Annotated in this window: 47 protein-coding genes, 23 tRNA genes, 3 rRNA genes, 1 pseudogene and 1 riboswitch (2 of these 75 only partly in view); of the genes and pseudogenes, 56 read left to right on the top strand and 18 right to left on the bottom strand. The window is 37.2% G+C overall.

Annotated features, from left to right (window positions below; translation table 11 throughout):
* Positions 1-1,224 carry the 3' portion of an MFS transporter gene (locus O1A01_RS20580; protein ID WP_270064854.1) on the top strand. The gene continues 81 nt to the left of window position 1, outside the view, so 1,224 of the gene's 1,305 nt are visible here — the last part of the coding sequence; its start codon lies beyond the left edge, outside the window; its stop codon occupies positions 1,222-1,224.
* An 84-nt stretch (positions 1,225-1,308) separates the two neighbouring features.
* Positions 1,309-3,084 carry an extracellular catalytic domain type 1 short-chain-length polyhydroxyalkanoate depolymerase gene (locus O1A01_RS20575; protein WP_270064853.1) on the top strand — a complete coding sequence of 592 codons (1,776 nt, stop codon included), beginning with the start codon at positions 1,309-1,311 and terminating at the stop codon, positions 3,082-3,084.
* A 68-nt stretch (positions 3,085-3,152) separates the two neighbouring features.
* Here O1A01_RS20575 and O1A01_RS20570 read toward each other — a convergent pair.
* Both O1A01_RS20570 and O1A01_RS20565 read right to left on the bottom strand, forming a co-directional pair.
* A tRNA-Ala gene (locus O1A01_RS20570) sits at positions 3,153-3,225 on the bottom strand.
* Between the two features lie 85 nt (positions 3,226-3,310).
* Complete coding sequence (locus tag O1A01_RS20565) at positions 3,311-4,012, bottom strand: MgtC/SapB family protein (RefSeq protein WP_066412489.1); 702 nt, start codon at positions 4,010-4,012, stop codon at positions 3,311-3,313.
* 120 nt (positions 4,013-4,132) lie between these two features.
* Here O1A01_RS20565 and O1A01_RS20560 point away from each other — a divergent pair, with 120 nt between their 5' ends.
* Together O1A01_RS20560 and O1A01_RS20555 are read left to right on the top strand one after the other, a co-directional pair.
* Entirely contained in the window at positions 4,133-5,035 is a 903-nt protein-coding gene (locus O1A01_RS20560) for a DMT family transporter (protein ID WP_066412491.1), read from the top strand.
* Positions 5,036-5,202: 167 nt separating this feature from the next.
* The gene (locus O1A01_RS20555) at positions 5,203-5,733 is read left to right on the top strand and encodes a hypothetical protein (protein ID WP_066412493.1); all 531 of its coding nucleotides are present in this window, start codon (positions 5,203-5,205) and stop codon (positions 5,731-5,733) included.
* A gap of 43 nt (positions 5,734-5,776) precedes the next feature.
* On the opposite strand, the gene O1A01_RS20550 is transcribed toward O1A01_RS20555, so the two are convergent.
* Positions 5,777-5,959: a hypothetical protein gene (locus O1A01_RS20550; protein ID WP_066412496.1), complete on the bottom strand. Its 183-nt coding sequence runs from the start codon at positions 5,957-5,959 to the stop codon at positions 5,777-5,779.
* Between the two features lie 471 nt (positions 5,960-6,430).
* On the opposite strand from O1A01_RS20550, the gene O1A01_RS20545 reads away from it, so the two are divergent.
* The 31 genes from O1A01_RS20545 (at position 6,431) to O1A01_RS20395 (ending at position 23,622) form a co-directional block, all read left to right on the top strand.
* Positions 6,431-7,982, top strand: a 16S ribosomal RNA gene (locus O1A01_RS20545).
* A gap of 369 nt (positions 7,983-8,351) precedes the next feature.
* Positions 8,352-11,287, top strand: a 23S ribosomal RNA gene (locus O1A01_RS20540).
* Positions 11,288-11,403: 116 nt separating this feature from the next.
* Positions 11,404-11,520 (top strand): 5S ribosomal RNA (gene rrf, locus O1A01_RS20535).
* Together the 16S, 23S and 5S rRNA genes with 22 tRNA genes alongside form the textbook arrangement of a ribosomal RNA operon.
* A 9-nt stretch (positions 11,521-11,529) precedes the next feature.
* Positions 11,530-11,605, top strand: a tRNA-Val gene (locus O1A01_RS20530).
* A gap of 174 nt (positions 11,606-11,779) precedes the next feature.
* Positions 11,780-11,855 (top strand) — tRNA-Thr (locus O1A01_RS20525).
* A gap of 185 nt (positions 11,856-12,040) precedes the next feature.
* A tRNA-Lys gene (locus O1A01_RS20520) sits at positions 12,041-12,116 on the top strand.
* A 5-nt stretch (positions 12,117-12,121) separates the two neighbouring features.
* A tRNA-Leu gene (locus tag O1A01_RS20515) sits at positions 12,122-12,202 on the top strand.
* Positions 12,203-12,215: 13 nt separating this feature from the next.
* Positions 12,216-12,290: transfer RNA gene (locus O1A01_RS20510), tRNA-Gly, on the top strand.
* Positions 12,291-12,298: 8 nt separating this feature from the next.
* Positions 12,299-12,387, top strand: a tRNA-Leu gene (locus tag O1A01_RS20505).
* A gap of 18 nt (positions 12,388-12,405) precedes the next feature.
* Positions 12,406-12,482 (top strand) — tRNA-Arg (locus tag O1A01_RS20500).
* A gap of 4 nt (positions 12,483-12,486) precedes the next feature.
* A tRNA-Pro gene (locus O1A01_RS20495) sits at positions 12,487-12,563 on the top strand.
* A gap of 27 nt (positions 12,564-12,590) precedes the next feature.
* Positions 12,591-12,663: transfer RNA gene (locus tag O1A01_RS20490), tRNA-Ala, on the top strand.
* Positions 12,664-12,685: 22 nt separating this feature from the next.
* A tRNA-Met gene (locus O1A01_RS20485) sits at positions 12,686-12,762 on the top strand.
* A gap of 2 nt (positions 12,763-12,764) precedes the next feature.
* Positions 12,765-12,841: transfer RNA gene (locus tag O1A01_RS20480), tRNA-Ile, on the top strand.
* A gap of 17 nt (positions 12,842-12,858) precedes the next feature.
* Positions 12,859-12,951, top strand: a tRNA-Ser gene (locus tag O1A01_RS20475).
* Between the two features lie 87 nt (positions 12,952-13,038).
* Positions 13,039-13,115, top strand: a tRNA-Met gene (locus O1A01_RS20470).
* Positions 13,116-13,191, top strand: a tRNA-Asp gene (locus O1A01_RS20465).
* A gap of 165 nt (positions 13,192-13,356) precedes the next feature.
* Positions 13,357-13,432 (top strand) — tRNA-Phe (locus tag O1A01_RS20460).
* Between the two features lie 27 nt (positions 13,433-13,459).
* Positions 13,460-13,535 (top strand) — tRNA-Thr (locus tag O1A01_RS20455).
* A gap of 25 nt (positions 13,536-13,560) precedes the next feature.
* Positions 13,561-13,633, top strand: a tRNA-His gene (locus O1A01_RS20450).
* A 6-nt stretch (positions 13,634-13,639) separates the two neighbouring features.
* A tRNA-Gly gene (locus O1A01_RS20445) sits at positions 13,640-13,713 on the top strand.
* Positions 13,714-13,718: 5 nt separating this feature from the next.
* A tRNA-Ile gene (locus O1A01_RS20440) sits at positions 13,719-13,795 on the top strand.
* 8 nt (positions 13,796-13,803) lie between these two features.
* Positions 13,804-13,878 (top strand) — tRNA-Asn (locus tag O1A01_RS20435).
* A 3-nt stretch (positions 13,879-13,881) separates the two neighbouring features.
* Positions 13,882-13,972 (top strand) — tRNA-Ser (locus tag O1A01_RS20430).
* Positions 13,973-13,986: 14 nt separating this feature from the next.
* A tRNA-Glu gene (locus O1A01_RS20425) sits at positions 13,987-14,058 on the top strand.
* 306 nt (positions 14,059-14,364) lie between these two features.
* Positions 14,365-15,159, top strand: a complete 795-nt coding sequence (locus tag O1A01_RS20420) for a GNAT family protein (RefSeq protein ID WP_066415624.1) — start codon at positions 14,365-14,367, stop codon at positions 15,157-15,159.
* Between the two features lie 511 nt (positions 15,160-15,670).
* On the top strand, positions 15,671-17,566 hold the full coding sequence (glgB, locus tag O1A01_RS20415; protein ID WP_270064852.1) for a 1,4-alpha-glucan branching protein GlgB: 1,896 nt from the start codon (positions 15,671-15,673) through the stop codon (positions 17,564-17,566).
* Positions 17,563-18,729, top strand: a complete 1,167-nt coding sequence (locus O1A01_RS20410) for a glucose-1-phosphate adenylyltransferase (RefSeq protein ID WP_270064851.1) — start codon at positions 17,563-17,565, stop codon at positions 18,727-18,729. The genes glgB and O1A01_RS20410 overlap by 4 nt, the downstream gene beginning before the upstream one ends.
* 24 nt (positions 18,730-18,753) lie before the next feature.
* Positions 18,754-19,776 (top strand): GlgC family sugar phosphate nucleotidyltransferase, encoded by a 1,023-nt coding sequence (locus O1A01_RS20405; RefSeq protein ID WP_270064850.1) that lies wholly within the window; start codon positions 18,754-18,756, stop codon positions 19,774-19,776.
* Positions 19,773-21,227: a glycogen synthase GlgA gene (gene glgA, locus O1A01_RS20400; protein WP_270064849.1), complete on the top strand. Its 1,455-nt coding sequence runs from the start codon at positions 19,773-19,775 to the stop codon at positions 21,225-21,227. The genes O1A01_RS20405 and glgA overlap by 4 nt, the downstream gene beginning before the upstream one ends.
* The gene (locus tag O1A01_RS20395) at positions 21,214-23,622 is read left to right on the top strand and encodes a glycogen/starch/alpha-glucan phosphorylase (protein WP_270064848.1); all 2,409 of its coding nucleotides are present in this window, start codon (positions 21,214-21,216) and stop codon (positions 23,620-23,622) included. The genes glgA and O1A01_RS20395 overlap by 14 nt, the downstream gene beginning before the upstream one ends.
* A gap of 160 nt (positions 23,623-23,782) precedes the next feature.
* On the opposite strand, the gene O1A01_RS20390 is transcribed toward O1A01_RS20395, so the two are convergent.
* The 3 genes from O1A01_RS20390 to O1A01_RS20380 form a co-directional block, all read right to left on the bottom strand.
* Positions 23,783-24,541, bottom strand: coding sequence for a lipase family protein (locus tag O1A01_RS20390; protein ID WP_270064847.1), 759 nt, complete (start codon positions 24,539-24,541; stop codon positions 23,783-23,785).
* Between the two features lie 142 nt (positions 24,542-24,683).
* A complete protein-coding gene (locus O1A01_RS20385) occupies positions 24,684-25,451 on the bottom strand; it encodes a TraR/DksA C4-type zinc finger protein (RefSeq protein WP_270064846.1) in 768 nt (255 codons plus the stop codon).
* A 135-nt stretch (positions 25,452-25,586) separates the two neighbouring features.
* A complete protein-coding gene (locus tag O1A01_RS20380; RefSeq protein WP_270064845.1) occupies positions 25,587-26,525 on the bottom strand; it encodes a 1,4-dihydroxy-2-naphthoate polyprenyltransferase in 939 nt (312 codons plus the stop codon).
* 267 nt (positions 26,526-26,792) lie between these two features.
* On the opposite strand from O1A01_RS20380, the gene O1A01_RS20375 reads away from it, so the two are divergent.
* The 9 genes from O1A01_RS20375 (at position 26,793) to O1A01_RS20335 (ending at position 37,494) form a co-directional block, all read left to right on the top strand.
* Positions 26,793-28,193 carry an isochorismate synthase gene (locus O1A01_RS20375; RefSeq protein WP_270064844.1) on the top strand — a complete coding sequence of 467 codons (1,401 nt, stop codon included), beginning with the start codon at positions 26,793-26,795 and terminating at the stop codon, positions 28,191-28,193.
* Positions 28,177-29,934, top strand: coding sequence for a 2-succinyl-5-enolpyruvyl-6-hydroxy-3-cyclohexene-1-carboxylic-acid synthase (gene menD / locus O1A01_RS20370; RefSeq protein WP_270064843.1), 1,758 nt, complete (start codon positions 28,177-28,179; stop codon positions 29,932-29,934). Before O1A01_RS20375 ends, menD begins: the two co-directional genes overlap by 17 nt.
* Entirely contained in the window at positions 29,934-30,746 is an 813-nt protein-coding gene (menH, locus tag O1A01_RS20365; RefSeq protein WP_270064842.1) for a 2-succinyl-6-hydroxy-2,4-cyclohexadiene-1-carboxylate synthase, read from the top strand. The genes menD and menH overlap by 1 nt, the downstream gene beginning before the upstream one ends.
* 18 nt (positions 30,747-30,764) lie before the next feature.
* Positions 30,765-31,583, top strand: coding sequence for a 1,4-dihydroxy-2-naphthoyl-CoA synthase (menB, locus tag O1A01_RS20360; RefSeq protein ID WP_066415593.1), 819 nt, complete (start codon positions 30,765-30,767; stop codon positions 31,581-31,583).
* A 154-nt stretch (positions 31,584-31,737) separates the two neighbouring features.
* A complete protein-coding gene (locus O1A01_RS20355; RefSeq protein WP_066415592.1) occupies positions 31,738-33,207 on the top strand; it encodes an o-succinylbenzoate--CoA ligase in 1,470 nt (489 codons plus the stop codon).
* Positions 33,208-33,494: 287 nt separating this feature from the next.
* The gene (locus O1A01_RS20350) at positions 33,495-34,427 is read left to right on the top strand and encodes a metal ABC transporter solute-binding protein, Zn/Mn family (RefSeq protein ID WP_094366161.1); all 933 of its coding nucleotides are present in this window, start codon (positions 33,495-33,497) and stop codon (positions 34,425-34,427) included.
* A 91-nt stretch (positions 34,428-34,518) separates the two neighbouring features.
* Complete coding sequence (locus O1A01_RS20345; RefSeq protein WP_270064841.1) at positions 34,519-35,265, top strand: metal ABC transporter ATP-binding protein; 747 nt, start codon at positions 34,519-34,521, stop codon at positions 35,263-35,265.
* 10 nt (positions 35,266-35,275) lie between these two features.
* Positions 35,276-36,610 (top strand): metal ABC transporter permease, encoded by a 1,335-nt coding sequence (locus tag O1A01_RS20340; protein WP_066415587.1) that lies wholly within the window; start codon positions 35,276-35,278, stop codon positions 36,608-36,610.
* Positions 36,607-37,494, top strand: a complete 888-nt coding sequence (locus O1A01_RS20335; protein WP_066415585.1) for a metal ABC transporter permease — start codon at positions 36,607-36,609, stop codon at positions 37,492-37,494. Before O1A01_RS20340 ends, O1A01_RS20335 begins: the two co-directional genes overlap by 4 nt.
* A gap of 37 nt (positions 37,495-37,531) precedes the next feature.
* On the opposite strand, the gene O1A01_RS20330 is transcribed toward O1A01_RS20335, so the two are convergent.
* Positions 37,532-37,699, bottom strand: a complete 168-nt coding sequence (locus tag O1A01_RS20330) for a DUF1540 domain-containing protein (RefSeq protein WP_084380401.1) — start codon at positions 37,697-37,699, stop codon at positions 37,532-37,534.
* 264 nt (positions 37,700-37,963) lie between these two features.
* Here O1A01_RS20330 and O1A01_RS20325 point away from each other — a divergent pair, with 264 nt between their 5' ends.
* Positions 37,964-38,878 carry a CobW family GTP-binding protein gene (locus tag O1A01_RS20325; protein WP_270064840.1) on the top strand — a complete coding sequence of 305 codons (915 nt, stop codon included), beginning with the start codon at positions 37,964-37,966 and terminating at the stop codon, positions 38,876-38,878.
* A 206-nt stretch (positions 38,879-39,084) separates the two neighbouring features.
* Positions 39,085-40,566, top strand: coding sequence for a S8 family serine peptidase (locus O1A01_RS20320; RefSeq protein ID WP_270064839.1), 1,482 nt, complete (start codon positions 39,085-39,087; stop codon positions 40,564-40,566).
* Positions 40,567-40,673: 107 nt separating this feature from the next.
* On the opposite strand, the gene O1A01_RS20315 is transcribed toward O1A01_RS20320, so the two are convergent.
* Entirely contained in the window at positions 40,674-41,804 is a 1,131-nt protein-coding gene (locus O1A01_RS20315) for a metal ABC transporter solute-binding protein, Zn/Mn family (RefSeq protein ID WP_270064838.1), read from the bottom strand.
* Between the two features lie 76 nt (positions 41,805-41,880).
* Positions 41,881-43,066, bottom strand: a pseudogene (locus tag O1A01_RS20310) (GTP-binding protein).
* A 206-nt stretch (positions 43,067-43,272) separates the two neighbouring features.
* Between O1A01_RS20310 and O1A01_RS20305 the strand changes: the two are divergent.
* Positions 43,273-43,839, top strand: coding sequence for a beta-class carbonic anhydrase (locus tag O1A01_RS20305; RefSeq protein WP_270064837.1), 567 nt, complete (start codon positions 43,273-43,275; stop codon positions 43,837-43,839).
* Here the strand turns inward: O1A01_RS20305 and yidD are convergent.
* The gene (gene yidD, locus O1A01_RS20300) at positions 43,836-44,063 is read right to left on the bottom strand and encodes a membrane protein insertion efficiency factor YidD (protein ID WP_066415574.1); all 228 of its coding nucleotides are present in this window, start codon (positions 44,061-44,063) and stop codon (positions 43,836-43,838) included. The genes O1A01_RS20305 and yidD overlap by 4 nt on opposite strands.
* A 136-nt stretch (positions 44,064-44,199) precedes the next feature.
* Between yidD and O1A01_RS20295 the strand changes: the two genes are divergently transcribed.
* The 3 genes from O1A01_RS20295 to O1A01_RS20285 all read left to right on the top strand — a co-directional run bounded on the left by O1A01_RS20295 (position 44,200) and on the right by O1A01_RS20285 (position 46,805).
* Entirely contained in the window at positions 44,200-44,673 is a 474-nt protein-coding gene (locus O1A01_RS20295; RefSeq protein WP_066415571.1) for an S-ribosylhomocysteine lyase, read from the top strand.
* Positions 44,674-44,850: 177 nt separating this feature from the next.
* Positions 44,851-45,852 (top strand): permease, encoded by a 1,002-nt coding sequence (locus O1A01_RS20290; RefSeq protein ID WP_066415569.1) that lies wholly within the window; start codon positions 44,851-44,853, stop codon positions 45,850-45,852.
* A 14-nt stretch (positions 45,853-45,866) separates the two neighbouring features.
* Entirely contained in the window at positions 45,867-46,805 is a 939-nt protein-coding gene (locus O1A01_RS20285) for a TIGR03943 family putative permease subunit (protein ID WP_270064836.1), read from the top strand.
* A 101-nt stretch (positions 46,806-46,906) separates the two neighbouring features.
* Here the strand turns inward: O1A01_RS20285 and ytzI are convergent, their stop codons facing one another.
* A complete protein-coding gene (gene ytzI / locus O1A01_RS20280; RefSeq protein ID WP_084380395.1) occupies positions 46,907-47,062 on the bottom strand; it encodes a YtzI protein in 156 nt (51 codons plus the stop codon).
* Positions 47,063-47,176: 114 nt separating this feature from the next.
* Here ytzI and O1A01_RS20275 point away from each other — a divergent pair, with 114 nt between their 5' ends.
* On the top strand, positions 47,177-47,614 hold the full coding sequence (locus O1A01_RS20275; RefSeq protein ID WP_066415566.1) for a Dps family protein: 438 nt from the start codon (positions 47,177-47,179) through the stop codon (positions 47,612-47,614).
* A gap of 104 nt (positions 47,615-47,718) precedes the next feature.
* On the opposite strand, the gene O1A01_RS20270 is transcribed toward O1A01_RS20275, so the two are convergent.
* Positions 47,719-47,973 (bottom strand): DUF6154 family protein, encoded by a 255-nt coding sequence (locus O1A01_RS20270; protein ID WP_157076642.1) that lies wholly within the window; start codon positions 47,971-47,973, stop codon positions 47,719-47,721.
* Positions 47,974-48,122: 149 nt separating this feature from the next.
* Between O1A01_RS20270 and O1A01_RS20265 the strand changes: the two genes are divergently transcribed.
* Together O1A01_RS20265 and ytkD are read left to right on the top strand one after the other, a co-directional pair.
* Complete coding sequence (locus O1A01_RS20265) at positions 48,123-48,452, top strand: hydrolase (protein ID WP_270064835.1); 330 nt, start codon at positions 48,123-48,125, stop codon at positions 48,450-48,452.
* Between the two features lie 105 nt (positions 48,453-48,557).
* Positions 48,558-49,034: an RNA deprotection pyrophosphohydrolase gene (gene ytkD / locus O1A01_RS20260; protein WP_066415560.1), complete on the top strand. Its 477-nt coding sequence runs from the start codon at positions 48,558-48,560 to the stop codon at positions 49,032-49,034.
* Between the two features lie 28 nt (positions 49,035-49,062).
* On the opposite strand, the gene O1A01_RS20255 is transcribed toward ytkD, so the two are convergent.
* The 3 genes from O1A01_RS20255 to O1A01_RS20245 are packed head-to-tail and all read right to left on the bottom strand — an operon-like array spanning position 49,063 to position 51,638.
* Positions 49,063-49,872: an ABC transporter permease gene (locus O1A01_RS20255; RefSeq protein WP_066415554.1), complete on the bottom strand. Its 810-nt coding sequence runs from the start codon at positions 49,870-49,872 to the stop codon at positions 49,063-49,065.
* Positions 49,853-50,629 carry an ABC transporter ATP-binding protein gene (locus tag O1A01_RS20250; RefSeq protein ID WP_066415552.1) on the bottom strand — a complete coding sequence of 259 codons (777 nt, stop codon included), beginning with the start codon at positions 50,627-50,629 and terminating at the stop codon, positions 49,853-49,855. Before O1A01_RS20250 ends, O1A01_RS20255 begins: the two co-directional genes overlap by 20 nt.
* A gap of 10 nt (positions 50,630-50,639) precedes the next feature.
* Positions 50,640-51,638 carry an ABC transporter substrate-binding protein gene (locus O1A01_RS20245; protein WP_270064834.1) on the bottom strand — a complete coding sequence of 333 codons (999 nt, stop codon included), beginning with the start codon at positions 51,636-51,638 and terminating at the stop codon, positions 50,640-50,642.
* A 183-nt stretch (positions 51,639-51,821) separates the two neighbouring features.
* Between O1A01_RS20245 and O1A01_RS20240 the strand changes: the two genes are divergently transcribed.
* A complete protein-coding gene (locus tag O1A01_RS20240; RefSeq protein ID WP_270066442.1) occupies positions 51,822-52,616 on the top strand; it encodes an alpha/beta hydrolase family protein in 795 nt (264 codons plus the stop codon).
* A gap of 67 nt (positions 52,617-52,683) precedes the next feature.
* On the opposite strand, the gene pckA is transcribed toward O1A01_RS20240, so the two are convergent.
* The gene (gene pckA, locus O1A01_RS20235; RefSeq protein ID WP_066415547.1) at positions 52,684-54,270 is read right to left on the bottom strand and encodes a phosphoenolpyruvate carboxykinase (ATP); all 1,587 of its coding nucleotides are present in this window, start codon (positions 54,268-54,270) and stop codon (positions 52,684-52,686) included.
* Positions 54,271-54,604: 334 nt separating this feature from the next.
* Positions 54,605-54,748, top strand: a riboswitch (SAM riboswitch).
* A 183-nt stretch (positions 54,749-54,931) separates the two neighbouring features.
* Between pckA and metK the strand changes: the two genes are divergently transcribed.
* The gene (gene metK, locus O1A01_RS20230) at positions 54,932-56,131 is read left to right on the top strand and encodes a methionine adenosyltransferase (protein WP_270064833.1); all 1,200 of its coding nucleotides are present in this window, start codon (positions 54,932-54,934) and stop codon (positions 56,129-56,131) included.
* A gap of 289 nt (positions 56,132-56,420) precedes the next feature.
* A complete protein-coding gene (locus tag O1A01_RS20225) occupies positions 56,421-57,137 on the top strand; it encodes a YebC/PmpR family DNA-binding transcriptional regulator (RefSeq protein WP_066415543.1) in 717 nt (238 codons plus the stop codon).
* Positions 57,138-57,213: 76 nt separating this feature from the next.
* On the opposite strand, the gene O1A01_RS20220 is transcribed toward O1A01_RS20225, so the two are convergent.
* Together O1A01_RS20220 and O1A01_RS20215 are read right to left on the bottom strand one after the other, a co-directional pair.
* Positions 57,214-57,384, bottom strand: coding sequence for a hypothetical protein (locus O1A01_RS20220; protein ID WP_270064832.1), 171 nt, complete (start codon positions 57,382-57,384; stop codon positions 57,214-57,216).
* 25 nt (positions 57,385-57,409) lie between these two features.
* Positions 57,410-57,671 carry the final stretch of a glycosyltransferase family 4 protein gene (locus O1A01_RS20215; protein WP_270064831.1) on the bottom strand. 881 nt of this gene lie beyond the right edge of the window, so 262 of the gene's 1,143 nt are visible here — the last part of the coding sequence; the start codon falls outside the window, past its right edge; its stop codon occupies positions 57,410-57,412.

The raw sequence follows: 57,671 nt of genomic DNA, 5'->3' as shown, positions 1-57,671 counted from the left end.
ATTTCAACTTTAGCACTTCATTTAGCATTTTGTATTTGGCAAATGTGGTCTGTAATGACTATAAATTTAGCGAGTGTAGGTTTTACTTATACTACAGATCAAATGTTTACACTAACTGCAATACCAGCGTTAGTTGGAGCTGTACTTCGCCTTTTTTATTCTATAGCGATTACGTATTTAGGTGGACGTAATTGGACGGTTATTAGCACGATTGTTTTAATAATTCCAGCAATAGGAATAGGACTAGCGATACAGAACCCAAATACTCCGTTCTTTACGATGGCGATTCTTTCTGCTCTTTGTGGGGTAGGAGGGGCTAATTTTGCATCTTCTATGGCGAATATTGGTCCATTTTTCCCGAAAGACAAGCAAGGAACAGCTTTAGGAATTAACGGTGGGATAGGAAATCTTGGAGTAAGTGTTGTGCAATTTGTAGCTCCCGCTGTAGTAGGGATTCCGTTATTTGGAATGTTGTTAGGTGGGCCTCAAAAGATGATGTCTGAAAATGGTACCGAATCAATTTGGTTACAAAATGGTGCATTTATTTGGGTTATACCTTTAGTAGTTATTTCTATCATTGCTTTTTTTGGTATGAACAACCTACCAGCGCCTAAAGTCTCACTATTAGAACAAGCTCAAGTCTTTAAAGGAAAACATATGTATTTAATTACAATTCTATATATTATGTCATTTGGTTCGTTTATTGGTTACTCAGCAGCTTTTCCTCTATTAATAACAAAACAATTTCCTGAAGTAAATGCGCTTCAATTTGCTTTTTTAGGACCTTTATTAGGCGCAAGCTTTCGCACGGTAGGAGGGTATTTTGCTGACAAATTTGGAGGGGCAATTGTTACTTTCATTGCAGTTATTATCATGGTGTTTGGAACGGGTGGTGTTGTTTACTTTGTAGGGGAAAATACAAGTAGTTTTTTAGGATTTTTCCTTATGTTCATGATTCTCTTTTTAGCTGGTGGAATTGCAAATGGATCTATTTTTCGTATGATACCTATTATATTTGGACCGAAAGAAACACCCGCAGCAATTGGTTTTAGTGCCGCAATTGGCGCGTTTGGTGGATTTTTTATACCAAAATTATTTGGCTGGTCATTTGAATGGTTTGGTGGTTCTCAATTTGCTCTTTACGTTTTCATTTCTTACTATCTTTTATGTGCCATCATATTGTGGATTTACTACGCGAGGCCGGGAGCGGAATTAAAATGTTAGATCAAAAGCTCGTACTGTAACCCATTTGTAACCCCTTTTCATTATAATAAATTTTCATGATATGAAAGGGGTTGGTTGTATTTTATGACAGTAAAAAAAGGGTTGTTTGTACTTGTTTCGATGATGTTGTTGTGTGCATTCATGGTGTATCCGATTCCCGCTAGTGCTACAGGCCAGTTTCTATCTGGCTCTTTTGGAGGGAAACCGTATAAATTATATGTACCTGATCAATATGATTCAAGTAAGTCTTATCCTTTATATGTCATGCTTCATGGTTGTACACAAGATGCCAATCAATTTGCTACTGGGACACAAATGAACCTTCTCGCGGATGAGGAAGAATTTCTAGTACTATACCCAGAACAAACATCATCTGCAAACTCCAATAAGTGTTGGAATTGGTTCGAAATAGCTCACCAATCGCGTGGTAGTGGTGAACCAAGTGTTATTGCAGGTATGGTCAATCAAGTAAAAAATAACTACTCTATTAATGGTGAAAAAGTGTATGTTTCTGGATTATCAGCTGGAGGTGCTATGAGCGTTATTATGGGGGTTACGTATCCGGATATATTTTCTGGTATAGGAGTTGGAGCTGGTCTTGAGTACAAAGCTGCTACTTCAATGATTAATGCATTTACTGCGATGTCAAATGGTGGACCAAACCCTCAAAATCAAGGAAGAATTGCGTACGATGCGATGGGACAATATGCAAACCCCATCCCGGTTATCGTTATTCATGGTACTTCTGATTACACTGTTGCCCCGATAAACGCAGACCAGGTTATTAGTCAATGGGCTGTAACGAATGATCTGGCACAAAACGGACTAGAAGACGGTTGGATTGATGATCAACCTGAAGCTATTACGAATTTATCGGTACCTGGAGGAAGAAATTATACAGTTAGTGACTATGAGACTCGAGACGGAAAAGTATTCATGAAAAAGGTTGTTGTTCAAAACATGGGCCATGCCTGGTCAGGAGGCAGCTCCCAAGGAAGTTATACAGACCCTCAAGGACCAAATGCAAGTAGAATGATGTGGGATTTCTTTGAAACATTTAGCAATGATGAAGACGAAGATGCTCTAATTACTAATGCAACCCCACCTGGAGGAATATACTCAGCTCCGATTACAGTAGAACTTCATACAAATAAACCTGCCACAACTTTTTATAGTACGGATGGAACGACACCAACAACTAATTCTGGTGTATACACTTCTCCAATAACGGTTACACAAAATACTACGATAAAATACTTTTCTGTCGATAGTGATGGAAATACGGAAGAAATAAAAGAAGAAATATATGTGATAGATGAGGATAGGGTAGACCCTCCGCCTAATGAGGCTATTCATATACCGTCTATTTGGAGTGAAGATGGCTTTGTAGGCCAGTTTTCTGCTGATGGAAGAGGAAGTGGGGATATTAAAGTCGGAGATAAGGGAATGTATAATACGGACACATATAGAGGCATTCTCTCATTTGACACAAGTATGCTATCTTCCGAAACAATTTCCTCAGTAAAATTAAGATTATATATTAAAAGTCAGCAAGGATCAGTTTCCTCTATAAATATAGATATGAAAAATGGTTATTTTGGCAGTACGTCTTCAATAGAACAAGGAGACTATAGTGCTGTAGCAACAATAGCAAATGTAACTAGTTTTCAACCAACTCAAACTGAATATGTTGAAATAATGCTGCCAACAAGTTCTTTAACTTCTATTAATAAAAATGGTAAAACACAATTTCGGTTAAAGGCTGTTACAGTTCCAGGATTTCCTTCTAATGTTATCGAGTTTTATGGAGGGGAGCATGTACAGTTTGCACCGAAGCTTATTGTAAATGATATAGATTAGGAAAATCATATAGTAAAACACCACCTCTAACATTATGAGAGGTGGTGTTCTTTTTTAAAATATATAGATGGAGCATAGCGGGATCGAACCGCTGACCTTTTGGCTGCCAGCCAAACGCTCTCCCAGCTGAGCTAATGCCCCGAAATTAAGTATAAACTTATTTTAGTTATTACTTAAAAATCTGTCAATTACTAAAAACAAAAAATCTACAGTACAATACTGCAGATTATCCCATATTCTCGACTTCGACTTGGTATACATCTTGAAGAGACTTCATTGCATAAAAAACATCGGTTGTGTACATTTTTCTATTTGTCATAACGATACAGCTTATCACAATGTCGTTTGATTCTTCCTTTACTTTTACCCTCTTAACGCCAAAACCTTTTCTTTTAATTTCTTTTATTAGGTCTGTTAAATTGGCATCGCGCTCTGTATATAGCTTTACTTTTATTTCTATTTCCTTCAATCTTTTAGGTCCGATCCAACTAATAATGTCGGGTAAAATTTTTACTCCTAAAATAATAAAAAGTACCCCTAATGTTGCCTCTGCATAAAATCCAACTCCGATCGTAATACCAATTCCAGCAGATGCAAGTACAATAGAAGCAGTTGTTAATCCGGAAATGACATCATTATTCCTTCTTAAAATAACTCCAGCCCCTAAAAAACCGATTCCACTAATTATGTAAGAAGGGATACGTCCTGGATCCATTGGACGAGAATATTCTTTTGAAAATAAAAACGCTGACTCATAGGATACAATCGTTAATAGACAGGCTATTACTGATACAATTAAACAAGTTTTTAACCCTAGAGGTTTTCCTTTCAACTCTCTTTCTAAACCGATTATGAAACCAGCAAGAGCAGCTAATGATAATTTTAATAGTACGTTATTTTGGATGGCTTGTTGAAAAAGTTCGAGCATCTTCTCACCCTCTCTCTACTCTTCTTTAATGTTGAAAAAAATAATGTTAGAAAATTATAACAAATTAATGTAGAATGATAAAGGTATTTATTCTACATTACCTATAAGGAGATAGACATCATGAGTAAATGGTTTAATCCATATGTAGCCTTAGCGATTGGAGTTGTTTCCGTATCACTTTCTGCTATTTTCGTAAAATTTGCTGAAGCTCCAGCGGGTATAATTGCCTTTTATCGTTTATTATTCTCTGTTCTAATTTTATTACCAGTATTCTTATATAAATATGTAGGAGAATTAAAAGGTATTACGAAAAAAGATTGGTTCTTCTCTACCGTTGCAGGGGTTTTCCTTGCGTTTCATTTTATTCTATGGTTTGAGTCATTAAATTACACGAGTGTTGCTAGTTCAACCGTATTAGTTACTCTTCAACCCTTGTTTGCATTTGTCGGGACATATGTTTTCTTTAAAGAAAAAATTACAATTAAAGCGGTATTCTGTGGTGCAATAGCCATATTCGGTAGTTTTATTATTAGTTGGGGAGATTTCCGAATAAGTGGTATGGCACTGTATGGAGATATTTTGGCTCTTATTGCTTGTGCTTTAGTAACAGCCTACCTATTGTTTGGACAGGAAGTTCGCAAAAGATTATCCCTAATCACCTATACTTTTATTGTATACGGAATAAGCACTATTACCCTTTTCATATATGTTGTTGCAATGAACTATCCATTAACAGGATATGCAAATAGTGATTGGTTATGGTTTTTCCTATTAGCAGTTGTATCGACTCTATTAGGTCATTCCCTATTTAATTGGTCAATAAAATGGATAAGTACGAACGTTATCTCAATGAGTATATTGTTTGAACCCGTTGGGGCAAGTGTACTCGCTTTCTACCTTTTAAATGAATCTATTACGTTAACTCAGTTTATTGGAGGAAGTATTGTAATTTTAAGTATTGCAGTATACTTAAGAGATAATCGGAAAATAAAACAACGGACCAAACATTTAAAAGTAGGATAAAACAGAAGGACTCTTATGAAAGAGTTCTTTTTTATTGTAAAAATTTAATAGGATAATTTCTATATACTACGTCTTACTAATGTTGCATTAAAACTAAAGTGGATAAATATAAAACGATGGGCAAATAATAATTTTTGTGTAAACCTATTAGAAAGGATATGAGGGTAATGAAGTTAAAAGCTTTTCTCTTTCTGACGGTATTATGTTTATTAGTAGCCTGTGGTAACGATGAAGAAAAGAAGAAGAAGGAAAAAGAAGAAGCTACACCTAAAACAGAAGAAACACAACGTCAAACTGGTAATTATACTACGTTAGAGGAACTAGAAAACATGGACATCAGTTCAGAGAATTTTAATTGGGATGATATTTACATATCAAGAGAAACTTTTAATGAAATATTAAAAGGTTTAACTGAACCAGATGCTGAAGAAGAGGTACTAATTGATCGGGCTGAATATATTGAACCAAATACAATTGAAATTGTAATTAATAATAAAGAGGGAGAATCATTAGAGAATACATTTCAAGCAGTTTTTTTAGATACGTTTATCCGACAGTTTTACAAGCATTCAGAACTATATAAGGAAGAAGAACCTCGAATTCGAATAGTGGATCTTGATGAGGTTGTAGTAGCTGAAAATACAGAACCTATTAACTTCGATGAAGAAGAAAATGCAAACACTGAAGAGGGTAACTAACAAAAAAAGGCTGTCCTTATGTACGGACAGCCTCAATATATATTTACACTAGCTTATTTGCGAAAATAGCAAAAATCATTGCTAAAGTAAAACTAAAAATAACTCCTTCTCCTCTTACTTTCCCCTTTTTTTCAAATAATTTTATTCCCTCAAAATATGCGTATAAGAATAATCCAACAGAAGACATTAAGGCTACAATCATTGCTACATTTTTTACTAGATCCATTTTGGAACCTCCTATTAAATTTGTTATGCATAGTAGAGCATATGATAGAGGAATAAAAATAATTCTAGTAATTATTAAAAAAATATAGATTAAAGTTAAACGTTCTATTAACATAGGGATATTAAAACTAGTCCTTTGTAGTTCTACTAAATATAAAATACTAATCCGTACTAATGACAATATACTAATTTAATCGTTTCAGTGTACTTTGAAAAAAATATTAAAAAAGGTATTGCAAAATAATTTTCAACATGATATATTATTACTTGTCGCCGCGAGATGGCGCGAAAATAAAAGAAAAAAATAACTACTTGACGAATTGAAGACAAGTTGTTATTATAAGAAAGTCGCTTCTAAAGCGAAAATGTTCTTTGAAAACTAAACAAAACAATAGCGTGCAAGTCGGTTTTTTAAAATCGACAAAACAATAAATTGACGATAAGTCAGCAAACATTTTGAGCAATCAAATACTCTACGGAGAGTTTGATCCTGGCTCAGGACGAACGCTGGCGGCGTGCCTAATACATGCAAGTCGAGCGAACTTCTTTAGAGCTTGCTTTAAAGAAGTTAGCGGCGGACGGGTGAGTAACACGTGGGCAACCTGCCTGTAAGACTGGGATAACTTCGGGAAACCGGAGCTAATACCGGATAATATATAGTACCTCCTGGTACTATATTGAAAGATGGTTTCGGCTATCACTTACAGATGGGCCCGCGGCGCATTAGCTAGTTGGTGAGGTAACGGCTCACCAAGGCAACGATGCGTAGCCGACCTGAGAGGGTGATCGGCCACACTGGGACTGAGACACGGCCCAGACTCCTACGGGAGGCAGCAGTAGGGAATCTTCCACAATGGACGAAAGTCTGATGGAGCAACGCCGCGTGAGCGATGAAGGCCTTCGGGTCGTAAAGCTCTGTTGTTAGGGAAGAACAAGTGCGAGAGTAACTGCTCGCACCTTGACGGTACCTAACCAGAAAGCCACGGCTAACTACGTGCCAGCAGCCGCGGTAATACGTAGGTGGCAAGCGTTGTCCGGAATTATTGGGCGTAAAGCGCGCGCAGGCGGTTTCTTAAGTCTGATGTGAAAGCCCACGGCTCAACCGTGGAGGGTCATTGGAAACTGGGAGACTTGAGTGCAGAAGAGGAGAGTGGAATTCCACGTGTAGCGGTGAAATGCGTAGAGATGTGGAGGAACACCAGTGGCGAAGGCGACTCTCTGGTCTGTAACTGACGCTGAGGCGCGAAAGCGTGGGGAGCAAACAGGATTAGATACCCTGGTAGTCCACGCCGTAAACGATGAGTGCTAAGTGTTAGAGGGTTTCCGCCCTTTAGTGCTGCAGCTAACGCATTAAGCACTCCGCCTGGGGAGTACGGTCGCAAGACTGAAACTCAAAGGAATTGACGGGGGCCCGCACAAGCGGTGGAGCATGTGGTTTAATTCGAAGCAACGCGAAGAACCTTACCAGGTCTTGACATCCTCTGCCACCTCTAGAGATAGAGTGTTCCCCTTCGGGGGACAGAGTGACAGGTGGTGCATGGTTGTCGTCAGCTCGTGTCGTGAGATGTTGGGTTAAGTCCCGCAACGAGCGCAACCCTTGTTCTTAGTTGCCAGCATTTAGTTGGGCACTCTAAGGAGACTGCCGGTGACAAACCGGAGGAAGGTGGGGATGACGTCAAATCATCATGCCCCTTATGACCTGGGCTACACACGTGCTACAATGGACGGTACAAAGGGCAGCAAAACCGCGAGGTCGAGCCAATCCCATAAAACCGTTCTCAGTTCGGATTGTAGGCTGCAACTCGCCTACATGAAGCCGGAATCGCTAGTAATCGCGGATCAGCATGCCGCGGTGAATACGTTCCCGGGCCTTGTACACACCGCCCGTCACACCACGAGAGTTTGTAACACCCGAAGTCGGTGGGGTAACCTTTTGGAGCCAGCCGCCTAAGGTGGGACAGATGATTGGGGTGAAGTCGTAACAAGGTAGCCGTATCGGAAGGTGCGGCTGGATCACCTCCTTTCTAAGGAAAATCACGCTCATTGTTTTGTTTAGTTTTGAGAGATCATTCTCTCGTTCTATATTGGAAGAACTAAAGCGAGGAACCTTGCTAAAAGGTATTGTTGCTTATTTCTAACCTTTATTTGTTCTTTGAAAACTAGATAATATAAGTAATCAAGATACATTCACAAGTATCGTTCATCTTAGTAATTTTCTAATGATAACAATTCGCTGTTATCAACGAAACCTAATTTTAGGTTGAATACTAAGACAAATTAGAAGCGAGCAGGTCGAGGAAGCGACTGAGCGAGCGCCGGAGTGTACAAAAGCGTACATGAGGACGTGAGCGAAGGAAGCTGACTAGAGAAGCCGAAGCTTATCATTTGTCGACGGTTAAGTTATTAAGGGCGCACGGTGGATGCCTTGGCACTAGGAGCCGATGAAGGACGGGACTAACACCGATATGCTTTGGGGAGCTGTAAGTAAGCTTTGATCCAGAGATTTCCGAATGGGGAAACCCACTACTCGTAATGGAGTAGTATCCTTACCTGAATACATAGGGTATGGAAGGCAGACCCGGGGAACTGAAACATCTAAGTACCCGGAGGAAGAGAAAGCAAACGCGATTTCCTGAGTAGCGGCGAGCGAAACGGAATTAGCCCAAACCAAGAGGCTTGCCTCTTGGGGTTGTAGGACACTCTATACGGAGTTACAAAAGAACGGGGTAAACGAAGCGACCTGGAAAGGTCTGTCATAGAAGGTAAAAACCCTGTAGTTGAAACCTCGTTCTCTCTTGAGTGGATCCTGAGTACGGCGGGACACGAGAAATCCCGTCGGAAGCTGGGAGGACCATCTCCCAAGGCTAAATACTCCCTAGTGACCGATAGTGAACCAGTACCGTGAGGGAAAGGTGAAAAGCACCCCGGAAGGGGAGTGAAAAGATCCTGAAACCGTGTGCCTACAAGTAGTTAGAGCCCGTTAATGGGTGATAGCGTGCCTTTTGTAGAATGAACCGGCGAGTTACGATTACGTGCAAGGTTAAGTTGATGAGACGGAGCCGTAGCGAAAGCGAGTCTGAATAGGGCGTCATAGTACGTGGTCGTAGACCCGAAACCAGGTGATCTACCCATGTCCAGGGTGAAGTTCAGGTAACACTGAATGGAGGCCCGAACCCACGCACGTTGAAAAGTGCGGGGATGAGGTGTGGGTAGCGGAGAAATTCCAATCGAACCTGGAGATAGCTGGTTCTCTCCGAAATAGCTTTAGGGCTAGCCTTGAGTAAAGAGTCTTGGAGGTAGAGCACTGATTGGACTAGGGGTCCTCATCGGATTACCGAATTCAGTCAAACTCCGAATGCCAAAGACTTGTTTCTCAGGAGTCAGACTGCGAGTGATAAGATCCGTAGTCAAGAGGGAAACAGCCCAGACCGCCAGCTAAGGTCCCAAAGTATACGTTAAGTGGAAAAGGATGTGGAGTTGCTTAGACAACCAGGATGTTGGCTTAGAAGCAGCCACCATTTAAAGAGTGCGTAATAGCTCACTGGTCGAGTGACTCTGCGCCGAAAATGTACCGGGGCTAAACGTATCACCGAAGCTGCGGACTGTTCTTACGAACAGTGGTAGGAGAGCGTTCTAAGGGCGTTGAAGCTAGACCGTAAGGACTGGTGGAGCGCTTAGAAGTGAGAATGCCGGTATGAGTAGCGAAAGAAGGGTGAGAATCCCTTCCACCGAATGCCTAAGGTTTCCTGAGGAAGGCTCGTCCGCTCAGGGTTAGTCGGGACCTAAGCCGAGGCCGAAAGGCGTAGGCGATGGATAACAGGTTGATATTCCTGTACCACCTCATTCCGTTTGAGCGATGGAGGGACGCAGGAGGATAGGGTAAGCGCACTGTTGGATATGTGCGTCCAAGCAGTTAGGCTGGATAAGTAGGCAAATCCGCTTATCCTAAAGGCTGAGCTGTGATGGCGAGGGAAATATAGTACCGAAGTTCCTGATTCCACACTGCCAAGAAAAGCTTCTAGCGAGGAATATGGTGCCCGTACCGCAAACCGACACAGGTAGGCGAGGAGAGAATCCTAAGGTGAGCGAGAGAACTCTGGTTAAGGAACTCGGCAAAATGACCCCGTAACTTCGGGAGAAGGGGTGCTCTGTTAGGGTGTTAAAGCCCGAGAGAGCCGCAGTGAATAGGCCCAGGCGACTGTTTAGCAAAAACACAGGTCTCTGCGAAGCCGTAAGGCGAAGTATAGGGGCTGACGCCTGCCCGGTGCTGGAAGGTTAAGGGGAAAGGTTAGCGCCTCGGCGCGAAGCTTTGAACCGAAGCCCCAGTAAACGGCGGCCGTAACTATAACGGTCCTAAGGTAGCGAAATTCCTTGTCGGGTAAGTTCCGACCCGCACGAAAGGCGTAACGATCTGGGCACTGTCTCAACCAGAGACTCGGTGAAATTATAGTACCTGTGAAGATGCAGGTTACCCGCGACAGGACGGAAAGACCCCGTGGAGCTTTACTGTAGCCTGATATTGAATTTTGGTACAGCTTGTACAGGATAGGTAGGAGCCTGAGAAGCCGGAGCGCTAGCTTCGGTGGAGGCGTCGGTGGGATACTACCCTGGCTGTATTGAAATTCTAACCCGCGAGCCTTATCGGCTCGGGAGACAGTGTCAGGTGGGCAGTTTGACTGGGGCGGTCGCCTCCTAAAGAGTAACGGAGGCGCCCAAAGGTTCCCTCAGAATGGTTGGAAATCATTCGTAGAGTGTAAAGGCACAAGGGAGCTTGACTGCGAGACCTACAAGTCGAGCAGGGACGAAAGTCGGGCTTAGTGATCCGGTGGTTCCGCATGGAAGGGCCATCGCTCAACGGATAAAAGCTACCCCGGGGATAACAGGCTTATCTCCCCCAAGAGTCCACATCGACGGGGAGGTTTGGCACCTCGATGTCGGCTCATCGCATCCTGGGGCTGTAGTCGGTCCCAAGGGTTGGGCTGTTCGCCCATTAAAGCGGTACGCGAGCTGGGTTCAGAACGTCGTGAGACAGTTCGGTCCCTATCCGTCGTGGGCGTAGGAAATTTGAGAGGAGCTGTCCTTAGTACGAGAGGACCGGGATGGACGCACCGCTGGTGTACCAGTTGTCTTGCCAAAGGCATAGCTGGGTAGCTACGTGCGGACGGGATAAGTGCTGAAAGCATCTAAGCATGAAGCCCCCCTCAAGATGAGATTTCCTTTAGCATTATGCTAGTAAGATCCCTGAAAGATGATCAGGTTGATAGGTTCGAGGTGGAAGCGTGGCGACACGTGTAGCTGACGAATACTAATCGATCGAGGACTTAACCAATGTATATGAACGATACGAACTATCTTGATGAAAATATTATCTAGTTTTGAAAGAATAAAAAAACACTTGATTTTTTATGAAAAGTGAATATAATTATTCTTGTCACTTAATAATAGTCTGGTAATGATGGCGAAGAGGTCACACCCGTTCCCATACCGAACACGGAAGTTAAGCTCTTCAGCGCCGATGGTAGTTGGGGGCTGTCCCCCTGCGAGAGTAGGACGTTGCCAGGCTGTTATAACGGAGGATTAGCTCAGCTGGGAGAGCACCTGCCTTACAAGCAGGGGGTCGGCGGTTCGATCCCGTCATCCTCCACCATTATTATTTAACTAAACTAAATATGCCGGTGTAGCTCAGTTGGTAGAGCACGATCGAATACGCTTCGAAGGAATCACTTCAGCGCACAAATCGAGCTGCTACTTGAATAATCTTTCTGAGATTTGGGTGACGGCTATTAAAAAGAAGTAATGGTTTTAAATGCAAATTATATATGCCGGTGTAGCTCAGTTGGTAGAGCAACTGACTTGTAATCAGTAGGTCGTGGGTTCGACTCCTATCGCCGGCACCATTTATTAAGTGCCATTAGCTCAGTCGGTAGAGCACGTCGGAATTTGCTACGAAGCATAAGCTTCAGCGTACATGCCGAGCTGCTACTTGAATTAACATCCTGAGGCATGGACGTCTAAAGGAAACACTTCTTCGAATAGTATCATGCTTACAGTTGTATTAGACTTTAGGCAGAATAATAATTAAGTGCCATTAGCTCAGTCGGTAGAGCATCTGACTTTTAATCAGAGGGTCGAAGGTTCGAGTCCTTCATGGCACACCATCTACGCGGGTGTGGCGGAATTGGCAGACGCGCTAGACTTAGGATCTAGTGTCTTTGACGTGGGGGTTCGAGTCCCTTCACCCGCATAAGTAAATATTAGCGGAAGTAGTTCAGTGGTAGAACACCACCTTGCCAAGGTGGGGGTCGCGGGTTCGAATCCCGTCTTCCGCTCCACGAAAGTTGCCGGGGTGGCGGAACTGGCAGACGCACAGGACTTAAAATCCTGCGGTAGGTGACTACCGTACCGGTTCGATTCCGGTCCTCGGCACCATTTTTAAAAATAAGAATAGCGCCCGTAGCTCAATTGGATAGAGCGTTTGACTACGGATCAAAAGGTTAGGGGTTCGAGTCCTCTCGGGCGCGCCATTCACGGGAAGTAGCTCAGCTTGGTAGAGCACTTGGTTTGGGACCAAGGGGTCGCAGGTTCAAATCCTGTCTTCCCGACCAGATAACATTGTAATTGATTTAACTCATGGGGCCTTAGCTCAGCTGGGAGAGCGCCTGCCTTGCACGCAGGAGGTCAGCGGTTCGATCCCGCTAGGCTCCACTTATCTTTAATAAAATACTTTGGCGGTGTAGCTCAGCTGGCTAGAGCGTACGGTTCATACCCGTGAGGTCGTGGGTTCGACTCCCTCCGCCGCTACCAAAGGACCTTTAGCTCAGTTGGTTAGAGCAGACGGCTCATAACCGTCCGGTCGTAGGTTCGAGTCCTACAAGGTCCACCATGTATCATTCATAATTCGGAGGAATACCCAAGTCCGGCTGAAGGGATCGGTCTTGAAAACCGACAGGGGTGTTAAAGCCCGCGGGGGTTCGAATCCCTCTTCCTCCGCCATATTATATTTATCATTCAAGAAATTATATCGTTCGAATGATGAAAAATGGCTACTTTAGAAAAAGAATATGTAGTAATTTTTATCGTCGCGGGGTGGAGCAGTCCGGTAGCTCGTCGGGCTCATAACCCGAAGGTCGCAGGTTCAAATCCTGTCCCCGCAACCAGGTCCCGTGGTGTAGCGGTTAACATGCCTGCCTGTCACGCAGGAGATCGCGGGTTCGATTCCCGTCGGGACCGCCATTATAAAAATTAATATTTAGGCTCGGTAGCTCAGTCGGTAGAGCAACGAGCAAAGCATCATCGAAATTACTACGAGTTGTACTCGTCGAGAGGCTTCTTGAATAGTCTTCCTGAGACGAGGACAATGGATACGAAAGACAAAGTTTAGGCCCGAAAATATTAAATGGCTCGGTAGCTCAGTCGGTAGAGCAATGGACTGAAAATCCATGTGTCGGCGGTTCGATTCCGTCCCGAGCCACCATTTAAATTATTATTATAAATCTTAAATGCCGGTGTAGCTCAGTTGGTAGAGCAACTGACTTGTAATCAGTAGGTCGTGGGTTCGACTCCTATCGCCGGCACCATCAATATTTTTTGTACATTACCATGGCGGTTGTGGCGAAGTGGTTAACGCACCAGATTGTGGCTCTGGCACTCGTGGGTTCGATTCCCATCAATCGCCCTTTATGCGGGTGTAGTTTAATGGTAAAACCTCAGCCTTCCAAGCTGATGTCGTGGGTTCGATTCCCATCACCCGCTCCATTTAGGGGCCTATAGCTCAGCTGGTTAGAGCGCACGCCTGATAAGCGTGAGGTCGATGGTTCGAGTCCATTTAGGCCCACCATATTTTATTCCACCATAGCTCAGCGGTAGAGCATTCGGCTGTTAACCGAAGGGTCGTAGGTTCGAATCCTACTGGTGGAGCCATTTGGAGAAGTACTCAAGTGGCTGAAGAGGCGCCCCTGCTAAGGGTGTAGGTCGGGTAACCGGCGCGAGGGTTCAAATCCCTCCTTCTCCGCCAGCTATATGAAATTTGGCCCGTTGGTCAAGCGGTTAAGACACCGCCCTTTCACGGCGGTAACACGGGTTCGAATCCCGTACGGGTCATCTAAACAGTAGTCTATAAGACTACTGTTTTTTCTTTTGCTAGGAAACTAAAAAAATTGTAACTTTGTAGTGAACAGTATAACCTATTTGTCTCTTCTAGGACGAGCGCATAAACCAACTGCAAATTTTCTGTTACGTCCATATGACATAGCAACTCGAATTATCCTAGTTACCACTGCATTTCGTTTCCTCTTTCCCTTTGTTTAAAATGGTTGATTCTATCCATATTTCTATAGTTTGTTATAATAAATATAGTTACACAACTAGATCGACATCTTACTCTTTTAAGTAGGAAGTGAATTTAAGATGTTACCTTTTAATCTATCAAAACAGCTAGAACTCTCCGAAATTAATATGGTTACCTCACGATTACGTGCCCTTCAACAAATATCTAATAACGAATTAGGTGTAAATATTACTCAATTTGGCAATGCAACTGCCTTTTCAATTAATGGTATACCTGGTCCAGCTTACAATACAGTGAAAGGATTAACAGATGCAGAAGAACATCTTTTAGATGAAATCTTTTTCCATTATGCCGCGAAAAAAATTCCAATACAACTAGAGATAGTACCTGGACATGTAAGCTCACGACTGTTATCCAAACTTCCAAACTACGGAGTTTCTCACAAAGATTTTCATACTACATTGTTTAGTTCTGGGTCAAAGCCAACTATTCATAAGTTAAATAGCCATGTAAACATTACTGAATTAACCGTTGAACAGTTTCATCTATATGGAGAAATTTATGTAAAAGCTTTTAACATGCCAACTTCTTTTAAAGAAGCAGTAAGTGGAAACAACATAATATTGCATGGTTTAGAAGGTTGGAAATTTTATTTGGCCACTATTGAAGAAAAGCCAGTCGGAGTAGGAGTATTACATATACATCATCATGTTGCAACTTTAGCTGTAGCCGCTACACTTCCAGAAAAGCGTGATAAGGGTATACATACTAGCTTAATATATGAACGCATATATGATGCTTTAGGTAGTGGTGCTCAATTAATATGTGGACAAGCTAAGTATGGAAGTGTTAGCCATTATAATATGCACAAGTTGGGCTTACAAGTAGCTTATACGAAAGCTCTATGGTCCTAATATAAAAATAATGTACTATCCTTCCATCTAAGTATCGTTTGGAGAAAGTATAAGATAATACAACACCTAACATTTATACAAGAATCTTAATTTTATGGTTTACTTTTATATATAGTATGTAAATGCAAAAAGCTCGTTTATTACGAGCTTTTTTTTTGCAAGTAAATTAAGAAAATGGTGGCATTAAGTTTTCACAGTATAAAAATAGGTCAAAATATACAATAAGAAACTATTATTCCACAAAAATTTTTCCATTTAACATAAAAACATATCGACAGGTTTCTACAAAATGCTACTCGTTTGTGAAATTTGTGAAAACGTTAGCACGAGTAATAAAAAAATGTGTTCGTTCTAGTAGAAGCATTGAAAGCGGTTAATTTCTTCTGCAGCTTTCGACAATAATTTTATTATTTAAAATTTTGTAAAAACATGTCTACAAAAATAATTATACAGTTGTCAGAAAACTATTTATCATAATTAGTAGGAAACATTATGAAGGAAGGGTGAAGAAATGCTTGTCGCTACTCCAACAGATTATCAGTTGCACTTATTTCATGAAGGAACATACTACAAAAGCTTTGAATTGTTTGGTTCACACATTGTAAAGAAAAGAAGAAAGTTAGTAGGTACTAGATTTACTGTTTGGGCACCAAATGCTAAAAATGTTAGATTGATTGGTTCCTTCAACAATTGGAATGGATCTAGTAATGAATTAGAAAGGTTGAATAAGGAAGGTGTTTGGACAATACTCATTCCAGATGAGGACTTGAGTGGACATCTTTATAAGTACGAAATAGTCACACAAACTGGTGAGATTTTACATAAAGCAGATCCGTACGCTTTTTATTCAGAAGTGCGACCAAATACTGCCTCTATCGTCTATCCATTAAACGGCTATAAATGGAAGGATGCAAATTGGCGACGTAAGAAAAAAAGACAATCTATATATGAAAAGCCATTGTTTATATATGAGCTACATCTTGCATCTTGGAAAAAGAAACAAGATGGTTCTTTGTATAATTACGAGGAATTGGCAGATGAATTAATACCGTACGTTAAAGAAATGGGTTATACCCACATAGAATTATTACCATTAGTTGAACATCCATATGATCGTTCGTGGGGATATCAAGGTACTGGCTATTACTCTGCAACAAGTCGGTATGGAACTCCACATGAACTGATGATGTTTATTGATAAATGTCATCAAGAAGATATAGGAGTCATTCTTGATTGGGTTCCAGGGCATTTTTGTAAAGATGCACATGGATTATATATGTTTGATGGTACTCCAACATTTGAATATGCTGCATATAACGATAGAGAAAATGAGGTATGGGGAACAGCAAATTTTGATTTAGGAAAAACGGAGGTTCAGAGCTTTCTAATCTCCAATGCGATCTTTTGGATGGAATATTTCCATGTAGATGGCTTCCGTGTGGATGCAGTAGCAAATATGCTGTTTTGGCCTAATTCGGATGAGCTCCATGCAAATCCTTTTGCGATAAATTTTTTAAAGAAATTAAATGAAGCAGTATATGAATTTGATTATAGTGCGTTAATGATTGCTGAAGATTCAACAGATTGGCCCCTAGTAACAAAACCAACCTCTGTTGATGGATTAGGTTTTAATTATAAGTGGAATATGGGTTGGATGAACGACATGTTATCTTACATGATTCTATCGCCTGAACAACGTAGAAATCATCATAATAAAGTCACTTTTTCCCTCCTTTATGCATTTTCAGAAAACTTTATTTTACCCTTATCTCACGATGAAGTAGTTCATGGTAAACGATCTTTACTAAATAAAATGCCAGGTGACTACAGTGAGAAATTTGATCAATTAAGGCTTTTTTATGGATATTATATGACTCACCCTGGCAAAAAATTATTATTTATGGGAAGCGAGTTCGGTCAATGGGATGAATGGAAAGACCAAGATCAATTAGATTGGGTGTTAATGGACGAATTTAATACCCATAAACAGATGCAAATATTTATGAAAGATTTAATTAAAACATATACTGAAACACCAGCTTTGTTTGAGAAAGACCATGAGCAAGATGGCTTTGAATGGATTGATGCTAATAACTCTGATCAAAGTATTTTTAGTTTTATACGTAAAGGAAAAAAAGATGATGAATTTGTCATTATTTTATGTAATTTCACGAAAGAGCAATACGTAGATTATAAAATTGGAGTTCCTGAACTTACTAACTACGAAGAATTTTTCACTAGTAGTCGAAGTGAGTATGGAGGTTCGAGTAGTTTACAAAGCAAAGAATCATCTTCAGTAGAAGGAGAATATCATGGAAAGCCGTATCATATGTTGGTCGATATTGCACCATTTGGTTTTAGTATGTGGAGGCCGAAGAGAAGACGATGGGAGAGAGGGAATTCATGAAAATGAAAAAAAGTTGTGTAGCAATGTTGTTAGCGGGTGGAAAGGGCAGTCGTTTGAGCTCACTAACAAAACAAATAGCAAAACCTGCAGTTCCGTTTGGTGGAAAATACCGTATTATCGATTTTACGCTAAGTAATTGTACAAATTCTGGAATCGATACGGTTGGCATATTAACGCAATATCAACCTTTAGAGCTCCATTCCTATATTGGAATTGGAAGTGCATGGGATCTTGACCGACGAAATGGTGGGGTAACTGTTCTTCCCCCATACAGTGAATCAGCAGGAGTGAAATGGTATACAGGTACTGCTAGTGCAATATATCAAAATATGAATTACTTAAAGCAGTATGATCCTGAGTACGTTTTAATATTATCAGGAGATCATATTTACAAAATGGATTATGCAGAAATGCTTGATTTCCATATAGAAAAAAATGCAGATGTATCAATATCTGTTATAGAGGTTCCATGGGAAGAAGCGAGTCGTTTTGGAATTATGAATACGAATGATCAACAAGAGGTTATTGAATTTGATGAGAAGCCAGCACAACCGAAAAGCAATTTAGCTTCAATGGGGATATATATATTTAAGTGGTCGATTTTAAAAGAATATTTAGAAATGGATGACCGGAATCCAGAATCTAGTCATGACTTCGGAAAAGACGTTATCCCACTGCTACTTGAAGAAAAAAAGAAATTAGTTGCCTATCCTTTTAAAGGGTACTGGAAAGATGTAGGTACTGTTAAAAGCTTATGGGAAGCTAATATGGATTTGTTAGAAGATGGCTGTGGACTGAATTTATTTGACCACGATTGGCGTATTTATTCCGTTAATCCTAATCAGCCCCCGCAATTTATTGCTTCATATGCCGAAGTAAATGATTCTTTAGTAAATGAAGGCTGTTTTATTGAAGGTAAAGTAGATCATTCCGTACTATTTCAAGGGGTAACGCTTGGGAAAAATAGTATTGTACGCTCATCGGTGATTATGCCAGATGCGCAAATAGGGGAAAACGTTTATATAGAACGTGCAATTATTCCTAGTGGGTTAGTCATTCCAGATGGAACAGTTGTAGCACCAGAAAAATACGAAGAAGAAATTATTTTAGTTACGGAAGAATTAGTAGAAGAAGGAATTACAAAAGTTTCAAAGCTAACTTAATTTGACTGTATAGGGGGATGTGGAATGAATCAATCAATGTTAGGGATTATAGATGCAACTGCACAGAAAGAAGAAATTCAAGATTTAACAAGTAACCGCTCATTAGCGGCGGTTCCAATTGGAGGACGGTACCGTTTAATCGATTTTGTTTTATCCAATATGGTGAATTCTGGGATACAAAGTGTTGCGATATTTCCTCGCTATCAATATCGCTCTTTAATGGACCATCTTGGGTCAGGAAAAGAATGGGATTTAAATAGAAAAAGAGATGGACTATTCTTTTTTCCAAGTTCTGAAAAGGAATTATTAAATGGAGTAGGTTCATTTCATCAGTTCAGATCGAATATTGACTTCTTTCTAAGAAGTAAGCAAAAATACGTTCTCATTACGAATAGTCATACAGTTTGTAATATTGATTATAAGAAAATATTAGAGCGTCATCTGGAAAATCAATGTGATATTACGCAAGTGAATCAAAAAGGGAAAATGTTAGATATGTTCATACTTGAAAAAGATTTACTAATTAAACTGTTCTCTAATAAAGATTCAGGTTATCGAAATATTATGGATGTAGTAAAGGATCATAATCATAATTTAACAGTATGTGATTATGAGCATAACGGATATGTTGCAGTAGTAGATTCTATATCAAACTATTATTCTCACAGTCTCTCTCTATTAAATCCTAACATTTGGAAAGAATTGTTTCTACGTAATCGTCCAATTTATACGAAAGTAAAGGATGAGGCTCCAACTAAATATTCGAAAGATGCATATGTGAAAAATTCCTTAATTGCAAATGGCGCAATTATTGAAGGACATGTGGAAAACTGTATCGTCTTCAGAGGAGTAAAAATTGAAAAGGGTACAGTAGTTAAAAATAGTATTATTATGCAAAAAAGTGTCATAAAGGAAAATAGTGTTTTAGACAATGTTATTTTGGATAAAGATGTAAGAGTAGAACCAAAAACAATTTTAATTGGAAAAGTAGCTGAGCCGTTAGTATTGAAAAAAGGAACAGTACAAGGAGCGCTGATGAACTCGTGAACGTTTTATTTGTCGTATCAGAGTGTGTCCCTTTTGTAAAATCAGGGGGGCTTGGTGATGTATCAGGTGCGTTACCGAAAGAATTAAAAAATTTAGGGACAGATGTCAGGGTAATACTTCCTAAATACGGGCAAATTTCTCCTGAATATAAAGACAAAATGGAGAATATTGGGGTTATTTATATACAAGTTGGCTGGCGTCGACAATATTGTGGAATTGAAAGGTTAATAGTAGATGACGTTACGTATTACTTTATCGATAACGAATATTATTTTAATAGGGATTCTTTGTATGGTCATTTTGATGATGGAGAACGTTTTTCTTTCTTTTGCCGAGCAGTATTAGAAATTATACCTGTTATATCGTTTATTCCTGAAGTAATCCATTGCCATGATTGGCATACCGGAATGGTTAATTTCCTTTTGGAAAATGAATATAAATATGATGTTAGATATAAGGATATTAAAACTGTCTTTACTATTCACAATTTACAGTTTCAAGGCATTTTTCCACAACATATTTTAGGTGACTTATTAGGCTTAGATAACCGTTACTTCACTACAGAACAATTAGAGTTTTATGGCAATGTTAACTTTATGAAAGCTGCACTAGTTTCTTCGCATGCGATAACAACTGTAAGTCCAACGTATAAAAACGAAATACAAACCGAATTTTTTGGAGAAAGATTAGACGGTGTATTAAGGGAAAAGTCCCATCTATTAGAGGGAATAGTAAACGGAATAGATGAGGAAGTTTATAACCCGTTAAATGATCCAGTTATTGTAGCAAACTATTCTGTTCAACATACTGAGCCGAAATATGTAAATAAACAGCATCTACAAAAAATATGTCAATTACCCATACGACCAGAAGTTCCAGTCATTTCAATGGTAAGCCGTTTAACAAAGCAAAAAGGTTTAGATTTAGTAAAACATGTTTTTCATGAGGTGCTAGAAGAAGATGTCCAATTTATCGTTCTAGGGACGGGAGAAGATGAATTTGAACAATTCTTTAGACAGCTAGCAGCTCAGTATCCCCAAAAAGTGAAAGTTGTAATAGGGTTTAATGAAGATTTTGCTCATCAAATATATGCTGGAGCTGACTGCTTCTTAATGCCTTCTAAATTTGAACCATGTGGCCTTGGTCAACTAATAGCGATGAGATACGGCACGATACCAATTGTTCGTGAAACAGGAGGATTGAACGATACAGTTTTTCCTTATAATGAAGAAATAAATGAGGGAAATGGTTTTAGTTTTACAAATTATAATGCCCATGACATGTTATTTACGATACGTCGGGCAATTTCTTTATATAAAGAAAAAGAAGTATGGAATCGTCTTGTTAAAAACGCGATGAGTAGAGACTACAGTTGGGCAAGTTCAGCCTTTAAATACAACAAGTTATATTCATCTCTGTCGACGAGGAGGAACGTACATGTTCTCGAATAAAGAAAGTTTTAAAAGAGTGTATTTAAAAAAACTTGAAAGAATGTGCGGTAAAAAGTTTGACGAGTCTACGGTACGAGATCAATTTCAAACGTTAGGGAGTCTCATCAGGGAACATATAAGTCAAGATTGGATAGAAACAAATGAACGGTACCGTGCTGATAATGAGAAGCAGGTGTATTACTTATCGATTGAATTTTTACTTGGTCGCTTATTAGGTAGTAATTTGTTGAATTTAGGAATTCGTGATGTTGTAGAGGAAGGTTTAAATGATCTTGGAATTGATTTGCATCAGCTTGAAGAAATGGAAGCTGATGCTGGATTAGGTAATGGGGGATTGGGTAGATTAGCTGCCTGTTTCTTAGATTCGCTAGCTTCGTTAAACTTACCTGGGCACGGATGCGGAATCCGATATAAACATGGTCTGTTCGATCAAAAAATAGTGGATGGATACCAAGTTGAATTACCTGAGCAGTGGCTAAGGCATGGAAATGTATGGGAAGTGAGACGCCCTGAAAATGCAGTTGAAGTGAACTTCTGGGGAAAAGTCGAATCGTTTCAAGAGGATGGTAAGTGGATGTTTCGCCATGCAAATGGTGAGAAGGTTTTAGCTGTTCCATATGACGTACCTGTAATTGGCTACGAAACGAAAACAGTAAATACACTGCGACTTTGGAGTGCTGAACCTAGTCCATATCCACATACGAAGGATGTACTACAATATAAGCGAGATACAGAGTCAGTATCTGAATTTTTATATCCTGATGATACACATGACGATGGAAAGATTTTAAGGTTAAAGCAACAATATTTTTTAGTTGCTGCGAGTATAGGTAGTATTGTTCGTTCATACAGATTGAAAAATGGCCATTTAAGAGACTTCCATAAGCGGGTAACAATTCATATTAATGATACTCATCCCGTTTTAGCAATTCCAGAGTTGATGAGAATTCTATTAGATGATGAAGGTTTTAGTTGGGAAGAAGCTTGGGAAATTACGTCTAATACGATTTCATATACAAACCATACTACTCTCTCTGAAGCGTTAGAGAAGTGGCAGATTTCTATCTTTCGACCTCTATTGCCAAGGATTTATATGATCGTTGAAGAGATAAATGAAAGATATTGTAAAGAACTATGGAGTAAATATCCTGGTGACTGGCAGCGGATAGAGCAAATGGCGATAATTGCTCACGGATTAGTAAAAATGGCGCATTTAGCAATTGCGGGAAGTTATAGTGTCAACGGGGTTGCTAAAATCCATACGGATATTTTAAAAAAGAGAGAGATGCGTTTATTTTATGAGGCGCATCCGGAGAAGTTTAATAGTAAAACAAATGGTATTACACATAGAAGATGGTTAATAAAGTCGAATCCACAATTAACACAATTAATTAATGATTCAATTGGAAAAGCGTGGATTCATGAACCTAGTAAACTATCTTCACTAAAAGATCTAGCAACCGATCAATCGTTTCTTGAAGATCTTTCAAAAGTGAAACAAACGAGAAAACAAATACTGGCTAAGCGAATATTCGAGCAACAAGGGTTGAAAGTGGATACGGATAGTATTTTTGATGTGCAAGTTAAACGATTGCATGCTTATAAAAGGCAGCTTTTAAATGTACTTCATATCATGTATTTATACAACCGTTTGAAAGAAGACTCATCGTTTGAAATACATCCGCGTACCTTTATATTTGGTGCCAAAGCTTCACCTGGTTATTATTATGCGAAAAAAGTTATTAAACTCATAAACTCTTTAGCCGAGAAAGTAAATAATGACAAAGATGTCCGAGAACGATTAAAAATTGTGTTTTTAGAAAATTATCGTGTTTCGTTGGCAGAGGATATATTCCCAGCTGCAGACGTCAGTGAACAAATATCAACGGCCAGCAAAGAAGCATCTGGAACTGGAAACATGAAATTTATGATGAATGGTGCTGTTACATTAGGGACGTTGGATGGCGCTAATGTAGAAATTTTGGAAGAGGTTGGCCAAGAGAACATTTTTATTTTTGGCCTTAAAGCCGATGATGTTCTTCACTATCAGCAACATGGTGGCTATAATTCTTCCGAATATTACCATCATGATGGACGAATTGAGCAAGTGATGGAACAACTTATTAATGGATTTTTCCCTAACGTTCAAGACCATTTTGAACCGATTTATGACTCTTTATTAGTACAAAATGATGAATATTTTGTGCTAAAAGATTTTGGAGCATACGCAAAGATTCAAGAGCAGGTAAATGAAGCGTACCTTGATCGTACTAGGTGGTTAACGATGAGTGCCAACAATATTGCAGCTTCGGGCTATTTTTCAAGTGACCGAACGATTGCGCAATATGCAGAAGAAATATGGGGAATTACAAATAGTAGAGTGAAAAGCTATTGATGGTGAAGAGGGACAATACAATGTCCCTCTTTTTCTATTTTTAAGTAAACTGTTAACGAAGAGGCTGAGACAAGACTTATATGATTATGATAAAAATAGTTATGTTCCAATCTCTTCTTTTGCATCTGAAAACAGTGACTTGGCGGCGCTGGAGAAAAAATTAAAAAAGTGTAGGAAAGGAAGTGTTACCATTTCGGTTATCTTCTTTAACTGCAGCGATATATGTTTCAATGCTGTGGTTTTTTATTACAGAACCTTCTCTTTTTACAAATCGAATAGCGTTTGGAATATGGCGATAGTACCAATGTTGTTTTGAAATAGGACTGTACACCCGAGATGTTGGAACAAAAGGTACTAAGTCTAATAAATTAACAAATCGAATGGACGGAGGTCCCTGTTTCTTATACTCTTCTACGAAACCTTCATCTCCAACCCGAGGGCTACCATAGTTATACATAATTATAGATGAAAATAGTTTTTCTATGTTACATTCAAGTGCTAAAAGTGTAGCTAGTGCACCACCTAAACTGTGCCCAGTAATTAATAAGGTTTTCTTCTTTGATAGTGTTTCAAGAGTAGGAAATATTTCGTCTCTAACAGAATTATAAATCGATAAAAATCCACTATGGACTAAAGGAGAGGGAGAACAGTATGGGAAATGTTCTTGACTTACTTCAAGGTCTGAAATCCAATCAAGATTAGTTTGTGTACCCCTGAAGGCTACAACAATAACTTCTTCTGATTCAATTATAAAGCCAAACCATTCGGTTATATGGAATGAAACTCCTTTAAATTCTTTCGCTAGTTGAAAGCCTTGAGGTAAAGAAAATATACCATTTAGATGAAATTGGTCATATGCTAATTGACAACACTCTGCAAGTAAAACAGACCACTCTTTTGAAAAATGATCTATACGCAATAAAATAGCCCCTTTCCCATCCCTATAAAAAAAGGGTGTTACCAATAAATATGTGAAGGAATAGGGAAAAATGTAACAAAAACTGGTACAGAAATAAAGTATTATTCTGTACCAGCCAAATTCTAAATGACAAACTTTAGTGCTATTTATCTTCTTCTAAAGCCTCCTCTGTATAAGGATCCTTTTCATAACCAGGTAGGTCTCCAAATGAAGTCATAATCCCTTCTTCATCTAATTGTTGTTCATATTTTTCATGTTGATCGTTATTGTATACTTTAATTTCTTTTCCGTACATGTCTGTACCTATAAAGTTTTCAAAGTCTTCTACATAGCCTTCGTTTTCTCCGCTTTCCACGTATACGTCGTTATAATGGTCCACACCTCTATTGTCTAAATCAGATGGAGATTCACTTGTCCCATATTCAGATACAATCTGCCAAGTATCCTCAGAATCAAAAGTTACAGCTTCTTCATCATCGAACTCAAATTTGCCAAATGCAGGCATTAATACACCTTCTTCAACCGGTCGATTGTGTGAAACGATTTGATTTGGACTATGTTCTTTACAGTAAGTAGTAGAAGGAATCGCCTCTAGTCGCTCTTCATCAATATCCTTGCCACAAACTTCACATTTACCATACGTACCATTCTCCATTGCTTGGAGTGCATGATTAATATCAGCTAATTCTTTTTCCGTATGCTCATTTAAAGCGATATCTTTTTCACGTTCATATAATTCCGTCCCTAAATCACCTGGATGATTATCGTAAGCGGAAAGCTCACCTACAGAATTATAAGGATTTTCCCGCTCTAATTGGTAATGGTCATTTTCTTTAAAGCGTTCTTCGATTTCTTTTTTTGTATGGATTAATTCAGCTTTTAATTTAGCTAATTTGTCTTTTTGTATCATGTTAATCTCCTTCCTCCGATTACGAAGTGAAAGCAATTTTCACCATCTATTTGTATTATGAACGGAATGGGAGAAATAATGATTGGCAATATGTGAGTGAAAAATAAAAAGGACTGCCAGGCAGTCCTTTAAAAATTATATGAAATATCCAATTAATAAACCGATACATACTAAAAAGCCAAAGATTGTATTAGTTTTTGCAGTAGCTACCATTGCTGGCATCATGCTCACATTGCTGTTATTTTTTTTGAATTCTGTTACGGCTGTAATAGGCTTTCGAACAGATAAGAAAATTAATAAAGTCCAATAGGAAATGAAACCAATTAGAGCAAACGATACGATCAAGGCGAAAGAAATAATAAACATTCCCGCAAGGACCTTAATAGCATTGTCTCGACCAACTAGAATTGCTAATGTTTTACGACCGTTTTCTTTATCTCCATCTAAATCACGAATATTATTTGAAAGTAAAATAGCACCGACTAATATGGAAGCAGGAATAGAAACAAGTACTGCTGTAGTACTTACTGTTCCCGTTTGAATAAAGTAGGAAATGGCAATAATTCCAAATCCCATAAAGAAGCCTGATACAATTTCGCCAAATGGAGTGTAAGCTATTGGAAGAGGCCCACCTGTATATAGGTAGCCTACAATCATGCAAACTGTTCCAATTGCTGCAATCCACCATGTAGTTTCCATACAAATATAAACACCTAAAAGTACTGCTATACCATAGAATGTCAGAGCAATCGTCATGACCGTTTTAGGTGATATACCTTCTCGAACGATGGCTCCCCCAATACCGACAGAGTTCTCGTTATCTAATCCTCTTTTAAAATCATAATATTCATTAAACATATTCGTTGCAGCCTGAATGAGTAAGCTTGCAATTAGCATAGCTAAATATAATGGCCAATGGAGTGAAGTATCGTACATTGCTAAAACAGCACCAATCGTTACCGGAACAAAAGCAGCTGTTAATGTATGTGGACGCATTAAGTTCCACCATACTCTCCAACGCCTATTCGGTTGCATCATATTTGGTGTATTAGTTTGAATTGTTTGTGATTGCATTGTTGTTCCTCCTTCCCCAATATGGAGGTGAATGTTTTTTTGCATAACGTATAAATTATAAATACAGTTTAAGTTTAAGTAAAGGTTTAATTAGTGTCAACGATTAAGTAGAAGAAACAAAGGGAACGTTTGGAAAACATACATTTATATAGAAGAAAAAAGTTGAAAGCGGTTCATTTTATTGACATAAAAGTAATGACAGGTGTATCTTAAAAGGAGTGATTAAGAGACTTTTGTCTTACGGTTAAAGTTTTTGGGGGGAGCAAATTGGTTACGTTACAGAAGAGCAAGTGGAAACATTTTTGGAACGGCTGGGATTCATTAAATAGAAGCAAAGAAGTTTTATATAGTTATACAAAGAAAATAAGTGAAATTAATCCCCTACAATTCTTCCACAATGGAAGTGCTAATTTTAAAGGTCAACGCTTTTTTTGGACAAATAGAGCACGTAATGAAATGATTGTGGGCTTAGGAATTACGTTGCAATTTAGTTCAAATGAAAATGGAAAAGAAAGATATCTTGAAATCGAAAAAAGATGGAAGCAAATTGTTGCTAATTCTTTTTGTCATTCTCCGAATTCACATATTGGACCATATATGTTTGGAGGGTTTTCATTTGACCCTAAGAGAGAGCGGACACCGTTATGGGAAAAGTTCGCGCATACGGAATTTGTATTACCGACCGTTATGCTTACCATAAAAGACGATGAATCATTTTTAACGTATAATTTTTTTACAGATACGTCGAAGGAAAAGGTAAATCAAACTCTTTTGCTTGAGGAAGCCTTATTAAAGGATGGAACGCATTCTTACGGCTCTTCTGAACTCTCTTCCTTTTTGGAAATGGATCCTATAGAGTGGAAGCAATCTATAGAAGAAGTGAAGCGAAGAATTGTAGCTGGTCATATGGATAAGGTGGTCCTTGCAAGAGAATTAAGGACGAAATTTCTTGATTCAATAAATGTTGAAAGTGTACTAAGTATTCTACTAGAAGAACAACCAAGCTGTTATGTATTTGCATTTGAACGCGAGGATAATTGCTTTATTGGGGCAAGTCCAGAACAATTGGTTCAAAAAGAAAGTGAGATAGTAAAGTCGATGTGTTTAGCTGGATCGATTGCACGAGGAAAAACAATAGCTGAGGATGAAAATTTAGGAGATACGCTACTATCAGACAGTAAAAACCTACAAGAGCACGATTTTGTCGTACAAATGATTAGTAACTCGCTTAAAGCAGTATGTCAACAAGTAACAACAGGTGATCGTCCTAAATTGTATAAATTAAAGCACATCCAACATTTATTTACATCTGTGATAGGGGAGCTAAAGGATGACGTGTCCATATTTCAACTAATTGAAAGGCTTCACCCAACACCTGCACTTGGTGGCTACCCGAAAGAGATATCATTAGAAACGATAAGAGAGGTAGAAGTGCTTGACCGTGGATGGTATGCAGGTCCAATCGGCTGGATGAATTTGAAGGGTGATGGCGAGTTTGCTGTTGCCATACGTTCTGCTCTCCTACAAGAGAAGGAAGCTTCCTTATTTGCAGGTTGTGGAATTGTAGAAAACTCTGATCCAGAGAGTGAATATGAAGAAACTAGAATTAAATTTAAACCGATGCTATCGGCTTTAGGAGGCATCCGTCATCATGACAGCAACGAGTGAGTTAACTTATTATATTGGAGCCTTTGTGGATGAGCTCGTGAAAAGCGGTGTTAACGAAGTAGTTATTAGTCCAGGTTCACGTTCAACACCTATAGCCATCATGATGGCTGAACATCCCAATTTAAATATTAAAGTTTTAATCGATGAACGGTCAGCAGCATTTTATGCATTAGGACTTGCCAAAGTAACTGGAAAGGCAGTTGCACTTTTATGTACTTCAGGTACAGCTGCAACTAACTACTACCCAGCAATTGTTGAAGCGTATTACTCGAGAATTCCGCTAGTAGTTATTACAGCAGACCGACCGCATGAACTGAGAGACGTTGGTGCTCCGCAAGCAATTGATCAAATAAAACTTTATGGTGATTACGCAAAGTGGTTTGTAGAAATGTCACTACCATCAGAAGACAAGGGAAAACTACAGTATGTGAGGACTGTTGCAGCTAGAGCAACCGGGACAGCACTTGCAGCACCATCAGGTCCAGTACATTTAAATTTCCCTTTAGCTGAGCCACTTGTACCAGATTTAAGTTTAGAAAAAATTTGGACAAGACATCATGAAAAAGTGCTCTCCATTATGGAAAATAATTTAGGTAAATTAACAATTACGGAATCTGAAGCTATAAAAATTTCAACACTGTTGTCCGAAAACAAGAAAGGTGTTATTGTTTGTGGTGAAATAAAAGATGACGAGCACCTGCGTGCCCAAATTGTAGCACTTGCAGAAAAATTACAATACCCAATCTTAGCTGATCCACTTTCTCAATTAAGAAGTGGAGTACATCGTAAACAAGTCATTGTAGAAGGATACGATGCTTTTTTACGAGGTGAACATGCTCTACAGGAACTTAAGCCTGAAGTGATTATTCGCTTCGGTTCGATGCCTGTTTCTAAGTTTTTAAGCTTATACATAAAAAAGACTGACTGTTTACAGTTAATTGTAGATGGAGATGGTACGTGGCGGGACCCAACGTTACAAGCTACCCATATCATTCATAGCGACGAAGCTTTATTTTGTGAGGCGATTTTGCCAAAATTACCAGTAGTAAATGAGCAGGCTGATTGGTTAAATAAATTTTTATTAATAAATGAAACAACAAAAAAGGTGTTAACCAATCATTTAGATGATGTTCCACTATTTGAAGGAAAAGTAATCTCACAATTACAGCAAATCTTACCGGCTTCTTCTTGCTTATTTGTTGGTAATAGTATGCCAATTCGTGATTTAGATACTTTCTTCTTCACAAATGATAAACGTATAAAATTACTTGCTAACAGAGGAGCGAACGGAATAGATGGCGTTGTTTCTTCTGCATTGGCAGCAAGCTCTGTTCATGAACATACTGTTTTAGTCATTGGTGATTTGTCCTTCTATCATGATATGAATGGATTACTCGCTGCAAAATTATTAAATTTAAATATTACCATCGTATTAATTAATAATAACGGTGGCGGGATATTTTCCTTCCTCCCTCAGTCGAAAGTGGAAAAGCATTTTGAAGCGTTATTTGGTACCCCTACCGATTTACCTTTTGGACATGCTGTTGCTCTTTACAATGGTCAATACGACAAAGTCGAAAATTGGCAGGATTTCCACGAAAAAATGGAGCACGCTTTTTCGACTAAAGGACTGAACGTTATTGAAGTTTCGACAAATCGATTGGAAAATGAGCAGCTTCATCGAAAAATGTGGGAAAATGTTTCCCGGGAAATCCAACTGTCAAGAAAGAAGGAATTTTGATGAAAATAAGAGATGTCGAATATTTTGTTCGAACAATTGGTAATGGGCCAAAACATCTCCTATTTCTTCACGGTTTTACTGGACAACATAGTAATTGGAGTAAAATAATTGATCATTTTAACGATAAATCAAAATTTACATTTATACTAGTAGATTTACTAGGGCATGGTAAAAGCGATTCTCCACTTCCTCATCACCGTTATTCAATGGAACACACACTGGAGGATTTAAAGGAGATTATCGAGTCTTTAGGGTATAATAAGGTAACAGTTGTAGGGTATTCTATGGGAGGCAGGATTGCTTTATCTTTCGCGAATCGTTATCCACACTTAGTTAATAAACTTGTTTTAGAAAGCGCGTCTCCTGGACTTCGAACAGAGATAGAAAGAAAAGATAGAGTAGTACAAGATGAATTACTAGCTTTAAAAATTGAAAATAATGGGTTAGATTCGTTTGTCGATTTCTGGATGAATATCCCTTTATTCGCATCTCAAAAACAATTTTTAGACGATGAAAAATGGGAAGCTATTCGTAAGCAAAAATTGCAAAATAATGAAAAGGGTCTCGCAAATAGTTTGCGTGGAATTGGCACAGGTTGCCAACCACCTTTATGGGACCACCTTCCCCTTCTTTCGCTTCCAGTTTTAATCCTAACAGGAGAACTTGACCAGAAGTTCGTAAAAATAGGGAAAGAAATGAATGATTTGTTACCAAATGCAACTTTTTATAAATTTTTAGAAGCAGGACATGCAATTCATGTGGAACAAGCCGAAAAATTTGGTAAAATAGTAAGTGAGTTTTGTCGAAATTAAGTTAGAGGAGGAAGAGTAATGGCAATTGAATGGGTAACAGAACGTGAGTATGAAGATATTTTATATCAAACATATAATGGAATTGCAAAGATCTCTATTAACAGACCAGAAGTACATAACGCATTCCGTCCGAAAACAGTACATGAGCTAATTGATGCATTTTCTCGCGCTAGAGACAACGCAGATGTTGGTGTAATTATTTTATCTGGTGAAGGCGGCAAGGCATTCTGTTCAGGTGGCGACCAAAAAGTACGTGGACATGGTGGATATGTTGGAGAAGATGAAATTCCTCGTCTAAATGTCCTTGATTTACAACGTTTAATACGGGTAACACCTAAACCAGTTGTTGCGATGGTTGCTGGTTATGCAATTGGTGGGGGACATGTACTCCACATCGTTTGTGACTTAACGATTGCTGCTGATAATGCTGTCTTTGGACAAACAGGACCTAAAGTTGGTAGCTTTGATGCCGGTTACGGTTCAGGATATTTAGCTCGCATCGTAGGTCATAAAAAAGCTCGTGAGATTTGGTACTTATGCCGCCAATATAACGCACAAGAAGCGTTAGATATGGGCTTAGTAAATACTGTTGTTCCTCTAGAGGAATTAGAAGCAGAAACTGTTAAATGGTGTGAAGAAATGTTAGAGAAAAGTCCAACAGCTCTTCGTTTCTTAAAAGCTGCATTCAATGCAGACACAGATGGTTTAGCTGGTATTCAGCAATTTGCTGGAGATGCTACTCTTCTTTACTACACGACTGACGAAGCAAAAGAAGGTCGAGATGCCTTTAAAGAGAAGAGAAAACCAGACTTTGGACAATTCCCACGTTTCCCTTAATATTAAGGAAAAGTTAGGATGTCTCTTAAACTTAAGGGTTTAAGAGGTATCCTTCTTTTATTTCTGGATTCTAAACAAAGTTTGTTTGAATGGGCTATTTCAAGTGTATATGCTTACATTCATGAATTGCCCCGTATGAAAGGAAGGGATTTTTATGGAATTGGTACTACCCAATTTTCTAGAAAAAAGGGCCCAAATATCACCTGCAAAAATGGCAATTAAGACTGAAACGAGTAGCATAACGTTTGAGCAACTATTTACACGCAGTAAAGAATTAGCATATAAAATAGCATCATTTGGAATACGAAAAGGAGATTATGTCTCCATTTATATGGAAAACAGTTTAAATCTAATGGAACTAATCTTTGCTTTAAAAAATATTGGCTGTATTACTGTTTTACACAATACTCGATTAACAGTTGAAGAGTTAACATATCAAGTAAAGGATTCTGATTCGAAAATAATCATAACGGATGAGGAGAAATGTTCGCTATTACAAGAACCTTGGAATCATTCCTTTGTATACTCCTTTTCAACCATTGACAATACTGTGAAATATGAAGAGGTTCCAATACAACACGAATTTAACCTTTCTGATACAGATACTATCATGTATACATCAGGAACAACCGGTTTTCCAAAAGGGGTAAAACAGACTTACGGTAATCATTATTGGAGTGCGACAGCATCCGCTTTAAATTTAGGGATAAGAGAAGATGATTGTTGGCTAATTGCAGTTCCATTATTTCATATAAGTGGACTTTCTATTTTGATGCGCGGTGTGATTTATGGAATGGAGGTTGTCTTACATACTAAATTTGATCCGAAAAAAGTAAATAAAGCTATTCGGTCGGAAAAAGTGACAATTATATCTGTTGTCACGACTATGCTTTCCAAATTAGTTGACGAATTAGGGGAAGAGAGCTATCCAACGTCCTTTCGATGTATGTTAGCTGGAGGCGGTCCTGTTCCTTTATCAATGTTGGAAAGATGTCATGAAAAAAACATACCAGTCGTTCAAACTTATGGCATGACGGAAACATGCTCACAAATTGTTACATTATCTGCAACGGATGCAATATCCAAAGTCGGTTCTAGTGGAAAAGCGTTATTTCCTTGTCAATTAAAAATTGTTGTAGACGGCGTCGAACAGGGCCCAAATTCTCCTGGAGAAATTGTAGTAAAAGGTCCTAATGTGACAACAGGTTATCTCCATCGTGCTAGTTTTGAAGATGGATGGTTATATACAGGAGATATTGGCTATCTAGATGATGAAGGTTTTTTATATGTCTTAGATAGAAGAAGTGATTTAATCATATCAGGTGGGGAAAATATATATCCAGCCGAAATTGAAAGTGTGCTTCAATCTCATCCTGATGTTATAGACTCGGGTGTTACGGGTGTCGAAGATGAAAAATGGGGCGAAGTTCCAAACGCTTTTGTCGTTTTAAAGTCAGGTGCCAAAACGACGAAAGAAGACATCATGAACTTTTTATACGATAGACTTGCGAAATATAAAATACCGAAACGAATTATGTTTGTAGATACATTACCACGTAATGCGACAAATAAATTACAAAGAAGAAAATTAAAAGATCTACTACATCAAAACGGAGCTAACTAGTTGAACACTATGTTAGCTTTTTTTCTTTGTATAAAAGCTATATTAAAAAGTAAAAAAATAAATCAACTTTTCAAAAAAATATATTGACAAAAGTTTGCTCAAGGTTTAATTTTTGTATTAGGGAAACTTTTTGTGATATAGTCTAAAAAAATGCATATAATCAAATAAGTGTTTGCACCACATAAAAAAGACTGCATACATTAATTTTAGCTTATGTCTTTTTTTACATTATTTTTTGCCTTAAGGAAACTTTTATATCCTAATACAAAAAAGGGGAGTTAGGGAAAATGAATCTTATTAAAAAGTTTTTAGTAATATCCGTAGTTGGTTGCATGTTACTATTCGTAGGTTGCTCATCAAATAACACAAGCTCTGAGGAAAGAAATGAAATTCACGTAACAACTACAATTGCACAAATTGCAGATGTTGTTAAAAATGTTGGAGGAGAAAAAGTTAAAGTTGAATCATTAATGGGCCCTGGTATTGACCCACATGCATATAATGCTTCTCAAGGTGATATTTCGAAACTAAGTAATGCTGACATTATTTTTTATAATGGTTTAAATTTAGAAGGAAAAATGGGAGAAATATTTAAAAATATGGAAAAAGACAAACCTACTATTGCAGTAGCGGAAACGATACCTGCACATTTATTGTTAGAGGATGAAGAAGAGGCTGGTATGCCTGATCCTCACGTGTGGTTTGATATAAACTTATGGATTCATGTAGTGGAAGCTATTAAAGAAGAGCTTATTAAGCTTGATAACGATAATAAAGAGTTTTATGAAAAAAATGCGGATAGCTATATAGCTGAAATAACGGATTTACACGAATGGGCAATAGAAGAAATAAAATCGATCCCTGAAGAGAGTAGAGTATTAATTACAGCTCATGACGCTTTTCAATATTTCGGTAGTGCGTATAGCATTGAAGTAATGGGCTTACAAGGATTAAGTACAGATGCTGAATATGGCTTGCACGATGTTCGTGAATTAATCGAGGTTATTACAACACGCAATATAAAAGCAGTTTTTGTAGAAAGTAGTATATCCGATGAATCTATAAGATCTGTTGTGGAAGGTGCAAAAAGCAGAGGCCATGAAGTAGTTATAGGTGGAGAACTATACTCAGATGCAATGGGAGATGCTGGAACAGAAGAAGGAACGTATATAGGAATGTTTAAACATAATATAAGAACCATTGTAGATGCACTTAAATAATATGGGAGGAGTGGGTATTTGAGAAATTGTATGTCAAATGCCCATCCTTCTTAATTGTTTCATTAACGTTAAGGATGTGAAGAAAAATATTATGGACCCATTAAAAGTGGAAAATTTAACTGTTGCGTATAATCGAAAACCTGTTTTAAAAGAAGTAAGCTTTTCGATTCCTGAAGGAAAGCTAATTGGAATAATAGGTCCAAACGGTGCCGGAAAATCTACTTTAATAAAAGCAATACTGGAATTAATTCCGAGAGCAACAGGGCATGTAACTATATACGATAGGCAATATAAAAGTCAAAGAAAATTAATTGGTTATGTACCGCAAAGAGGCTCTGTTGATTGGGATTTCCCAACAAATGCCTTAGATGTAGTATTAATGGGGAGATATGGGCATATCGGTTGGTTTAAGAGGCCAAACAAAAAGGACATTGCTTATGCTCTTGAATGCCTTGATAAAGTTGGAATGGAAGAATATGCTAAACGTCAAATTAGCCAACTTTCAGGAGGTCAGCAACAGAGAGTGTTTCTTGCTAGAGCGTTAGCACAAGATGCTAGCATCTATTTTATGGATGAACCGTTTGTAGGGGTAGATGCAGCAACGGAGAAGGCAATCATTACAATTTTAAATGAATTAAAAGAACAAGGGAAAACAGTACTAGTCGTACATCATGACTTACAAACTGTTAAAGAATATTTTGACTGGGTATTACTTCTAAACTTACGTAAAGTAGCACTAGGGCCTACTAATGAAGTCTTTACAATTGAAAATTTACAAAAAACATATGGTGGGAGATTAGCGTTTTTAGATCAAAATAATACGCTAATCGAACAGTAGGGGTGAAAATATGGATTTCCTCTTACAAATGCTTCAAGATCCCAATGTACAATGGGTATTAATTGGTACGTCCTTGTTAGGTATCGCCAGTGGTGTTTTAGGTAGTTTTGCTTTACTAAGAAAGCAAAGCTTATTAGGAGATGCGATGGCCCATGCCGCTTTGCCTGGTATTTGTATTGCATTTCTTATTTATGGGGCTAAGTCTATGTCGTGGTTTATGATTGGTGCCGCCTTATCTGGTTTAATAGGTACTTATTGTATTCAAGCGATAATTAAGCACTCGAGAATTAAGGAAGATACAGCGATTGGATTAGTATTAAGTGTGTTTTTCGGATTAGGAATTACGTTATTAACTTACATTCAACAGCTAGGTAAAGGGAATCAAGCAGGCTTAGATTCTTTCATTTTTGGGCAGGCAGCTTCAATTGTAGGCAGTGATGTAAACATTATAACAACTGTTTCTATAATTCTTATAGCAACTACCATTCTATTATTCAAAGAATTAAAGTTAATAACTTTTGATGCACAATTTGCACAAGGAATTGGGTTACCTGTTAAATGGCTAAATGGCTTATTAATGACTTTAATTGTCTGTGCGGTAGTGATTGGTCTTCAAGCAGTTGGAGTTGTTCTAATGGCGGCGATGTTAATTACTCCGGCAATTTCTGCAAGGTATTGGACAGAAAGGCTAGATTATATGGTTATTATTTCAGGAGTCATTGGAGGTGTGTCTGGAGTAATAGGAACCCTTCTTAGTACCCTAACTAGAGGAATGCCTACCGGGCCATTAATTATTCTAGCAGCAACTATGATGTTTTTGTTTTCCTTATTATTTGGTGTAAAAAGAGGAGTGCTATTCCAAGCATATAAACTATTAATGGTCAGAAAACAAGTTGTACTAGAAAACATCCTAACTAGTTTATATAATGAGACAGAAAAATCATTAGCTTCTTCCAATTGTATAGGTGTTGTTAATATTAAAGAGAGTGAAAACTCCTTATTCACTCCTTTTATTTATAAAAGATTAATGAAGGAAAAATTAATTTCTATAGACGAAAACTATCAAATTTATTTAACCGAAAAAGGGTTATTTATAGCGCATGAAATTGTGTTAAAAGAAAGATTATTAGATATGTATTTAATGAATGAAAGTCAATTTCCAGAATTAAATTGGCGAGAAAGTGGATATAATGTGCTCAACGAACCAAAAGAATTAATACAACAGCTAACACATTTACTCAAAGAATTCGGAAGAGAACCGATTGCCTTATCATTATATCAATTAAAAAATAGTAAAGAACGAAACTACCAAATGATAAGCAAAAGGGAGGCAGGACATTCATGACGTACGAAGCATGGATTATCGTAACTGGTTCTCTCGTCGGTATTACTTGTGGTATTACTGGATGCTTTCTAATTTTAAGAAAGATGGCTATGTTAGCAGATGCAATTAGTCACACTGTTTTACTTGGAATCGTAGCAGCGTATTTGGTTAGCAGTAGTATGGAAGGAATCTATATGTTTGCTGGTGCTATAATTGTTGGTTTGTTAACAGCATTTTTTGTACAGCTCCTCCATTCCTCAGGAGTTCAATCAGATGCTGCAATAGGGGTAGTCTTTACTTCCTTATTTGCACTTGGAGTAGTACTAATCTCTCTTTATGCTGGCAGAATTCATTTAGATGTGGATCATGCTCTAATGGGTGAGATTGCCTTCGTACCGTGGAATACTTGGGAAATAGGTGGAGTGGATTTAGGACCAATAGCAGTTTGGATGTTAGGGATAGTTCTTTTCATTAACCTCACTTTAATCGTAATTTTCTATAAGGAATTAAAAATAACCTCGTTTGATCCTGAAATGGCAACAGCGATTGGAATTCCGGTTATGTTTATTCATTACGTACTGATGGGAATGCTTTCTATAACAACCGTTGCTTCTTTTGATAGCGTTGGTGCTATACTAGTTGTTGCTATGTTAATAGCCCCTGGAGCAAGTGCATATTTATTAACAGATAGACTAAGTATTATGTTACTACTAAGTGCTTTACTTGGTGTTCTAGCAGCAGGTTTAGGGTATTACGCAGCATCTATTTTAAATGTGTCTATTTCAGGTTCAATGGCAACAATGGCAGGGATTCTTTTTGTTTTATGCTTTTTCTTCTCCCCGAAACATGGGATTTTTATTAAATGGTTAGTTCGTAAAAAATTCGTTCAATCGAGCTCCAATTAAGAGCAGTTCCAGTGTAAATCTGGAACTGCTACTTTTTTTACATGCTAGTGCTTGGTTCAAATGTTTTACAATCCGTTTCCTTCGAATCAGATGCTTCAGTACCTCTATGTGATACAACATAAATGGCATCTGCATTACAAAGGTTTCCTTGTCCCCAATAGTGACAGTTTTTCACTTCACATAAAACTTCAACTTCTCTTCCCATTGTTGTGCCCCCTTTTTCAGAAGATACAACATTATTATGTATCGTCAAAAAGAAGATAATTCTGTTAATAAGTGGGAGTGCAAGGTGCATTTTCCTCAACGTGTCTTTTCATATTATACTCACCATTTATTTATTTCAGTGGTTATTCAAATATTACATAAATCGTAATTGTTACGCTTTATGTTATAATAAAGTATACAATAATGAGTATGAAAGCGATAAATGGGAATAACGATAATAGAGGGAAAAATAAGGAGGAAGGTCATGAAAAAGATACCTGTCTACGTTATTAGTGGATTTTTAGGTAGTGGAAAAACAACGGTTTTACTTCACATGATTAACCACTTCAAAAAGGAGAATAAACAGCCTGGCATTATATTAAATGAACTAGGAGATGAAAACGTAGAGAAACATCTCTTTAGTGAAGAAAAGATGATTGAACTTTTAAATGGCTGTATATGTTGTACGATCCAAGGTGATTTAAAGGGTACGCTCCAATCATTAAAAAATGAGCCCATTGATGTGTTACTAATTGAAGGAACCGGTGTAGCAAACCCGTTAGAAATCCGAGACATACTTTTTGATCCTCATTTTATTGATACGTTTGAGCTACAATCTATGATAAGTATCGTTGATGCAAGTCACTATTTAGAATATCAAAGCTTTTTTGCAAGTTCTAAAGAAATTAGAGCACTCCTTAAGGAACAGATTGAAGCTGCTTCCTTACTTATTATAAATAAAATTGACTTAGTATCTGAAAAAGAATTGAAAAAGGTAGAGAGAAAAATCTTACTTGAGATGAATCGAGATATTCCGATGTATCAGACGACTCATGGAGAAATTCCACTTGAAATATTGTTAGAAAAAAGGGTACATGTTGTAGAGGTGAGTGAACAAGATCACCATCATCACCATCATATTGAAGCAATAAAAATGAAGTGGGCTAAACCAATTACTCGCAAGCAGCTAGAAGAAAAGTTAAAGTCATTAGCAACGAAAGTAATTAGGGCAAAAGGGATTGTTTATTTAGATACGTCAAATGACTTATATGAATTTCAATACGCAGCTAAGCAATTATCTGTACATAAAATTAATGAGAATGAATCACCTAAAATTATTTTAATCGGGAAAGATTTATCAAAGGAAGAAATAGAGAGGCTTTTTCAAGAGGAGAATTAAATGAAGCGTAAAAGAGTGTATATATCTCTTATACGCTTTTTTGCGTTTTTTAATAACATTCTACTTATTTTCAATAAAAAAAGAGTAGAAAAACCTATTTTGAATATTTTGAAAATTAGTGCTATCGGTTGACGCATTTTTCCTACTTATACAATAAAATAGGGTTGTCTAAGTTAAATAGACTTTTATTATAGGGAGGGAATGGAATGGCAAAGGTGTTGAAATCAATTTTTTCCGCAACATTAGTATTAATTTTAGCTTTTTCTTCATTAAGTTTTGGGAACACTTCCACAGTTAACGCATCACTTCATGAACAGCGACTGTTAGTAGTATTTCAGTCGGAGAATTTACCTTCAAATGTGAATACACTTGTTTCAAAAGCAGGAGGACAAATTACATATGAAGTACCACAAATTGGTGTAATTGAAGTTGCAACAAATAATCCAGGAACTTTTCTAAAAGAAATGTTGAAAAATAAACAAGTGTTATCTATTGGACCTTCCGTAGAAGTAAATCTTGAATTACCTGAATTTGAAACAGATGGTAACGAGGTAGAAACAAACACTAATATTATCGAGAATATTTGGGAATCGGGTTATCAATGGGATATTGAGCAGGTGACAAACAATGGGGCTAGCCATAGTATTAATAAAGAGGGAAGAAGTGAAGTGGTTGTAGCTGTTATCGATACAGGATTTGATTTTAATCATCCGGATCTAGTTGCAAATGTTGATCTAGAAGGATCTAAAACATTCGTACCTGGGACAACTGACTCTTGGGATTGGAATAGTCATGGTACTCACGTAGCAGGTACAATTGGTGCTGATGGTAGAATGAAAGGGGTAGCACCTGGTGTTACATTACGTTCTTATCGAGTTTTTGGAGCTACCGGTGGGGCACAACAAATTTGGATTACGGATGCGATTATTGCTGCTGCAAATGACGGTGTCGATGTTATTAATATGAGCTTAGGTGGTACGCGACTTCTTGGTCAATGGTTCTATACAAATCCAAATACTGGTGAAAAAATAAGAGGTGGCAATAGCGCAGCAGATTATACAGCGTATACACGTGCAGTAAGATATGCTGTGAAAAAAGGGGCTACAGTAGTAGCATCCGCTGGAAATTCATCTTACGATTTAAGTAATCCTTCTAAAGTCGCGGAAAAAATAAATGAAGGCAGAACAGACGGTTGGGAAGCAAAAGGAGCAGTATTTTATGTACCTGCTCAAATACCAGGAGTAGTAACAGTTTCTTCTATTGGTGCTGGTTTTGGTACTGAAAATAGATTAGCGTACTATTCTAACTATGGAAACGGAGCTATTGATCTTGGGGCTCCAGGTGGAGACCTAGGTCCAAACAATCAAGGTGGAAGTAAACATTTAGTTTTAAGTGCAGTCCCAACGTATATGACATTTAATACAGCGAGAGGATTAGAAGCTAAAGCATTATTTGGAGAAGGCTATGGTTGGAAAGGTGGCACATCAATGGCTGCTCCTCAAGTTTCTGGAGCCGCGGCAGCGTACATCGCTAGTGTATTAGCGGATACGGGTAAAAAACCATCCCCAATGCAAGTACAAACACGTCTACAGCAAACTGCTGTTGATGCTGGAAAAAATGGGTATGATGAAATTTATGGTCATGGTATTGTAAATGCACACCAAGCGTTATTAAGAAATAAAAAATAAACGAAAGAAAAGGAAGGGGGATGTTACAATCCGCCTTCCTCTTCTTTCGTTGTTTAGGAAAAAATTTAATTCCTTTTGACCTGAGCGAGCCGCCTGCACTTTTCGTCTTAATTTAATGCTTTTCTTAATGTTTCAATATTCTTCCTCATGAGAGAAAAGTAATCTTCATTATTTTCTATATCTTCTTCGGTTAGCGCTTCAAGGTTATGCAGAGTCAATGCTTCTGCATTAATCTCTGTTCTAACCATTTCTGCTATTTTTCCAGTAATGTTTTGATCAAAAATAACGTATTTTATATCATTTTCTTGTGCTGTTTTAATAATTTCAGTTAATTGTCTTTGTGAAGGCTCATCTGTTGGGGATAATCCTGTCACACTGATTTGATTAATTCCGTAACGATGTTCCCAATATCCGTAAGCGGCATGTGAAACTAGTATGTTGTTTGTTGAAGCTGTTTGAACCATTTCATCAAACTCATTGTGTACTGCTTCTAATTCTTGTTTTAATTCATTAAAGTTACTCTCAAAAAATTCTGTTTGGTCAGGGTTTAAAGAAATAAGTGCGTCTTTAATATTTTCTGCTAATTGGATAGATAAAATAGGGTCAATCCAAATATGTGGATCGCCATCATGTGCGTGTGCATGATCATGGTCGTGACTTTCTTCTTGTGTCTCATGTTCATTGTCATGATCATGGTCGTGATCTTCTTCATGAGTATCATGATCATGGTTGTGGTCGTGATCCTCTTCATGAGCATCATGTTCATGATCGTGATCGTGGTCGTGATCTTCTTCATGAGCATCGTGATCATGGTCATGATCGTGGTTATGATCTTCTTCATGAGCATCGTGATCATGGTCATAGTCTAATAATTCAATATCTTTACCAGCAGGAATAATCATAACTTTTTCGTTTTTTAATACATCTTTCATTTTGTCAGCAAAACCTTCTGCGCCTACACCTGAATAGATAAATACATCTGCTACAGCAATTTCACTTACAACACGTGTACTTGGCTCATACGTATGTGCATCTGCTCCAGGAGGATATACGGATTCAACATCAACAAATTCTCCACCAATTTTATTAGTAAAATCTTCAAGTGGATATATTGTAGTATATACCTTAATTTTATTATTAGTTTCAGTTGCATCGTTCGTTGTATTATTATTACTACAGCCAACAAGAGCTGTAAATATTAATAGTAAAAATGTAAAAACTATTGCTTTTATTTTCATATTACTCTCCCCGTTAATATATTTTTTATCCTTTGACATTATATCGTAATGGTTACGATTTGAGAACTATATTTTTTTATTCTTCTACGATAAATTTTGGTAATGGATCATGAAACGAACTCCAATCAAGCTTCATTTCCTCTTCAGTTAATAGACAGATGTCTAGAGAAGCTATCAAATCTGAATTATTCATTTCTACGCCAATGAAAACTAGTTCATTCTTTCGATCGCTATATATACTATCCCAGTCATCTAATAGTTCAGGCTCTTCGCGTAACGTTTGTTCTCTTTCTTTTTCGTTATAACTAGCCACCCATTCGCCAGCACCTTGAATCATAATGGATGCTCCTGCTTGTGATAGGAGTCCAGCCATGTTATTTCTCGTTGCAAGCCAAAAGAATCCTTTTGCTCTAACAATTTCGTCTGGCCAAGTTTCCAGCCACTTTAAAAATCTCTCAGGATGAAATGGTTTTTTTCTTCTGTATACAAAAGATGTGATACCGTACTCTTCTGTTTCTGGAGTATGTTCTTCATTTAATTCCTTTATCCAACCAGCATTTTGGCTAACTTTTTCAAAGTCAAACAAATGAGTGTTTAAAATTTTGGATAAAGGAATTTGACCATAGCTAGCATTAATAATATTGGCACCTGGATTTAACTTTTTCAAAAGCATGTGCAGTTCATTAATGTAGTCTTCTTCTTCAAGTAAATCTATTTTATTTAAAACAATCACATCAGCAAATTCAACTTGGTCTATTAATAAATCAGCTATCTCACGTCTATCATCTTCACTATTACCTTGATTACGATCTAATAGACTTTCACCTGATTGGTAATCGTTCCAAAACTGTTCAGCATTAACGACTGTTACCATCGTATCTAGTCGACATTTGTTTGTTAAATCAATATTGAGCTCCTCATCGATGTAAGTAAATGTTTGTGCAACAGGAATCGGTTCGCTAATTCCTGAAGATTCAATGACAATATAATCTCCCTTCCTCAACTAACCTATCTACTTCTTGCATTAAATTATCACGAAGAGTACAGCAAATGCAGCCATTTTGCATTTCTACTAATTTTTCTTCTGTTCTAGTAAAACCACCTTGTTGAATAAGAGTAGAATCGATATTAATTTCGCTCATATCGTTAACAATGACAGCGACTTTTAAACCTTCACGGTTATGTAAGAGGTGGTTCAGTAAGGTTGTTTTACCTGCCCCTAAATATCCACTTAAGACAGTAATTGGAATTCTTTTTTTCATTTCGTTCTCCTTTTATTAAACTATTAAATCAAAATCATTACGATTTAAAAAGTGTGTTTCTGCGCTTGAGTAATGAATATGATTAACTAATCGTAATTATTACGATTTACATTATGTATATTACTAAAAAAGATTGGCTTTGACAACAGTTTTATTTTATCATTTATTTTAGGGCTATGAAATTATTTGATTTAGAGGTGATTTAGTTGAAACTTTTAGAAGAAATTTTAGAACATAACAGTAATTTTGTTAGAAACAAAGAATATTTAAAATACGAAACAACTAAGTTTCCAAATAAGAAAGTTGTTGTACTTTCTTGTATGGACACTAGATTACTCGAATTACTACCAAGTGCACTAAACTTTAAGCATGGAGATATGAAAATCGTAAAAAATGCTGGTGCATTAGTTTCTCACCCATTCGGAAGTATTATGAGAAGCATATTAGTAGCAGTATACGAACTAAATGCAGATGAAGTAATGGTAGTAGGCCATCATGATTGTGGAATGGGAAGTATTAACGCAGATTCTATGATTCAAAAAATGAAAGATCGTGGAATTGCTGTAGAAAAAATTGAAGCATTAAAATATGCAGGTGTAGATATTAAGAGCTTCTTAAAAGGGTTTCAAAGTGTAGAAGAGAGTGTACGTGAAAGTGTGGATACTATTAATAACCATCCCCTACTTCCTTCTAACCTTCCTGTACATGGACTTGTCATTGATCCTCATACAGGAAAGTTAGATGTAGTAATAAATGGTTACGAAGCCGATTAATTTTTTGCTTTCTTTTCAGGTACAGGATCCATACCACCTGGATGAAATGGGTGACATTTGAAAATTCTTTTTATAGTTAGCCAGCCACCTTTTAAAGCACCAAAACGTTGGATTGCTTCCATTCCATAATGAGAACACGTTGGATAAAAACGACATGTTGGTGGTTTTAGTGGGGAAATTACTTTTTGGTAAAATTTAATTAAAAGTAAGAAAAGCTGTTTCAAAAGCAGTCGCCTCCTACTATTATTATAGACTAAAACGATTAAAAGAGAAAAACTAATAATTCGGATTGTTTTAATCGGAATAAAAGTTTGTTATAATGTTAGAGATGTATTAAATTTAATGATAGGGGTGTTGTTCATGCCTTCAGTTGAAAGCTTTGAACTTGATCATAATGCTGTAAAAGCACCGTATGTTCGCCATTGTGGTGTACACAAAGTAGGTACAGACGGTGAAGTAAATAAATTTGATATTCGTTTTTGTCAACCAAATAAACAAGCGATGAAGCCAGACGTGATTCATACGTTAGAGCATTTATTAGCAATTAACATAAGAACACATGCTGAAAAATATAATCATTTTGATATAATTGATATTTCTCCAATGGGTTGCCAAACTGGTTACTATTTAGTAGTAAGTGGGGCACCAACAGTAGAAGAGGTTATCGATTTACTAGAAGCTACACTAACAGATGCGCTTGAAACAGAAATTGTTCCAGCTGCTACTGAAAAAGAGTGTGGGCAGGCGAAATTGCATGATTTAGAAGGTGCGAAACGATTAATGCGTTTCTGGTTATCACAAGATAAAATGGAATTAACAAAAGTTTTCGGTTAATGTAAAAAAACTGCCAAGTGGCAGTTTTTTTTATTCTATAATCAACTTTTCCATCTATTTCCCTTACTAATTTAATAAATATTTAAAAAGATATAAAAACGATATGATATAATACAAAAAATAACGCTTGGAAATTGATAAATACATTGTAAAAGTTATAAATATTTTTTTAAGGAGATGAATATGTTTAAAAAAGTTTGGAAAGAAGTTATTGGACTAGGATTAATCGGTCTGTTTTTATATTTATTTTTCTTTGTCGATTTAAAAGATTTAACATTTAATATTCCTGGACAATGGTTGAATGTTAATACCATCTTTTTAAGTATAGTATTAGAAGCAATCCCTTTTTTACTACTTGGAGTTTTTGCTTCTGCGCTCATTCAAACTTTTGTTTCGGAAGATACCATTAAAAGGTTTCTTCCTAAAAATGCGGTCGGTGCCATCATACCAGCTGCTATATTAGGGGTCATTTTTCCGATTTGTGAATGTGCGATAATTCCGGTTGTGCGGAGGCTAATAAAAAAAGGGATGCCGCTACACGTAGGAGTTGTCTTATTAGTTGGTGCTCCAATATTAAACCCCATCGTTGTACTCTCAACCTATTATGCTTTTAATGGCAATCCAACTATTTTGTATGGAAGATTTGGACTAGCGTTCTTTCTATCTATTATAATTGGACTCCTTATGCTTTTACTTTTTAAAAATAATAATCAATTACGCTGGACAAAAAATGAATTAATCGGTAGGCAAGAAATGGTGGAAGAAAAGCCACAAAATAAGTGGAAAACTACTTTCTATCATGCTAGTGATGAATTTTTCGAAATGGGTAAATACTTCATTATCGGTGCCTTTGTCGCTAGTTTATTTCAAACGTTTTTAGACCGTAGTCTTCTAACAGCTATTGGGTCTCATGAAATCTTTGGACCTGCTGTAATGATGGCATTTGCATATGTTCTGTCACTATGTTCCGAGGCAGACGCGTTTGTAGCTGCTTCATTTGGGTCCACTTTTTCTACCGGTTCCTTACTTGCGTTTTTAATTTACGGACCAATGATTGATCTGAAAAATACGGTCATGTTATTTGCGTATTTTAGAGTGAAATTCGTGCTAGTATTTATTGCAGTAGTTACGGTAGTGGTATTTTCTAGTATTCTAGTATTTCAACAAATTGTTCTTTAAGGAAGGTGAGAAAAGTGGAACAGAACAGGGACTATAGTTTTCATATTTATATACGAGGAATTATTCTTTTAGGATTTACATTGCTGTTTTTTAAATTAATTGTAAGTGGTGATATCATTAATTTTATTGCACCACGTATGATGCCGTTTATGTATTTTGCAGTTGCAGTGTTGTTCATATTAGGAATCCAACAAATTTGGAGAAGTGGTTCTAAAAAAATCGAAGAACTTGTGTGCAATTGTGGATTTGATCACGGAGGAAACTCTTCTCCAATTCAGTCTGTTTTAATCTATTCCCTATTTATCTTTCCTATTGTAACAGGGTTTATGTTCTCAGATAACATACTAGACAGCTCGATTATCGATAAAAGAGGTTTTACGAGCTCTAAGAAGCTTGCGGAGGAGCGCCAAGAGCAAATAGAGGAATTTGATACGTCAAGAGCCGAGCAGTATTTAGAAGATCCAGAAGCATACATGGAGTCGTTAGATGAACGGTTAAATGATGTTCCATTAGAGCATCCAGAAGGATTTGAAATAATAGAGCCACCTGAAGGGTTTTATGAGGAATTAAAAGTAGAGTTACTAAATTCTGATACGATTGTTGTCGATGATGACCGTTATATTCCGATTATGAATATTGTGGACATGTCCCCAGAAGAATTTGTAGGAAAGCGAATTGAGATGATTGGCTTCGTTTATAGGGAGCCTGATTTTACAGAAAATCAGTTTGTAGTAGCCCGTTTCGGCTTATCGTGTTGTGTAGCGGATGCTGGTGTATATGGGACTTTATCGAATATGCCTGGTGGACAAAACCTAGAGCTAGATGAATGGGTTAGTGTTTCAGGTGTTTTAGAAGTAATTGAATACAATGGATGGATTTTACCGTATATACAAGTAGATTCATTAGAAAAGATCGAACAGCCGAAAAATCCCTATATTTATGAATATTACTAAAAAAGTTGCGAATTGTATTCGCAACTTTTTTACGTTATTGTCTTAAAGCGTACCTCTAAAAAATTGGTTAGCATGCGGATACGGCAGCTACTGGAGATTTTCTATTTATTCCTTTGTTCACAATTATCATCTCGTAATTGGTCATCGTCTATAGGATCAACAGTATGTTCATATTTATATGCTTTATTTGTCGTAAGTAACGTTAGAAGCAAGACAACTATTACGATAACAATACATAGAATTAATATTTTTATCATGACATTCCTCCTCTAGCAACTTCATTCTATCATGAAAAAAGCTATTTGTGAGGATATGAATAAAAGTTTAAGGTAAAAATAAACGGGTATTGATAGTAATAGGAGGAGATAAATATGGAACAAAAATTAACGAATGTCGTAAATAAACAAGTTGCCAATTGGAGTGTACTTTTCATCAAATTACATAACTATCATTGGTTTGTGAAGGGACCAGAGTTCTTTACTTTACATGCTAAGTTTGAAGAGCTTTATACCGAGGCGGCTACACATATTGATTCTCTAGCTGAACGGTTACTAGCAATTGGTGGGGAACCTGTTGGTACAATGAAGGAAATACTAGAAATTTCTTCTATTATAGAAGCAGAAGGAGAGAAAAGCGCTCAACAAATGGTAGCTTCTATCGCTTCTGACTTTGACGTTTTAATTTCTGAATTAAGAGAAGGAATGGAAATTGCTGAACAGGCAGGCGATGAAACAACTGGAGATATGCTGTTAGCAATTCATGCAAGTGTAGAAAAGCATAATTGGATGTTAAAAGCATTCATGCAATAATAGTTTGTAAAAGCCTTCGATATATTATCGAAGGCTCTTTTCATGCTTATGTTATCGTAAGGAAAGTTTATAAATAGTTCTATAAACCTGTAGGCTCTTTTATGTTAATGTAACAGCCCGCTACTAGATGTAGTCGGATAAATATCACTATCTATAGATAGTCTGTCTTTTATTTTCTCCCGTAATACTATAGCTATTAAGCTTTGTAATTCTTCTTCCTCAAGTTCTTTTAAAATAGTTAAGCAGTTATTTCTATCTAAATTTTGGACGATAGAAATTGTAATCGCATCTACATCTTCATCCTCACGTACCCATTTGTGCCGATATTTTTCAAAAATTCGATCTAAGTATGACATCATTTTAACCTCCTCTTTTTTTAGCTTATGTATAAACGTGGTAATCATGTATTCGATTGTAGTAATAAGCAATGTACCTTCTAAACGAGAATAAAGTGGCATGTTTGAGTAAGAATAATGGAAAGAGATGCATGCCACTGTAAAAGAAAGGGATGGTTAAGATGGAAAAAAAAACTTATTACGTATCACTTGCAGAAGGAGTTATTACTCAAGTTAAAACAGCAACTTCTTGGGACTATGAGATTCAAGCTAATGACGAAGAAATAACGAAATTAAGGGAGTTATTTGACCAAAACTATTCTTCTGATTGGCAATCATTTTGGAGAGCGCACGTGCCATACATTCAGTATCATAACGATAAACAAAACGATGGATATGATAATGGATTGCAGTTAGTTTTTAAAATGCTGTATGAACTAGGGGATGACGAAACAAAGGCGCATATTAAAAATGAGGGACTTTTGGATGGACCATTATCATAATAATAATTCCTTCCCATTTAGCTAGAAAGATATGTTATGATGTAAAAAAACGATCAAGTATATGAGTAATACTTGTTCTTAAAATGGAATGTTGGGGTTATTTTTATGCTACAATTTGATGATATGTACGATAATAAAGTAATGTTATCTTTCGAATATTTACCTTTTAGTGAACATCCAAAACATGTTTGGGTCATATGTAAATATCGCGACACGTGGTTATTGACAAAACATAAAAATAGAGGATTAGAGTTCCCAGGAGGAAAGGTAGAGCAAGGAGAAAGTGCTGATGAGGCGGCAATAAGAGAAGTGAAAGAAGAAACTGGTGGAATAGTAGATATGCTTTACTACGTCGGGCAATATAAGGTGAACGGACGAGATAAGACGATTATTAAGAATGTATACTTTGCTCAAATAAAAGAAATAGAAAAACAAGCGCATTATTTTGAAACGAAAGGTCCGGTACTTTTACAATCGTTACCATCCAATATAAAAAGTAATAATGCATATAGTTTTATTATGAAAGATGATGTTTTAACTTTTAGCATACAAAAATTAAGAGAGAAGCAATTTATTAATTAAATAAAGGCTACCCTATAGGGAGCCTTTTTTATTTTGTGTGTTTAATTAGCTTTTTTTCTAAAAACTCAACTAATTGGTACATAATTGTAGCAAGGACCGCGATTACGAGTAAGCTTAAAAGGACTAAAGTGAAATTAAATACTTGGAAGCCGTATATAATTAAGTAGCCAAGACCTTTTGACGATACAAGGAATTCACCTACAATAACGCCAACCCAAGCTAGCCCTACGTTTACTTTCAATGTGGAAATAATAGTAGGATAGGAGGCTGGTAAAACGGCTTCTTTAAATAGTTGAGTTCTAGAAGCTCCAAATGTTTGTAACACTTTTAAGTAGTTGGTGTCTACTTCTTTAAAAGATGTATAAACAACTATTGTTGTAATGATGATGGAAATAAGCGCACCCATTGCGATGATAGAACCCATATGTGGGCCAATCGCTACAATCAAGATAGGCCCTAAAGCAATTTTAGGCATTGCATTTAGTACTACTAAATATGGCTCTAATACTTTAGAGAAAAATGGTGACCACCATAAAATTGCAGCTAAAATGGTACCTAATAGAGTTCCTAATATAAATCCGAATATCGTTTCCATTAAAGTGATACTCGTATGAACGTATAACGAACCATCGCCTATTTTTTCGATAAACAGTTGAAATATTTTAGATGGGTAACTAAATAGTAACGGGTCAATCCAATGTTTTTTTCCTGCTATTTCCCATAGTGAGAAAAAAGAAACGAAGAGGAGAAGCTGGAAAAAACGTACCCATCGCTTTTCAACTTTTTTCTGCTTTATATATTTTTCATGAAGCAGTTTGTCATTGTTCTGGGTGTTCAAGTTGTTCCAACTCCTTCCATATTTTTTGGAATAGTGTTGCGTAGTCAGGGTGTTGTCTTGCATGAAAAGGAGATAATTCTCTTAATGAATTTGGCACGATAAAAGTCTTTGCGATTTTCCCTGGATTAGCTTTAAATAAAAATATGCGGTCACTCATTGCGATGGCTTCTCCGATATCGTGTGTAACAAGGAGCGCAGTTTTTTCAAAAGCCTTTAATGTAGCCGAAACTAAATCTTCTAGTTTTAACTTTGTTTGATAATCCAATGCGGAAAATGGTTCATCTAAAAGTAATAACATTGGATTCGTTGCTAACGTTCTGACTAAAGCTACCCGCTGCCTCATTCCTCCCGATAGTTCAGATGGATACATCTTTTCAACATTTTCTAACCCTATTTCCGTTAATAAAGATAGTGCCTTCTGTTTCTTTTCTTCTTCTAACATATTTGTGATTTTTAGACCGAGCAAAATATTTTCTTCAATTGTCTTCCAAGGAAATAAATAATCTTGTTGTAGCATGTAGCCAATATTTCCTCGGTTTAGAAGTGGATTCGCTCCTTTAATCCAGACTTCTCCATTCGTTGGTTTTATTAGCCCAGCAACAATGGATAATAACGTCGTTTTTCCACAACCACTAGGGCCTAAAAAGGAGATGAACTCTCCTTCTTCAACAGATAAGGAGACATTTTCTAAAGCTTTCGTTGTACGATCCATAGATAAATATATATGATCTACTGCTTCTATTTTTAAAAAACTCATTTAAATCACCTTAATTTCCAATAACGTTTTCTGCGATGTTTGTATTTACTAACGTCCCATGATCAACTTGAGTCGGTAGTTCTCCTGCTTCTTCCATAATTGCTTGTAAGTTATCCCACTCTTGTTTATCTAATATTGGGTCTGTAGCAAAAGAGCCTTGGCTTTTATATCGATCAACAACCATTTCGATTAGTTCTAATTCAGTATCATCAAAATAACTTTGAATTACTTCCGCCACTTCTTTAGCAGAATGGTTATCTACCCATTGTTGTGCTTTATATAAAGCTCTCGTAAATTTTTCAATAGTTTCCTCATTTTCATTTATATAGCTTTGTTTTGACATAAAAGTCGTGTACGGGACAAGACCTGACTCTGTTCCGAATGAAGCCACAATATAACCGATTCCTTCTTTTTCAAATATACTTGCTTGTGGTTCAAATAATTGTACGAAGTCACCAGTTCCAGATGCAAAAGCATTAGGTATATTTCCGAAATCTATATTTTGAATTAAGTTTAAGTCGCTATGAGGATTGATACCATGCTGTTTTAATACGAATTCACCGACCATTTGTGGCATGCCGCCGACACGTTGGCCTAAAAATGTAGTATCTTTCAAGTCATCCCAGCTGAAATTATCCAGTTTTTCACGAGAAACTAAAAAAGTTCCATCTGTTTGTGTTAATTGTGCAAAATTTATAACAGGGTCTGTTGCACCTTGTGCATAAACATAAATAGAAGTTTCAGAGCCTACTAATGCAATATCAGCTCCATTGCTAAGTAAAGCTGTCATCGTTTTGTCCCCGCCCCATGCAGTTGTTAATTGTACATCCAAGCCTTCTTCTTCAAAAAAGCCTTTTTCAATCGCAACATATTGGGGAGCATAAAAAATGGAGCGAGTTACTTCGGCAACGCGAACGGTTTGACCATTTGAATTTCCGCATGCAACAATAGAAAATAATAAAACAAACCCAATTATGGAAGCACTTATTATCTTTACATATCTTTTCATCTTACTTCTAACCTCCTCTTTGAAGTGTTTTATATAAACTGGACAGGCCAACAACATATACGGGGGAATGAATATAGTTGCTGGAATGTCCAGGAATAGTTAAACTAATCACTAAATGAATAGGAAAGTTCAACTACTAATTACAATATTCATGTAGGAAAAAATGTGTGAATGCCTAAGGAGATGAAAAACGTGAATAGTGATGGAAAAATTATTGATAAAAAACGGTTTCCTTCTCCAAGTTCAAAGATAGATGTATATACAATCACTTATATGAGTGGTGGTTTAAAGGTGAAGGGTCTATTGGCCGAACCTAAAGAGGCTGGAAAGTATGACGGTTTCCTTTACTTGCGTGGGGGAATAAAAAATGTTGGACAAGTTAGGGTAGCAAGAATTGTTCAGTTTGCGTCTGAAGGTTTTGTTGTGATGGCACCATTCTATCGTGGGAACCAAGGTGGAGAGGGAAACGAAGACTTCGCAGGAGATGATCGCCAAGATGCATTTGCGGCTTATCAATTACTTGAGCGATACGAAAAGGTTCAAGCAGATCGCATCCATGTGTTTGGATTTTCAAGAGGAGGTGTAATGGCTTTATTAACAGCCATTCATTTTCCTACTGTTCTGTCAGTTGTATGCTGGGGCGGTGTCTCGGATATGCATTTAACATATGAGGAGCGAGTAGATTTACGTAGAATGTTAAAGAGAGTAGTTGGTGGAACTCCTAATAAAGTACCAGAGCGATATGATTGGCGAACGCCACTATATGAAGTAGAAAAGATTAAAAGTCCTGTACTATTAATTCATGGTGCTAAGGATGAGAATGTGTCAATTGAACATTCCATTCGTCTTGAGAAGCGTTTGAAAGAATTAGAGAAAAGAGTGGAAAGTTGGTATTTTTATGAATTTACTCATTATTTTCCGCCAGAGCAAAACCGAAGAACAGTGAGAAGATTAACGGAGTGGATGAAGAATCAATAGCAGTACCTTGTTACATAGAAAAAGCACGACTGTATGGTATAGACTATCATACAGTCGTGCTTTTTAATTAAACTGTTGGACCACCAAGAGCTAAAATGTTATTTGGAACATGTTGGAATTTTGTGAAATTTTGTTTGAACTTCTCTGCTAGTTCACGTGCTTTTTTATCATATTCTGCTTCACTAGTCCATGTTTTCTTAGGTTGTAATACTTCGTCAGGAACACCAGTTACATGTAAAGGTACGTTTACTCCGAAATATGGATCAGGTTGAAATTCTGCATTTGTTAATTCACCTTCAAGAGCTGCTTGCACCATGGAACGAGTATAGGAAAGTTTCATTCTATTACCTACACCATACTCTCCACCGGTCCACCCTGTATTAACTAAAAATACTTGAACGTTGTGTTCGTCAATTTTCTTTCCTAACATTTCTGCATAAGTTGTTGCAGGTAGTGGTAAGAAAGGTGATCCGAAGCATGTAGAGAACGTTGCCTGTGGTGAAGTGATGCCACGTTCTGTTCCAGCAAGTTTACTTGTGTAACCGCTTAAAAAATGGAACATAGCTTGTTCTTTTGATAATTTGCTAATAGGAGGTAGTACCCCAGTTGCATCAGCTGTTAAAAATATAATAGTTGTTGGATGCCCAGCAACGCTTGGATCAACAATGTTATTCATTGCTTGTAATGGATATGCTGCACGAGTGTTTTCTGTTAGTGACGAATCATCGTAATCAGGAATTCTACTGTTTTCATTTAATACTACATTTTCTAATACAGATCCGAAGCGGATGCTATCAAAAATTTGTGGTTCTTTTTCTTGAGAAAGTCCGATACATTTTGCATAACAACCACCTTCAATGTTGAATACACCAGTGTTGGACCAACCATGTTCGTCGTCACCAATTAATTTACGATTTGGATCGGCAGAAAGGGTCGTTTTACCAGTTCCTGATAACCCGAAAAACAACGCCACATCTCCTTCACGACCTACGTTAGCAGAGCAGTGCATCGGCAAAATACCGTTTTCAGGTAATAAGTAGTTCATAATCGAGAAAATTGATTTTTTCATTTCGCCAGCATATTCTGTACCGCCTATTAAAATAATTCTCTTTTTAAACGATACTAAAATGAATGCTTCAGAGTTTGTTTTATCAATTGAAGGATCAGCCTTAAACGTTGGTGCCGAAATAATCGAAAATCCAGCTTCATGTGTTGCTACTTCTTCTTCTGTTGGACGAATAAATAATTGGTGTGCAAAAAGGTTGTGCCATGCAAATTCATTGATAACTTGAATTGGTAAGCGATACTTCTCGTCTGCACCTGCAAAACCTTTAAAAATAAAAATTTCATCTTTGTTTTCTAAGTAATGAACAACCTTATTATATAATGCATCAAATACATCTTCAGAAATAGGTTGATTTACTTTTCCCCAGTCTACTTTATCTTTACTGATTTCGTCTTGGACGATAAATTTATCTTTCGGTGATCTACCTGTGTATTTTCCAGTAGTTGCAAGCACTGCACCTGTTGCAGATAAAGTTCCTTCTTTTCTTTCTAAAACTTTTTCTACCAATTGTGGGACAGATAATTGTACATTTGCATTGCTTCCATATAATAATGTAGATAGTCCGTTATCGATACCAACCGTTTTCATCTTTAAACTCTCCTTCAGAAAAGTGTATTGTTTATGTTAATAATTAAAAGTATAACACATTAACATCAATAGTCCATACTAATTGTGATATTTTATGTAAAGATTACAATGGAAGTTCATAAAATACACTTTTTTCTCAAATTTGGTATAGATAGCGTCATATTGATGAACTCTAACATTGTAGTAGTTGATAAAGCTAGTGGAAGATTACTTCATAGTATATATTCACTATATTATAAAAATACAAGTATTTCTCTTTTTTTCTTTAGGAAAAATGTCGGTTTTTGTTGACATAGATAGTTTCACTACGATAATATAAATCACTGAACGGATACTCTTATCCCGAGATGGTGGAGGGACAGGCCCGATGAAACCCAGCAACCTGCTCATTTAACTGCAATACATACTGGGCATATTTAATGAAGTGAGAAAAGGTGCTAACCTGAAGCAAAGTATTATATGCTTTGCGTGATAAGAGTGAAAGGCGATAAATCTTCAACCTTTCCTCAAAAAAAGGAAAGGTTTTTTATATTTTGACACAAGATAAGGGAGAGCGTTATATATTAACATTGGAGCTTATCTTAAAGTTTTATTGGGAAAGTGGAGATCCGTATCATGATGGTGATATACACCGATAATTATAAAGGAGGAACTTTATAAAATGACAAAACAACGTCGTTTATTTACTTCTGAGTCCGTTACTGAGGGACACCCGGACAAAATTTGTGATCAAATTTCTGATTCTATCCTGGATGCTATTTTGGCAAATGACCCTAATGCCCGCGTAGCTTGTGAAACATCTGTTACTACAGGTCTTGTATTAGTTGCTGGTGAAATTACAACATCTACATATGTAGATATTCCTAAAATTGTTCGTGAAACTATTCAAGGTATCGGATATACGCGTGCGAAATACGGATTTGATGCGGAAACGTGTGCAGTATTAACTTCAATAGATGAGCAATCTGCTGATATCGCGATGGGGGTAGACCAAGCGTTAGAGGCACGTGAAGGACAAATGACAGATGCGGAAATCGAGGCTATTGGAGCTGGAGACCAAGGTTTAATGTTTGGTTTTGCTTGTAATGAAACGAAAGAATTAATGCCATTACCAATATCTCTTGCTCACAAATTAGCTCGTCGTCTAACTGAAGTAAGAAAAGAAGAAATCTTACCATACTTACGTCCAGACGGTAAAACACAGGTAACAGTGGAGTATGATGAGAACGACAAACCTGTTCGTATTGATACGATTGTTATTTCAACACAACATCACCCAGAAATTACGTTAGAGCAAATTCAACGCAATATTAAAGAGTACGTTATTAATCCAGTTGTTCCAGCTGAATTAATTGACGAAAACACTAAATATTTCATCAACCCAACAGGTCGTTTCGTAATTGGTGGACCTCAAGGGGATGCTGGTTTAACTGGTAGAAAAATTATTGTTGATACGTACGGTGGTTATGCACGTCATGGTGGAGGAGCTTTCTCTGGTAAGGATGCTACTAAAGTAGACCGCTCTGGTGCTTATGCTGCTCGTTACGTTGCGAAAAACATCGTTGCTGCAGAACTTGCTGACAAATGTGAAGTGCAACTAGCATATGCAATTGGTGTTGCTCAACCAGTTTCTATCGCAGTTGATACTTTCGGAACTGGAAAAGTATCAGAAGAGAAATTAGTAGAACTTGTACGTGCTAATTTTGACTTACGTCCAGCAGGTATTATTAAAATGCTTGACTTACGTCGCCCGATTTACAAACAAACAGCTGCTTACGGCCACTTCGGACGTAACGACCTTGACCTTCCTTGGGAGCGTACAGATAAAGCTACTGCATTAAAAGAACAAGCAAACGCTTAATAGATGTAACCAAAAAACTGCAGAGATTCCTTTGCAGTTTTTTGGTGTAAAATTGAAAGGATTTTTATTTTCAAAACTAACAACATAGTGAAGAAGAATACGGAAGGCATACACCGGAGAGATTCATGGACGATAGCGAAGTGAAACTGTAACATGGTAGAATACTATAGCACCTTCGCTTTTGTATGTTTATTTTTTCTAACACTTAACAAATCATAGCCTATAGCGTTATAATATATTTGCTATAAAACTTCTGCTTATAGACTTATGTTGAAAGTGAGTGTTTTTGATGGGCCGTAAATGGAACAACATTAAAGAAAAAAAGGCTGCAAAAGATGCAAATACGAGCCGAATATATGCGAAATTCGGTCGTGAAATTTATGTAGTAGCAAAACAGGGAGAGCCTGACCCAGAACTAAATCAAGCATTACGCTTTGTTTTAGAAAAGGCAAAAACATATAATGTTCCGAGAGCAATTATTGACCGTGCCATTGAAAAAGCAAAAGGTGGCGGAGAAGAAACTTACGATAAACTTCGTTACGAAGGATTTGGTCCGAATGGTTCAATGGTTATAGTAGATGCATTAACGAACAATGTGAATAGAACAGCTTCGGAAGTTCGTGCTGCTTTTGGTAAAAATGGTGGTAACATGGGTGTAAGTGGTTCTGTCGCTTACATGTTCGATTCGACTGCGGTTATTGGTGTAGAAGGGAAGTCTGCTGACGAGGTATTAGAGTTATTAATGGAAGCAGATCTTGATGCACGTGATATATTAGAGGAAGAAGATACGGTCATCGTTTATGCAGAGCCAGACCAATTTCATGCTGTTCAAGAGGCGTTTAAAAATGCAGGGGTTACAGAATTTAAAGTAGCGGAATTAACAATGTTACCTCAAACGGAAGTAACCTTATCGGAAGATTCATTAGCACAGTTTGAGAAAATGATTGATGCGTTAGAAGATTTAGAAGATGTTCAACAAGTTTATCATAACGTAGACTTAGGCTAATAATTTAAAAGGGTGTACTAAATAGCCAGCCGCCATTGTAATTAATTGGGGGCGAGTATTTAGAACACCCTTTTCTTTAGCTTTCAGACTGTGGGTTATTTAATAATTCCTCTTGTTCATTCGGTTCCATTCCATTTTGCTCTTGAATATTATTTTGAATCTTTTTATTTAATATAGACTCGCTTTTAATATTCATGTTAGGAGGTAGATTATTATTTCTACTAGCTTGTTTATTCCAAGTTGACATATTACTACTCACCTCTTTAAAAAAATTAAGCTAAATGTTGAAGAGCAATACTTTTTAACACTTCTTCGTATTCCATTACTAAATTATCGAAAATAGAATCCCAGGACTGTGTTAATGCGTATTGTCTTGCTTTTTGACTCATATTATACATAACAGCCTCATTTTTTAAAAAATAAGTAATTTTTTCTACAAACTCATTCGTATCTTTTTCAACACATAAAAACCCTGTTACTCCTTCTTTGACAATCGAACGTACTCCACCTGCATTTGCCGCAATCGTTGGGGTG

The organism is Sutcliffiella sp. NC1, assembly GCF_027594365.1.
Lineage (GTDB): Bacteria > Bacillota > Bacilli > Bacillales > Bacillaceae_I > Sutcliffiella > Sutcliffiella cohnii.
Note: the sequence above shows the minus strand (reverse complement) of the source record. Positions and strands in the feature narration are given on the sequence as shown.

Coding starts and splice junctions, on each gene's coding strand:
- glgB (WP_270064852.1), top strand. CDS start 15,671: ATGCTTGTCGCTACTCCAACAGATTATCAGTTGCACTTATTTCATGAA.
- O1A01_RS20355 (WP_066415592.1), top strand. CDS start 31,738: ATGGAATTGGTACTACCCAATTTTCTAGAAAAAAGGGCCCAAATATCA.
- metK (WP_270064833.1), top strand. CDS start 54,932: ATGACAAAACAACGTCGTTTATTTACTTCTGAGTCCGTTACTGAGGGA.
- O1A01_RS20315 (WP_270064838.1), bottom strand. CDS start 41,804: ATGAAAATAAAAGCAATAGTTTTTACATTTTTACTATTAATATTTACA.
- O1A01_RS20220 (WP_270064832.1), bottom strand. CDS start 57,384: ATGTCAACTTGGAATAAACAAGCTAGTAGAAATAATAATCTACCTCCT.
- ytzI (WP_084380395.1), bottom strand. CDS start 47,062: ATGATAAAAATATTAATTCTATGTATTGTTATCGTAATAGTTGTCTTG.
- O1A01_RS20295 (WP_066415571.1), top strand. CDS start 44,200: ATGCCTTCAGTTGAAAGCTTTGAACTTGATCATAATGCTGTAAAAGCA.
- O1A01_RS20245 (WP_270064834.1), bottom strand. CDS start 51,638: ATGAAAAGATATGTAAAGATAATAAGTGCTTCCATAATTGGGTTTGTT.
- O1A01_RS20290 (WP_066415569.1), top strand. CDS start 44,851: ATGAATATGTTTAAAAAAGTTTGGAAAGAAGTTATTGGACTAGGATTA.
- O1A01_RS20380 (WP_270064845.1), bottom strand. CDS start 26,525: ATGCAATCACAAACAATTCAAACTAATACACCAAATATGATGCAACCG.
- menD (WP_270064843.1), top strand. CDS start 28,177: ATGACAGCAACGAGTGAGTTAACTTATTATATTGGAGCCTTTGTGGAT.
- O1A01_RS20410 (WP_270064851.1), top strand. CDS start 17,563: ATGAAAATGAAAAAAAGTTGTGTAGCAATGTTGTTAGCGGGTGGAAAG.
- O1A01_RS20265 (WP_270064835.1), top strand. CDS start 48,123: ATGGTTAAGATGGAAAAAAAAACTTATTACGTATCACTTGCAGAAGGA.
- pckA (WP_066415547.1), bottom strand. CDS start 54,270: ATGAAAACGGTTGGTATCGATAACGGACTATCTACATTATTATATGGA.
- O1A01_RS20275 (WP_066415566.1), top strand. CDS start 47,177: ATGGAACAAAAATTAACGAATGTCGTAAATAAACAAGTTGCCAATTGG.
- O1A01_RS20555 (WP_066412493.1), top strand. CDS start 5,203: ATGAAGTTAAAAGCTTTTCTCTTTCTGACGGTATTATGTTTATTAGTA.
- O1A01_RS20250 (WP_066415552.1), bottom strand. CDS start 50,629: ATGAGTTTTTTAAAAATAGAAGCAGTAGATCATATATATTTATCTATG.
- O1A01_RS20335 (WP_066415585.1), top strand. CDS start 36,607: ATGACGTACGAAGCATGGATTATCGTAACTGGTTCTCTCGTCGGTATT.
- O1A01_RS20225 (WP_066415543.1), top strand. CDS start 56,421: ATGGGCCGTAAATGGAACAACATTAAAGAAAAAAAGGCTGCAAAAGAT.
- O1A01_RS20420 (WP_066415624.1), top strand. CDS start 14,365: ATGTTACCTTTTAATCTATCAAAACAGCTAGAACTCTCCGAAATTAAT.
- O1A01_RS20270 (WP_157076642.1), bottom strand. CDS start 47,973: ATGATGTCATACTTAGATCGAATTTTTGAAAAATATCGGCACAAATGG.
- O1A01_RS20330 (WP_084380401.1), bottom strand. CDS start 37,699: ATGGGAAGAGAAGTTGAAGTTTTATGTGAAGTGAAAAACTGTCACTAT.
- O1A01_RS20385 (WP_270064846.1), bottom strand. CDS start 25,451: ATGATACAAAAAGACAAATTAGCTAAATTAAAAGCTGAATTAATCCAT.
- O1A01_RS20560 (WP_066412491.1), top strand. CDS start 4,133: ATGAGTAAATGGTTTAATCCATATGTAGCCTTAGCGATTGGAGTTGTT.
- O1A01_RS20395 (WP_270064848.1), top strand. CDS start 21,214: ATGTTCTCGAATAAAGAAAGTTTTAAAAGAGTGTATTTAAAAAAACTT.
- O1A01_RS20240 (WP_270066442.1), top strand. CDS start 51,822: ATGAAAAACGTGAATAGTGATGGAAAAATTATTGATAAAAAACGGTTT.
- O1A01_RS20550 (WP_066412496.1), bottom strand. CDS start 5,959: ATGGATCTAGTAAAAAATGTAGCAATGATTGTAGCCTTAATGTCTTCT.
- O1A01_RS20565 (WP_066412489.1), bottom strand. CDS start 4,012: ATGCTCGAACTTTTTCAACAAGCCATCCAAAATAACGTACTATTAAAA.
- menB (WP_066415593.1), top strand. CDS start 30,765: ATGGCAATTGAATGGGTAACAGAACGTGAGTATGAAGATATTTTATAT.
- ytkD (WP_066415560.1), top strand. CDS start 48,558: ATGCTACAATTTGATGATATGTACGATAATAAAGTAATGTTATCTTTC.
- menH (WP_270064842.1), top strand. CDS start 29,934: ATGAAAATAAGAGATGTCGAATATTTTGTTCGAACAATTGGTAATGGG.
- O1A01_RS20575 (WP_270064853.1), top strand. CDS start 1,309: ATGACAGTAAAAAAAGGGTTGTTTGTACTTGTTTCGATGATGTTGTTG.
- O1A01_RS20350 (WP_094366161.1), top strand. CDS start 33,495: ATGAATCTTATTAAAAAGTTTTTAGTAATATCCGTAGTTGGTTGCATG.
- O1A01_RS20340 (WP_066415587.1), top strand. CDS start 35,276: ATGGATTTCCTCTTACAAATGCTTCAAGATCCCAATGTACAATGGGTA.
- O1A01_RS20345 (WP_270064841.1), top strand. CDS start 34,519: ATGGACCCATTAAAAGTGGAAAATTTAACTGTTGCGTATAATCGAAAA.
- O1A01_RS20325 (WP_270064840.1), top strand. CDS start 37,964: ATGAAAAAGATACCTGTCTACGTTATTAGTGGATTTTTAGGTAGTGGA.
- O1A01_RS20405 (WP_270064850.1), top strand. CDS start 18,754: ATGAATCAATCAATGTTAGGGATTATAGATGCAACTGCACAGAAAGAA.
- O1A01_RS20320 (WP_270064839.1), top strand. CDS start 39,085: ATGGCAAAGGTGTTGAAATCAATTTTTTCCGCAACATTAGTATTAATT.